The organism is Streptomyces boncukensis, from assembly GCF_011045075.1.
In the GTDB taxonomy this organism is placed as follows: Bacteria; Actinomycetota; Actinomycetes; order Streptomycetales; family Streptomycetaceae; genus Streptomyces; species Streptomyces boncukensis.
The window spans coordinates 1-40996 of the sequence record NZ_JAAKZZ010000009.1 but is presented as its reverse complement, the minus strand read 5'-3'; the positions used below and the strand labels follow the sequence as shown (position 1 = coordinate 40996).

41 protein-coding genes, 1 tRNA gene and 2 pseudogenes are annotated in these 40996 nt (G+C 71.7%); 7 read left to right on the top strand and 37 right to left on the bottom strand.

Annotation, left to right across the window (positions count from 1 at the left end):
• From G5C65_RS02035 to G5C65_RS01940, 21 genes and pseudogenes are all read right to left on the bottom strand, one after another.
• Positions 1–492 (bottom strand): annotated as a pseudogene (locus G5C65_RS02035) (hypothetical protein); the annotation flags it as partial.
• Positions 493–867: 375 nt separating this feature from the next.
• Positions 868–1722, bottom strand: a complete 855-nt coding sequence (locus tag G5C65_RS02030) for a VG15 protein (RefSeq protein WP_165296821.1) — start codon at positions 1720–1722, stop codon at positions 868–870.
• Positions 1719–3149, bottom strand: a complete 1431-nt coding sequence (locus G5C65_RS02025) for a phage portal protein (RefSeq protein WP_165296820.1) — start codon at positions 3147–3149, stop codon at positions 1719–1721. The genes G5C65_RS02030 and G5C65_RS02025 overlap by 4 nt, the downstream gene beginning before the upstream one ends.
• Before the next feature lie 43 nt (positions 3150–3192).
• A complete protein-coding gene (locus G5C65_RS02020) occupies positions 3193–3792 on the bottom strand; it encodes a hypothetical protein (protein WP_165296819.1) in 600 nt (199 codons plus the stop codon).
• Positions 3793–3996: 204 nt separating this feature from the next.
• Positions 3997–5622: a phage terminase family protein gene (locus G5C65_RS02015; protein ID WP_241265492.1), complete on the bottom strand. Its 1626-nt coding sequence runs from the start codon at positions 5620–5622 to the stop codon at positions 3997–3999.
• Between the two features lie 2 nt (positions 5623–5624).
• The gene (locus tag G5C65_RS02010) at positions 5625–6017 is read right to left on the bottom strand and encodes a hypothetical protein (protein WP_165296818.1); all 393 of its coding nucleotides are present in this window, start codon (positions 6015–6017) and stop codon (positions 5625–5627) included.
• Between the two features lie 194 nt (positions 6018–6211).
• On the bottom strand, positions 6212–6550 hold the full coding sequence (locus tag G5C65_RS02005) for an HNH endonuclease (protein WP_165296817.1): 339 nt from the start codon (positions 6548–6550) through the stop codon (positions 6212–6214).
• Between the two features lie 15 nt (positions 6551–6565).
• Entirely contained in the window at positions 6566–6760 is a 195-nt protein-coding gene (locus tag G5C65_RS02000) for a hypothetical protein (protein WP_165296816.1), read from the bottom strand.
• A 13-nt stretch (positions 6761–6773) separates the two neighbouring features.
• Positions 6774–6905, bottom strand: coding sequence for a hypothetical protein (locus tag G5C65_RS40040; RefSeq protein WP_277607956.1), 132 nt, complete (start codon positions 6903–6905; stop codon positions 6774–6776).
• Positions 6902–7093 carry a helix-turn-helix domain-containing protein gene (locus tag G5C65_RS01995; protein WP_165296815.1) on the bottom strand — a complete coding sequence of 64 codons (192 nt, stop codon included), beginning with the start codon at positions 7091–7093 and terminating at the stop codon, positions 6902–6904. Before G5C65_RS01995 ends, G5C65_RS40040 begins: the two co-directional genes overlap by 4 nt.
• 159 nt (positions 7094–7252) lie before the next feature.
• Positions 7253–7858, bottom strand: a complete 606-nt coding sequence (locus G5C65_RS01990; RefSeq protein ID WP_165296814.1) for a hypothetical protein — start codon at positions 7856–7858, stop codon at positions 7253–7255.
• Positions 7855–8517, bottom strand: a complete 663-nt coding sequence (locus G5C65_RS01985; RefSeq protein WP_165296813.1) for a PDDEXK family nuclease — start codon at positions 8515–8517, stop codon at positions 7855–7857. Before G5C65_RS01985 ends, G5C65_RS01990 begins: the two co-directional genes overlap by 4 nt.
• Complete coding sequence (locus G5C65_RS01980; protein WP_338146202.1) at positions 8514–9266, bottom strand: ATP-binding protein; 753 nt, start codon at positions 9264–9266, stop codon at positions 8514–8516. Before G5C65_RS01980 ends, G5C65_RS01985 begins: the two co-directional genes overlap by 4 nt.
• Positions 9267–9277: 11 nt before the next feature.
• On the bottom strand, positions 9278–10135 hold the full coding sequence (locus G5C65_RS01975; RefSeq protein WP_165296812.1) for a hypothetical protein: 858 nt from the start codon (positions 10133–10135) through the stop codon (positions 9278–9280).
• 67 nt (positions 10136–10202) lie between these two features.
• A complete protein-coding gene (locus G5C65_RS38905; RefSeq protein ID WP_241265491.1) occupies positions 10203–10898 on the bottom strand; it encodes a hypothetical protein in 696 nt (231 codons plus the stop codon).
• Between the two features lie 34 nt (positions 10899–10932).
• Complete coding sequence (locus tag G5C65_RS01965; RefSeq protein WP_165296811.1) at positions 10933–11559, bottom strand: DNA (cytosine-5-)-methyltransferase; 627 nt, start codon at positions 11557–11559, stop codon at positions 10933–10935.
• Positions 11556–12317, bottom strand: a complete 762-nt coding sequence (locus G5C65_RS01960) for a hypothetical protein (protein ID WP_165296810.1) — start codon at positions 12315–12317, stop codon at positions 11556–11558. Before G5C65_RS01960 ends, G5C65_RS01965 begins: the two co-directional genes overlap by 4 nt.
• Positions 12314–13102 carry a hypothetical protein gene (locus G5C65_RS01955; protein ID WP_165296809.1) on the bottom strand — a complete coding sequence of 263 codons (789 nt, stop codon included), beginning with the start codon at positions 13100–13102 and terminating at the stop codon, positions 12314–12316. Before G5C65_RS01955 ends, G5C65_RS01960 begins: the two co-directional genes overlap by 4 nt.
• Positions 13099–13479: a hypothetical protein gene (locus tag G5C65_RS01950; protein ID WP_165296808.1), complete on the bottom strand. Its 381-nt coding sequence runs from the start codon at positions 13477–13479 to the stop codon at positions 13099–13101. The genes G5C65_RS01955 and G5C65_RS01950 overlap by 4 nt, the downstream gene beginning before the upstream one ends.
• Positions 13476–13871, bottom strand: coding sequence for a hypothetical protein (locus G5C65_RS01945; RefSeq protein WP_165296807.1), 396 nt, complete (start codon positions 13869–13871; stop codon positions 13476–13478). Before G5C65_RS01945 ends, G5C65_RS01950 begins: the two co-directional genes overlap by 4 nt.
• The gene (locus G5C65_RS01940; RefSeq protein WP_165296806.1) at positions 13871–14137 is read right to left on the bottom strand and encodes a helix-turn-helix transcriptional regulator; all 267 of its coding nucleotides are present in this window, start codon (positions 14135–14137) and stop codon (positions 13871–13873) included. Before G5C65_RS01940 ends, G5C65_RS01945 begins: the two co-directional genes overlap by 1 nt.
• A gap of 169 nt (positions 14138–14306) precedes the next feature.
• On the opposite strand from G5C65_RS01940, the gene G5C65_RS01935 reads away from it, so the two are divergent.
• Positions 14307–14921, top strand: coding sequence for a helix-turn-helix transcriptional regulator (locus G5C65_RS01935; protein WP_165296805.1), 615 nt, complete (start codon positions 14307–14309; stop codon positions 14919–14921).
• Between the two features lie 78 nt (positions 14922–14999).
• Positions 15000–15503 (top strand): ImmA/IrrE family metallo-endopeptidase, encoded by a 504-nt coding sequence (locus G5C65_RS01930; protein ID WP_165296804.1) that lies wholly within the window; start codon positions 15000–15002, stop codon positions 15501–15503.
• A gap of 20 nt (positions 15504–15523) precedes the next feature.
• Here the strand turns inward: G5C65_RS01930 and G5C65_RS01925 are convergent, their stop codons facing one another.
• A complete protein-coding gene (locus G5C65_RS01925) occupies positions 15524–15727 on the bottom strand; it encodes a helix-turn-helix transcriptional regulator (protein WP_165296803.1) in 204 nt (67 codons plus the stop codon).
• 131 nt (positions 15728–15858) lie between these two features.
• Between G5C65_RS01925 and G5C65_RS01920 the strand changes: the two genes are divergently transcribed.
• Complete coding sequence (locus tag G5C65_RS01920) at positions 15859–16350, top strand: helix-turn-helix domain-containing protein (protein ID WP_338146201.1); 492 nt, start codon at positions 15859–15861, stop codon at positions 16348–16350.
• The gene (locus tag G5C65_RS01915; protein WP_165296801.1) at positions 16351–17622 is read left to right on the top strand and encodes a tyrosine-type recombinase/integrase; all 1272 of its coding nucleotides are present in this window, start codon (positions 16351–16353) and stop codon (positions 17620–17622) included. It begins immediately after the preceding gene.
• Positions 17623–17709: 87 nt separating this feature from the next.
• Here the strand turns inward: G5C65_RS01915 and G5C65_RS01910 are convergent.
• The 5 genes from G5C65_RS01910 to topA form a co-directional block, all read right to left on the bottom strand.
• Positions 17710–17783, bottom strand: a tRNA-Thr gene (locus G5C65_RS01910).
• A 114-nt stretch (positions 17784–17897) separates the two neighbouring features.
• On the bottom strand, positions 17898–19544 hold the full coding sequence (locus tag G5C65_RS01905) for an alpha/beta hydrolase (RefSeq protein WP_165296800.1): 1647 nt from the start codon (positions 19542–19544) through the stop codon (positions 17898–17900).
• A gap of 161 nt (positions 19545–19705) precedes the next feature.
• Entirely contained in the window at positions 19706–20956 is a 1251-nt protein-coding gene (locus G5C65_RS01900; protein ID WP_165296799.1) for a DNA polymerase III subunit delta', read from the bottom strand.
• Between the two features lie 98 nt (positions 20957–21054).
• Entirely contained in the window at positions 21055–24312 is a 3258-nt protein-coding gene (gene tmk, locus G5C65_RS01895; RefSeq protein ID WP_165296798.1) for a dTMP kinase, read from the bottom strand.
• Between the two features lie 193 nt (positions 24313–24505).
• Complete coding sequence (gene topA / locus G5C65_RS01890) at positions 24506–27400, bottom strand: type I DNA topoisomerase (protein ID WP_165296797.1); 2895 nt, start codon at positions 27398–27400, stop codon at positions 24506–24508.
• Between the two features lie 151 nt (positions 27401–27551).
• Between topA and G5C65_RS01885 the strand changes: the two genes are divergently transcribed.
• Together G5C65_RS01885 and G5C65_RS01880 are read left to right on the top strand one after the other, a co-directional pair.
• Positions 27552–27992 (top strand): TM2 domain-containing protein, encoded by a 441-nt coding sequence (locus tag G5C65_RS01885; RefSeq protein ID WP_165296796.1) that lies wholly within the window; start codon positions 27552–27554, stop codon positions 27990–27992.
• Positions 27993–28167: 175 nt separating this feature from the next.
• Positions 28168–28548, top strand: a complete 381-nt coding sequence (locus tag G5C65_RS01880) for a DUF2752 domain-containing protein (protein WP_165296823.1) — start codon at positions 28168–28170, stop codon at positions 28546–28548.
• A gap of 227 nt (positions 28549–28775) precedes the next feature.
• On the opposite strand, the gene G5C65_RS01875 is transcribed toward G5C65_RS01880, so the two are convergent.
• The 5 genes from G5C65_RS01875 to bldG all read right to left on the bottom strand — a co-directional run bounded on the left by G5C65_RS01875 (position 28776) and on the right by bldG (position 35372).
• Positions 28776–30326, bottom strand: coding sequence for a DUF7059 domain-containing protein (locus tag G5C65_RS01875; RefSeq protein WP_165296795.1), 1551 nt, complete (start codon positions 30324–30326; stop codon positions 28776–28778).
• Positions 30327–30387: 61 nt separating this feature from the next.
• A complete protein-coding gene (locus G5C65_RS01870; RefSeq protein ID WP_241265494.1) occupies positions 30388–30942 on the bottom strand; it encodes a small secreted protein in 555 nt (184 codons plus the stop codon).
• 322 nt (positions 30943–31264) lie between these two features.
• The gene (locus G5C65_RS01865) at positions 31265–33676 is read right to left on the bottom strand and encodes a sodium-translocating pyrophosphatase (RefSeq protein ID WP_165296793.1); all 2412 of its coding nucleotides are present in this window, start codon (positions 33674–33676) and stop codon (positions 31265–31267) included.
• 666 nt (positions 33677–34342) lie between these two features.
• Positions 34343–34876: an ATP-binding protein gene (locus tag G5C65_RS01860; protein ID WP_165296792.1), complete on the bottom strand. Its 534-nt coding sequence runs from the start codon at positions 34874–34876 to the stop codon at positions 34343–34345.
• Positions 34877–35030: 154 nt separating this feature from the next.
• Positions 35031–35372 (bottom strand): anti-sigma factor antagonist BldG, encoded by a 342-nt coding sequence (bldG, locus tag G5C65_RS01855; RefSeq protein ID WP_165296791.1) that lies wholly within the window; start codon positions 35370–35372, stop codon positions 35031–35033.
• Between the two features lie 59 nt (positions 35373–35431).
• Here bldG and G5C65_RS01850 point away from each other — a divergent pair, with 59 nt between their 5' ends.
• A complete protein-coding gene (locus tag G5C65_RS01850) occupies positions 35432–38020 on the top strand; it encodes a DEAD/DEAH box helicase (RefSeq protein WP_165296822.1) in 2589 nt (862 codons plus the stop codon).
• 84 nt (positions 38021–38104) lie between these two features.
• Here the strand turns inward: G5C65_RS01850 and G5C65_RS38900 are convergent.
• From G5C65_RS38900 to G5C65_RS01825, 5 genes and pseudogenes are all read right to left on the bottom strand, one after another.
• Positions 38105–38317 (bottom strand): annotated as a pseudogene (locus G5C65_RS38900) (Rv3654c family TadE-like protein); the annotation flags it as partial.
• A gap of 346 nt (positions 38318–38663) precedes the next feature.
• A complete protein-coding gene (locus G5C65_RS01840) occupies positions 38664–39014 on the bottom strand; it encodes a TadE family type IV pilus minor pilin (protein ID WP_165296790.1) in 351 nt (116 codons plus the stop codon).
• A 50-nt stretch (positions 39015–39064) separates the two neighbouring features.
• Entirely contained in the window at positions 39065–39256 is a 192-nt protein-coding gene (locus tag G5C65_RS01835) for a DUF4244 domain-containing protein (RefSeq protein WP_241265489.1), read from the bottom strand.
• A gap of 93 nt (positions 39257–39349) precedes the next feature.
• A complete protein-coding gene (locus tag G5C65_RS01830) occupies positions 39350–40156 on the bottom strand; it encodes a type II secretion system F family protein (protein WP_165296788.1) in 807 nt (268 codons plus the stop codon).
• Between the two features lie 14 nt (positions 40157–40170).
• Positions 40171–40996, bottom strand: an 826-nt coding sequence (locus G5C65_RS01825) for a type II secretion system F family protein (protein WP_165296787.1), incomplete at its 5' end; no start/stop codon positions are given.

Genomic DNA, 40996 nt, shown 5'->3' with positions numbered 1-40996 from the left:
ATCGGGAAGGGGGCGGCGGGGGCCGGTGAGCTTCGAGGCGATGCGCTCGGCGCGCTCCATGACTTCGGCCTCCGACGAGCCGGTCAGGAACTCGAAGAACTCTTCGGGAACCCCGTGCGCGCGGGCGGCACGCTCGCGCCACAGATCGGCCTCGGCGCGAGTACGGGCGCCAAGGGCCTCCTCGTACTGCTCTTCAAGGGAGCGGGCGCGGGCTTCGAGGTCGGGGTAGCGGGCGGCGAGGTCGTTGTTGCGCTTCGCGCGGCGCTCCCAGTCGCGGGCCCGGTGCTTCCACCGGGCGAGCTCGTCCGTCCCGCTGTCGTCGGCGTCGTCCTGTTCGGTGTCGGCGGGCTCGTGTTGCTCGGTCGGCGGCGTCTCGGCGGCGGGGTCCGGCGCGGTGCCGCTCGGGGGCGTGGCTTCGGACGTCGCGGGGTTGCTTTCAGCCGGGCTGGTGGCCTCGGCGGGTGCGGCCGTGGTGGCGGTGGTGTCGGTCATGGGGGCACTCCCGTTCCGGGTGCGTCGCCGGCACCGTTGCGGTGCTCGGCGAAGGGGATGGACATGACGAAAGAGACCCAGCCCACTGGGCTGAGTTCATGGAGCAGCATGGGGTTAGCCCGCATCACGGGGATGGTTGAGAACTCTCGGAGTGCTACGAACTCCAGCGGGGCGAGGCCCTGTTGCGTAGCCTCGGCCTCATGACCGAAGAGACGATCACCGCGTTGAAGAACTACGACTGGCTCGTCCGGAACAAGGGCCTGGACGAAGTTGAGTTGGATTGGTCAAGCGACTCGCTCGTGTTGAGCGATGGCGGCGGTACCGAGATCTCGCTTCCACCGATGTTGGTTTCACGCCTGGGACGAGGCCACAGTCCTAAGAAGCCGTCGAGGTCTCTGAATCGCCCGTTGTCTGCTGGTGGCGTTGCCCGTCGAGGTGGCGACGCCATTCGGCGAGGGTGCCGCCGCTGCGGCGCCACTCGGCTTCGAGCTGGCCGGCTTCCTCGCGGCCGGGCCACGCTTGGCGGTTGAAGACGGGGACGGCGACGCAGGAACAGCCGTCGTGGTACGGCTCGCCGGAGCCGTCCCGCAGCAGCGCGGCCGACGAGTCCTTGTAGACCGGGCCGCGCGAGACGAGCATCAGGCAGAAGGCGCACGGGTTGCCGGACAGGGCGCGGCGGGCGTAGCCGAGGGCGGCCGGGTCGTGCCGGGCGGCGTCCACGACGGCTTCGCGACCGGCGTCGCGGGCGTGCCGCTCGGCGACGCGGACGGCGGACTCGACGACGGTGGCGGGCGGCGGCTCGTCCTCGTCGAGGGCGTCGAGCCGGGCGCGCAACGGGCGGTAGGCGGCGGCGAGGGCGCGCGGCGGATAGTTCCGTCGCGGTACCTCCGGGGTTTCGTCACGTGCGCCGTTCACGGGCGTCAGCCGCTCACGGGATTCCTCACGTGACGCATCCTCGCCGCTGGTCGGCGGGGTTGTTGCGTCCCGGCGTGACGTTTCCCGGCTCGGCGCGGGGGCGAGCTGGGCGCGGCGCTGGGCGGCGTAGAAGTCGGCCGCGAGCTGCCACGAGGCGACGCGTGCCCGGTAGATCGCGGGGTACGCGGCGTCGAGGAACGCGGCCCACTGGGCTTGGCTGGGCCGTCCGCGCAGCGTGCGCACCAGGGGCGCGAGAGCGGCCCGCAGCGTGGCCGTGATGGCGGCCTGGCGGCGTCGATACTCCTCGGGTGTCACGCTGCGGGCTCCTCGTCCTCGTCGCCGTCCTCGTCGCTGTCCTCGCTGTCGTCGTCGGGACCGGTGTTGCCGCTGCTGCTGTCGGTGGCGGCCAGGTAGCGGACGGCGGGGTCGGTGTCGGTGAGCGAGCGGAGCCGGGCGCGGTACTGCGGGGAGTATCCGAGCTGTTCCCAGGCGGCTTCGACCGGGAGGATTCCGGCGGCCACGAGTTTCGTCACGGCGTCCGCGCGTGCCGCAACGGTGGGTGTGGCGGCGTCGCGCCAGTCGGTTTCCATCGCGGTGCCGCGTGCGGGGTCCATGCCTTCGACGAGCATGGCCAGCCGCATGACGCGTTCCCACGCGCCGCCGAAGGCACGCTGTTTCCGCTCGGCCCGTTTGATCAGACGCGCTTCGCTGGAGCGGATGGCGTCCGCGCTGGCGGGGTTGTCGGTGGACTGGCCCAGGTAGTGCGGCGGCAGGCCGGTCACGGAGGCGACGAGTTGCGCGTAGAGGTTCATGACCTCGGTGAAGTTGCGCAAGTCGGCGGCAGGGAACTGGCCGGCCTTCGCGTCCTCGCTCGCCAGCATCAGGAACCGGCCTATGTACGCCTCCCACGCGGGGATGGGCTGGCCGTGCGCGTCCTGGAAGTCCTCCTGGCGCGCGCCGAGTACGTACCGCTGCGGGACGGCCAACAGCTCCTGCGCACCCTGCATGTTGGTCAACGTTCGGCACGCGGCATCGGTCAGGCCGATCACGTCGCGCATCTCGCTCGCGCCGGAGCGCTCGCCGGCGCGTCCGCGGTTGGTCAGCATCTCCACCAGCGGGCGGCCGAGCTGGTGTACGTCCTCGCCGGTCACCTGCCACACGCCGCCGCGCGGGACGCGCTCCAGCGAGACCGTGCGGTCCGGGAGGTAGAGGCGGGCGGCGTACGGCGGCGCCGTGGGGTGGGCGTCGGCGCGGTCGTGGGGCTCGTCCTCGGGGTCCTCGGCCAGCACGCGGAGTGCGGCGGTGACGCGTCGGGTGTAGGGGTCGAAGTCGGCGGCCATGGTGCGGGCCGACTCCACCCGGATCACCGGCGGGGCACCCTCTTCGGGCGCGGTGCCGACGGTGACGAAGGCGCGGCCGTAGACGAGAGCGTCGAGGTGCGCGAGCTGCGATTCCTCGTCGAGGTCGTTGGCCTGCCACCACTCCCACAGCCGCTCGTCGGCATCGGCGGCGCCGTCGAGGCGGAAGCCTTCGACGTCCAGCCGCTCTTCGAGCGCATCGACATACAGCGCGGGCCAGTTGACCACTGTGGACATCTGCCGCATCTCCGGCGGCAGGGACAGGCCGATGGAGGCGAGGCGGACGCGGCCCTCGTAGTAACGGTCAAGGCGGGCACGGGTATTGGTGCCCCCACTCAGCTTGCGTTCGAGACGAGCAACTGTGTCAGCGAAGGGTAGCCGCATGTGGGTACGCCCCCCTTCACCGAATCCTGTATACGCCGTCGGCCTATTCTCCAAGCCCGAACAGGCCATTCAACCAAGCTGTGATGACCGCACAGGGGATACCGACGGCAAGAAGCGTCAACCCCGATACAAGCTGCCAGTTCGCGCCAACCTTGACGCTAAATTTCAGTTGCCGCACTTCCCCTCTTCGGTGAGGAATCACCGCCGTCTCGTAATCTGCCCTTACCCACATCTTGAAAGCTACAATAGAGCCGGTAAAGCCAGCCAGAAGCGCTGGCGGGAGAGTTACGCCAATGGCTTCACGTAGACGGCCCGACGGATCAATAACCCCCAACAGGTCGAGGATTAGAAAAACGACAAAAGCGAGACCTGGACCGAACCCGAGAAATCGCACCGCTGACAGTGCAACCAGACCACGACGTCTCGGCTCCTTCAGAGCCGAGACGAGACTTTGGACGTCGCGAATCAGGTCACGAGCTTCCTGGCTTCCATCCCTTGCCCACGCGTGAGGAGTCTCGCCCAGCCAAACCTCTACGCTCGGCCCCTCGGTTGCAAATCCAACTTGCCTCAGATCCTCCGAATAGGCGCCCTTCAGATCCTCAACGTCGTCGGCCAAACTACTTTCCCCCACCTGAAGGATCACATTCTCTGCGCGTTCCTTCAGAAGCAGATGGACGCTTTCGAGGTCATCTAGGTAGAGCAGCGCCCCACGTAGTGATCGCCAGTCCTCGGTTGCAGGCCGCAGTTCGTGGCGTGGGTACCTTCGCAACGCACACATGCCCGCCAGAATATGCGTGCAGAAGTCAGCACGTGGCGGAGAACGAGACTCCCTCTCGACTCGTCACCATCATCGCAACACGATCACTCGCCGGTCCTTCTTCCCAAGGTCCTTGCCGGACATCACGAGGTCGTGGCGAGCCATCTCGGCAAGCAAGCAGGCGGCCCAGCCATCCACCTTGCGGCGGGAACCGCGCCGGTCCTTGCCGAAGCTGATGCCGTAGCGGTTGGGGCGACGGCGGGCGTTGAGGACGTGGCGACGTAGGGTCACGTCTCCGATGTGGCGGATCTTGGTGTCGCGGACGGCGCGCATGAGGCGTTCGTTGGCGAGGGTGGACTGTTGCAGCCGTCCGCGCATGTCCCATGCGACCGGGTTGGCGGTGGAGGCGCGGACGCGGACGGTTTCGCGGAAGTCACGGCCCCAGGCGTCCACGTAGCTTTCCCAGTGCTCGACGTCGGCGAAGAAAGCGGCGACGTCGTAGTCTTCGAAGGCGTCGCGGACGGTGGTGTCCACAGCTTCGCGGTCGATTTCCCAGCCTTTGCCGTCCGGCCCATCGGGGCGTTCCCAGATGGCGAGCGGGACGAACAGCCGGTCCTCGATGCGGCAGGCGACGAGGGCGGTGGCATCGTCGCGGATGGAGCCGTCGAAGCCGAGGACGATGGAGTCCCCCGCGTTCAGCTCGGCGTCGGTGCGGCAGGCGTCCCACTCGTGCGGAGCGAAGAGCGCGTCATCGGCGGTGGCGACTTCGTTGAGGTAGAAGCGCCGGGAGTCGGCGGGGTCGGTGCTGGTGTCGTAGATCTCTTCCAACACGCGGTCGATGCGCACCCATGGCGCGTCCCGGTACAGCCGCGTCAGCGCGGCGCGGACCTCGGCCTCGTCGGACAGGTCCTTGACGGCCGCCTGGGGGTGGTAGCGCATCAGGCCGGCAAGTTCGCGGCGGGACAGGGCGCGTTCGGCGTCCTCGCTGGTCTTCTCGGCTACGGAGTCCTCGCCCGGAACCCACGTATTTGTCGTTTCTAGGCTGCGACCGTTCATCTTGCCCAGGTTGCGGCGGATGGTGGCCGCCAGCCGTCGGCCGCCGTTGGTCGGCAACCACAGGTGCGGCTCGTCGAGGACGGCGGCGGTGAGTCGCTGGCCCTCGCGGGACGGTGCGGAGGCGGTGACCGGCTCCAGCTTGCCCGCGCGGGTGCGTACGCGGGTCAGGCCGATGTCGAGGCCGTCGATGGCCTGTACGGCGTCGCCATCGCGCAGCATGGACAGGACGAGCGCCATGGTGTTGTCGGTCTGGTCCTGGCTGACGGCGGCGAGCTGCACATGTGGTGAGGGGTGCGGGCGGCCGACGGCTTCGCCGGCGGCGTCGAAGCCGTCGGAGACGACTTCCGCCGCCAGCTCGCAACAGGACAGGGCACCGGCGAGCGGGGACTTGCCGGCGCCCTTGGGCATGACGACCTGGCTGCGTCGGAAGAGCCACGAGCCGTGGGCATCGACGGCGTACCACCAGGCCACGACGCGCGCCTGAGTATCGGTCCACCGCCACGGCTCGCCCGCGGCAGCGCCGTCGGGCTGGGCAAGGAACGCCTCGCCCCAGGCCAGCACTCCCCACCCGAGCGTCGCTATCCCGTAGTCCGTGGGCATGCCCACTGGCAAGCCGTCGGGGGCGAGCGGAACCTGTTGTCCGGCGAGCGCGACGCGCAACGTCACACCCCCTTGACCTGCCCCCATCTCGCGCGTGCGGCGGCACGGGCCTGCTCGGACACGAGGTTCTGTTTGCGCTGTGCGTCGGCGGGGGCGTCCGGCAGCTTGAGCGACTTGAGAAGCGAGGCGAGGACCGAGCGGTGTTGCCGCACCTCGGAGACGAGCGGGGAGGCGACGGGTTGCCCCTGTGAGCCCTTGGCCATGAGCGGGGCATCGGCCAGCTCGCCTTCGAGGCGTTCGATGATGTCGGCCTCGCGGCAGGCGTCGCCGAGGACGCGCGCCTCGTCGGGGCGCAGCTCGTACCGCTCGACGACCTCGCGCCACAGGCGGCGCCCGGCGGTGCCGAGCTTCGCAGGCGGGCGAGGCTTGGCCCGCTCGGTGTCGAACCCGGCCATGGTGACCACCCCCAACCGCGGGCGAGGACGGGTGAAAACAGGGCTGACCTGCACGCATGGCCAGGAGTGCTATGACGATGCGGTCCGGAGAGATCACCGGGCCGGGGGCATCCCCCAGGGTTTGCCCAGGTCAGAAGCCCTTCGGGGCGGTGAGTGCGTAGGCGTATGTCCTGCATACGCCTTGTCGCATGCCTCTACACGGCTCCGTCGGCGTGGTCGTCGGTCGGCCACGCTGGGCGTCGCCGCTCGGCGGGGTGCTGCTCGGCTGGCCGTGTGCGGGGGCGCTTGGCGCGGGACTTCGCGGCGGCCTTGCCGCCCTCGCTGCTCGACTTGGCGCGGTGGCAGGGGTCCGAGTGGATGGCTGCGAGGTTGTCGAGCGCGTGGTCATCGCCTGCGACGAGGTGGTCCACCTGGTCGGCGCCGTGCTTGCCGCAGACGTGGCAGATGCCGTTGTCGCGGCGGAGGACCGTGGCGCGCAGTACGGGCCAGTTCGGCGGCAGGCGCTTCGCACGGTCGCTGGTGTCCCAGGCCATGAGCGGACTGTCTCCCTACGGGTTGCGCTTGTCGCCGGGCCACAGGCCGGTCTGGTCGTGGTGCCACTGGCTACAGATGCGGCGGGCGCGCTCGTCGCCGACGTGCTTGGACAGGTGACGGTGACAGCGGGTCCAGTCGCCGGGGCTGCCCCAGCGGATCTTGACGGCGCCTTCGCCGGTCTTCCAGTAGCGCTCAAGGCTGTCGGCCATCGGCCGTGCTCCTTCACTCGCGGTGCGGGCCGCGCGGGACCTGGCGCATGAGGCGTTCGTACTCGCGGCGGCTGAGGTGGTAGCGCGGGTCCGGCTTCCGCTCGGCGCGCTGGGGGCGGCGCGGTGTGGTGGTCGTGGTGGTCACGCGGTGGCCTTCCTCGGCGGCGCCGGGGCGCCGGGGGCGGGGAGTTCGCGGAGGTCGTAGCGGACCTCGCCGCGTCCGGTGCCGTGCTGAGTGATGCGGCCCTCGTGTGCCCAGCGGTAGACGGTGGCCACGGGGCGGCGGCAGTAGGCAGCGGCTTCGTCCGGGCGTACGAGGATGAGGGCGCTCATGCGCGTCGGCCTCCCTCCGGGAATGCGAATGGGCCACCTCGCCGGGGGAGTCGAGGCGGCCCATTCAGGTCGTCGCGCGGTGGTGATGTCCCGCTGTGCGGTGACACGTCTTGCGCTCGTATCAGAAGATATTTTCACAAACTCTGGATTGTCAACCCATTAGGCCGCGACGGGAACCGGGGGAAAGTTTCCCCGCGTTTCTGCGAGTTCTATAAGTTGCGGACCGCGCCATTCGGTATGGCAGTCCGAGCAGTGCGCGACGAGCGCGGCGGGATTGGCGGTGACGGTGCCGCCGCACGTGCACGCGCATAGGGGGACGCGTGGGGTGTCGCCGTCGAGGACGCGGCGCGCACGTCGGTGGAGCTGGGCGATTTCACGGGCGAAGTCGCCGACGGCCGGGTGCTGCTCGACGGCCCAGGGGAGGTTGCCGCGCAGGCGGTGAACGGCGCTGGTCACGCGGTCGTCGCGGCTGTCGAGTTGGGGTTCTCCCCAGTCGAGGAGGTCGTACCAGTCCTCTACCCATGAAGCGAGGATGTCGGCGATTCCGCCGGGCGCGGTGAGGTTGAGGGCGTCGATGTTGCACGGTGCCGATGCCTCTACGGATGTGCGTTTTCCGCTCGTCTTTGCTTTGGTGCCGACGAGGTATTCCAAAGCGCGGTAGAGAGACGGTATCTCGTCGAGTTGCGTTGCCAGGCGTTCTTCGCATACGCGGCAGAGATTTCTACCCTCGTTTGTATTGCGGGGGCAGTGTTGGCAGTCGCTCATCGCTTGTCTCCCCATTCACCTGGATCTGGGGCATCGGGTTCTTCGTCGCCCTCTTCGGTGACGGGGTCGCCGAAGCCGCCGGCGGGGGTGGATTCCACGAACCGGACTCGCCGGTCGATGGCCCGGTGTGCGGTTTGGTTTTCGAGGCCGTGGCGGCAGGCGCGGCACAGCCACGGGCGCCGAAGGGTGATCCATTGGTTACGTGAGCATGCGGGACAGTGCAGGTAGTACGCGGAGGGGCCGAACGGTGTTTCCCAGTTCGCGTATCCGCGTCCCGGCCAGCGCCCGGTCTCCGTACGCGTGATGTCCAGCGGCGCGCGGCCAGCGAGGACGAGTTCACCCCCGGGCCATGGACAGGCGCAGTCGCCGGGGCACCGGCAGGCGCGAGCCTTGGCCAGTTCGGCGGCCTTCTCGATGCGGGGGATGCCCTCGCCTTTGGCCTCTATCCAGATGCCGAGTTCGTGCAGCCAGAAGTCGGGGATGTAGACGGCGCCGGAGGGCAGAGTGATCGTTTCGGGTTCGTAGTGCCACTTGATGCGGTTGCCGTCGAGGGTGGCGGCCCAGTCCGCTTCCAGGCGGGACCGGAACATGGTGTCGCCGTAGCGGGTGGGTACGGCGTCTATGGTCCCGTGGTCCGGGCCGTCGGTGGTGTGGGTCATGCGGCGCTCCTGCGCTGGCGTCGTAGATCGGGGCCGTCGAGATGGACGACGGTAGCGGCCTGCGCCAAGCGGGAGGCGAGACGGTCGCCGAGGCGGCTTGCGAGGTCGGGACCGGTGGGTCGGCCGGTGTCGCCGGGTGCCGCGCGAGCGGGGAGGTTGCTGGTGACGATGGCGGGGAGGCAGGCGTTGTAGCGCTCGTTCAGGAGGCGGTAGGTGGCCTCTTCGGTCCACTCGGAGAGCTTTTCGGTGCCGAGGTCATCGAGCAGAAGCAGGGGGATGCGGCACAGGCGGGCCAGCTCGTGTTCGGTGCCGTGCCCGCTGCCGCCGGGGCGCAGCCGTCCGTACATGTCCGGGGCGGTGGTGGCGGTCATCTCGAAGCGGCGGGGCCCGGATTCGGCGACGCGGCGTAGCGCCCCATATGCCTGATGGGTCTTGCCGCATCCGAGGGCGCCGGTGAGGACGAGGAACCCGGCGTCGCGGTAGTCGTCGATGACGCGGTCGGCCCAGGTGATCACGTCGGGGTGGGTGACGGTGGCGTCGCGGTAGCGGTACAGGACGGCGGTGCGCCACCGGTTGAGGGCGAACTCGGCGCGTTGCCTGCGGTGGTACTCGGGGTGGCCGGGCTCGTCGGGCGTGGGCTCGTCCGCTACCGGCCCGGCGGTGAGGTCGCGGCCGTGCTCGGTGATACCGGCCATGAGGCGAGCGAGAGCGGAGGGGCGTTTCTCGGCGAGGGTCTGGGGTTCGGCCACGGGATGGCTCCTCAGAATCCAAGATCGTTCGCGTAGGCGGAGGGGGCCGGGCATTGGAAGGGCTGATAGCCGCCGGTGCCGGTCCGGGGCAGCGGTCTGCTGGTGCCGGAGGCCGGCAGGGGCGGGAGCTCGCCCCAGCCGCGCAGGAAGTAACGGGCGGAAGCGACGTCGGTGCGCGCGGCGGCCTTGACGGCGTGCTCGACCATGGCGGGAATACCGGTCCTCTCGATGAGGGCAAGGACCGTGAACCACTGGTCACCGCTGAAGGGCCAGCGGACGACGACGCCCGCGGCAGTGAGCTGATCGACGAGAGGGCGTGCGGCTTCGGGGATGCCGTGGTCGAAGCGTTCGGCAGACAGCCGACCCTGCTGGCTGGCTGAGGGGGTAGTTGGTGAGGGGTCAGGAGGGGTAGGAGTCCCGGATCCCGGGACACTGACATCCCGGTTTCCGGGACACTGAGACGGTTCAGTGTCCGGAGAATCGGGACACTGAACGCCGAGGTCAGGGTCCGCAGTTCCGGGACGCTGAGAGCCTTCAGCATCCCGGGAACCGGGACACTGAGAGCCGTCGTCAGTGTCCGCGTTTCCGGGACACTGAGGCACGGTGGAAAAGGCGGGAATCCGGTACTTCGCGGCGCCGTTCTTCTGCCCGGCAGCCACCCGTTCGAGCGCGCCCTTGCCGGTGAGCGTCTTGAGGACGGCGTACATCTGTGAGCGGGACACGCGGGCACGGTGCAGCATCTCGGGGCGCTCGACGCTGTTCCAGGTGGTCCGGGTGTCGTCGTTGGCGTCCTCGGCGAGCGCCACCAGTACGTACGCCTCTCGGTGCGTGAGAGAGCGGGGCGCGTGGTTGAGGATATCGACGATCAAACGGATTCCCACGTCCCTGCCTTTCTCGGTCGCGCTGGTGGAGGTCGGGGCGGAGGCAGCTACGCCACTACGCGCACAGCTCGATGCGGTCGATGAGGAGCCGCAGCGCGGCGGCTGCTTGCTGGTGCACGACGCCGTTGCCGAGGGCCTTGAGCTGCGCGACGCGTGACAGTTGGGGAACGGCGGTGACGTGGCCGTCGGGGAGGCCCATGAGCCATTCGACGAGGGCCGGGTTGAGCCTGCCGCGCCCGTCCACAGGGCGCGGTGCCGGGCGGGTGAGTTCTTCCCATCGCTCGACGGCGGCGGCGTACGGTCCCCAGTCCGTTGCGTCGTTCGATGTCTCCCGCGTTGGCGCTGGGGCGGCCAGGGACGTCGTGACGTTCGACAGGTACGCCTGATGACCGGCGGCCGTTCGCTGCTCGGCTGTCGCGTAGTTCGATCCGTGATCACTTGCCGATGGGGTGGGCAGGAGTCGCGCCGCGGCGCTGGGCAAGGTGAGGTCGCCCCGGCTACCGCGCTGGTTGGGGCCGCCCTTCTCGCCGTCGGAGGCGCGCGGGGTCGGGAGCAGCGACACGGCGTCGTCGAGGCAGACCTGGCGCCGGTGCGGGTTCGGCCCCTTGTGGTCCCTGGCGTTGGGCGTGGGAAGCAGGGACACGGCCGTCCGCAGATCCGGGCCGCCGTCGCCGTGGTCGCCCGCGCCATTGGTGTCCGAGGTGCGCGGAGTGGGCAGCAGACGCACGGCGAGGCCGAGCGGTAGGCCCATGTCCCCCATACCGGGGTGGCGGGCCTTCATGCGTTCACGCCGCGCCTGCCAGACCGCCGGGTCGATGTCGTCCTGTATGAAGGTCGCGGTCGGCGTCGGCAGCAGGCCGCGCCGCGATGAAGACCCTTTCGCGCTGGTGGGCAGCGCCGATCTCGGACGCGCGTACGCAACACCATTCCGCGTCGTACCCGCGGTCGGCCAGATCTCCGAGTACGGCGCCGAGTGCTCGCAAAGCAGGTTCAGCGCTTCCGTCTCCCAGACACCACGGGCACGGTTCCACGTCGCTATGAGCCGTCGCGGAGAGGAGACCGCGGACATTTTCGATCACCACCAAGGAGGGTTGAAGGGCTTCGATCGCTCGGGCCACGTGCAGCCACAGGCCCGAGCGGGTTCCCCCGGCGATGCCGGCCCGCTTGCCGGCGAGGCTGACGTCCTGGCAGGGGAAACCGGCGGTGAGCACGTCCACCGGCTCGACGTCGCGGAAGTCCACGGCGGTGATGTCGCCGAGGTTGGGTACGTCGGGCCAGTGGTGGGCGAGTACCTTGGACGCGTTCGGGTCCACCTCGCAGTGCCACGCGACCGTGCCACCGAGTACAGCGGTCACACCCAGTTCGAGACCGCCGTAGCCGGAGCACAGGGAGCCGATACGCGGTTCGGTCACGCGCTCCCCTCTCCGTCCCCTTCAGCGGTCCACAGCGGCGCCTCGGCGGTCTCCGGGATGTCCCCGTCGGCGTGCGGCTGTGCCTGTTCGGCGGCTGGCTCCTCGTCGGCCTGACCGTGTTCGGCTGCGGACGCCTGCTCACGCGGTGCGGACTTACGACGGCGCCGTACAGTGCGGGTCTCGCCCTCGGTGCCGTCGGCCAGTTCCTCGGCGGCGTACGGGACGCCGTGCAGGACGTCGGAGGCGGTCAGGCGGCAGGCTTCGGCGGTGGCGCGGGCCAGCAGCATCGCCGTGGGCTGGCGTTTCCAGTTGTCCTTGCCGGTGAGCTGCATGTCTCGGGCGCGCTCGATGGTCCATTCCGAGCGGTGGACCTCGGCCTCGCCCGCGCGTCGGCCACAGACGACGGCGCGGGTGGCGGTGGTCTCCTCTTCCCAGATGGCGTGTCCGTGGGACTGGACGAGGGCGCGCATGGCGTTCGCGCGCATCGCCGGTGTGCCCTTGATGAGGTCGAACGAGCGCAGCGCGGCCATGGGGGACAGGCCCATTTCGGTGCCGGTGAGGATGGCGGCGGTGACCTCGTGCGGCTTGCCGCGGAAGGCTTCGGGCACGAACGCGGTACGCGCCAGGGACTCGGCGATGGTGAACGCGGCACGGGCGGAGTCGGCCCACGCGGCGAGCGTGGCGATGGTGCCGCCCACCGGTTCGGCGGACGCTGGGGCGGAGGCGGTCTCGGGTATGGCCGGGAGGTTGTCGGTCATGCGCGGGGCTCCGTGGTCGTGAGCAGGTGGGCGGGGCTCACCGGGTCGTGGACGAGGGCGCGGAAGTTCTTGGCGGCGCGAGCGACGGCGGCCACGTCGAGGAAGCGGCGGAAGGTGTCCCATCCGGCATCGAGCGGATGGACCGCGTAGCCGTCGGGCTGGAGGTGGACGGCGTAGGCGGCGGTGATGCCGAGCGCGGCCATGCCGGCTTCGCGGTCGTCGTCGGTGAGGTAGAAGTCCGCGTACCGGTAGGCGGCGGCCTGCAACGCGGTGTCGGGCCAGATCCCGGACGCGCCGGTCTTGTAGTCGAACAGCGCCACCTCGCCATTGGGCAGCGCGGCCACCAGGTCGAGCGTCCCGGCGTAGTGATGAGCGCGGGAGCCGACCACGGCCTCTGTCAGCAGCGGGCGGACGGCCCAGTCGTCGAGGAAGTCCGCGCACGCCGAGACGTAGCCGTACAGCTCGTCGGGGACATCGACGTCCTCGCCCCGGGAGAGGGCTTCGGCGTGGCGGTGGACTTCGGTGCCGCGCACGGCCGCCGCGTTCCGCTCGCGGAAGGGGGCGCGGCGGATCTCGTCGTACGCGCTCTCGGCCTCGCCGGAGGCCACCATCGGCGCGAGCGCGCGCCAGTGGTCCACCGCGTACCGGGCCGCGGACTTCGCCGCCCACGGGACGAGGGCGGGCTTGGGCAGGCCACCGCCAATGAGGGTGGTCACCCCGGTGACCGGCTCGCCGTCGAGTTCGTAGCGGTGACCGCGGGCGGTGTCCGTACGTACGAGGGTCATTCCGCCGCTCCCTTCCGCACTCGGGCGGTGGTGGTCAGCGAGGCGTAATACGTCAGGTCGGCGGCGAGCCGTCGCGCGTCGGGCTCGGACAGCGAGAAGTCCATGGGCCACGACAGGGCGCTCACGAGGGCCGCCCGGAAATGGTCATGGGAGGCGGCGGCGCTGTTGATGGTGTGCTCAGGGAGATCCTGAGCTTCAGCGAGACCGCTGAGTGATGCCCAGGTGCGGCGCCGGCGTGCAAGTTCGTCGAGCGCGTCGGCTGTGCCGCGCGGGTCGGCGGCGTACTCAGCCGCAAGAGCATCGACGACGAGTTCAGCGATGTCATCGACACTGAGCAGCACGCGATGCCGCTCGGCATGGAGGCTGACGCTGATCACGCTGTCCCCTCTCGGCCGGGAAGGTTCACGGCCAAGTGATCACCGGTCCGCACAGCACAGGCGCCGTCGGACATCTGGGCCGTACAGCCGGCGCGCAGGCCGGCAGCGAGGGACAGCGCGGTCTCGGCCGCGCGTTCCGCGCGAGCGGCGAAGTCGGCGGCCCGCTTCGGGTCATGCTCGGCGAGGACTTCGACCCACCGGGCCGTCTGCTGGGCGCTGGTCAGCGTGCGGGCCAATTCGCGGGCGGACAGGACCGACTCGACGCCGAGGAGCCGCTTGACGAACGGAAGTCCGTCCGCGCCGTCGTGCTCGGCGTCGAGGTAGGCGCGCGTCAGGCGTCCGCGCTCGGCCACCAGGTCGGGCGTGGTCATCGCGACGTAAGGCGTGTTCATCAGGCGCCCTTGCGGTGGCGCATCGGGGCGGAGTCTGCGGCCTCGCACTCGTCGAGGTAGGCGTCCAGGGCCGAGAGGCGGTACACCACGCGGCCCTGCATCCGGAACGAGCGGGGTCCGCACTCGCGATGGCGCCAGGTGCGCAGCGTGCCGACCGCGACGCCGAGGTAAGCCGCCGCCTGCTGCGTGGTGAGGACGGCGGGCCCAGGTACACCCCCCTGCCGAAGACGCGGGATCGAACGAGCCGAAGACGGTTCCTGAGACATGCGCACCCCTCCGTGCGCGCCTGTGGTCATATGCCAGGCGCGTTGGCAATGACCTCAGAGATTACGTAGCGACTCGTAACGAAGCAACGATCTTTTCCAGTAACTACGAGTCCCGCGTTTCCTCGCGTTGCATATTGCGTCACGGCGTTGCACACTCGAAGCATTTGGCTTGAAGGCATCGCACGCCACCGGCCCGGAGCGGAGAGACGACGTGAACCAGGACCCCGAAGCGTGGCAGCGGCTCGCGGCACGCGTCCGCGCCGCACGCGCACAGCTCGGCTGGACACAGGCGGAACTCGCCGAACATGCCGGCGTGTCCGCGAAGAGCGTCTACACGCTCGAATCCGGCGCCGTGCCAACCCGCAGGCCGCCGACGCTCCACCGGATCGCGCATGCGCTGGGGTGGCCGCCGGGGTTCATCGACAGCCTGTTGGACGGCCCCGCGATGACGTACAGAGATGAGACCGGCGAGACCACGGTTGTCTATGCCAAGCGGGCCCACAACCCCGCTGTGTCGTCCCTGCGGGGCGCCATGGAGTTCAGCCGAGCGTGCGCCGAGATGGGGGCGGACCCGCGCCTCATCGAGCAGTTCGACGCGGCGGCAGACGCGTTGCTTGAGTCGGCCATGACGGCGCGAGCCGCGCGCACCGGCCAGCTCACCCAGGACCACTTCGCCGCCGTCGCCCACTCACCCGAGCACGACGGGGGCACGAGCGCGGTGTCCGACCGCGCGATCGTGGACGACGCCGTACGCCGCTTCGAGGGTGAGACGGACAGGAAATAACTGATCACACACGGTTTCGACTTGCGCACGGAACACACACGGCGGTTACATCGAACGTGCGCTCGAAACGGAGGTCGTGTGATTCCGAATGCCACCAACCTGTGCCGCACATCCCTGCCGTCACTGGCGCCGTTGCCCGGCGCCGATCGAGCGCTCAAGCCTCCAGGGAACCCGTACTCGCCGTGGCAGGAAGCCGACGAACTCGGCCTCAGCATCCGCTACGCACCGCTGACGGACACCTATTCATGGTGGGTGCCGTCCCATCGCCTCATCCTGGTCGCGGACCGGCTGACCTCCGCACAGGAGCGCTGCGCGCTTGCCCATGAGGTACAGCACGCCGTGAACGCGGACACCGAATGCCGCCCGGGACTGCCCGCGTCGGCAACCTGGGCGCGGCGCCAGGAGATTCGCGCCGACGTCGCCGCCGCGCGCAAGCTCATACACGCCGTGGACCTCGAAGACACCCTGCGGTGGGCGACGAGCCGCGAGGAAGCCGCCAGCGAGCTCGACGTCACCGTCTACATGCTCAACGTCCGGCTCCATCTCCGCGAGCGCGAGCAGCAGTTCCGGCCCTCGTTCTGACTCACCGGGGCACCGCTCGACTACGCGGCGGACTCCCCGCCCGCCGCATGCCGCGCCTCCCAGGCAGCGACATCCTCGGAGCGGTACCGCACGCGCGAGCTGCGCCCGGACCCGAGCTTGACGTAACGCGGCCCTTCGCCGCGCCACCGCCAGTTCGCGAGCGTCCCCACGGATACGCCCAGCCGCCCGGCGAGTTCCGCGGGGGTCCACACCCCTTGGCTCATGGCTCCCCTTCCCCGTACGCCGTTGCGTCTCTTTCGGCTCATGCTGCGATCGAAAGAGACGGTACAACTGGTGTTTGAGAATGAGCAAGAGCTATTGCATGGCATCTATTTGAGATGCCACGATGTTCCGCGTGAACGAGCCAACCGGCGGCACGGGCCGCAGACTCACCAAGAACCCCCTCGGCCCCTCCGGCGAGCACGTACGCCGGAACGTCACGCGCGTACGGGAAGCGCGAGGGTGGGACAAGAAGGAACTCGCGCGGCGCGTTACGGAGTTGGGGCGGCCGATGCCCGAACTGGGCATCGGCCGCATCGAGGCGGGCACACGGCGCGTGGACGTGGACGATCTCGTCGCGCTCGCCATCGCGCTCGGCGTGAACGTCTCGGCGCTGCTGCTCCCCCCGGCCGACGACGCACAGGAACCGTGCGGCGTGACCGGCGTGGGAGACGTGAGCCAAGAGGCGGCGTGGGACTGGGCGGACGGACAGCGCCCGCTCGTCCACGGGGACGACCCCAGCGCCGCCCATCTCCAGTTCCTCATGCTGGCGCGCCCCTCGGGCCGCCGGATGACGGACATGCCGCCGGCCCCCGGCACCGATCCCGACAGACAGGAGCGCCACTAGATGGCAAGGGTCTGGATAGAGGACCGAACGACACACGAGAGCTACAGGGAGGCGGTCAAGAAGGCGAAGGCGGCGAAGAAGACACCCCCCGGCCGCTGGCGGGTGCGCTGGTACGACCCCGACGGCAAGGAGAGGTCGCAGACATGCGCCACGAAGCCGAAGGCCGAGAAGGTCCAACAGGACCTGCTCGACAAGCTCGACAAGGGCTCGTACCGCGACCCCTCCGCCGGCAAGACGCTGTTCTCGGTGGTCGGCGAGGAGTGGACGAAGACGCTGCGGAAGCCGGGCCGTAAGACCAGGCACGACTACGACGAGGTGTACCGCCTGTACGTCCTCCCGAAGTGGGAGACGTGGAAGGTCGCGGCCATCAAGTGGGAAGACGTCTCGGCGTGGATTGACGCGCTGTGCACCGAGCCGGGCGTCTCCGGCCGGACGCTCTCGCCCGCCCGGATCATCAAGATCTTCGGCGTGTTCCGCATGATCATGAAGTTCGCGGTGAAGTCCGGCAAGATCGCCGTCAGCCCGGCCGTGGAACACGAGCTGCCCACCATCGAGGACGACGACGAACACGTCTACCTGTCGTACGACCAGCTCGAAGCCCTGGCACGGGCCGCCGGCGACCACGGGCCGCTGATCCGGCTGTTGGGATACTCCGGCATCCGCTGGGGCGAGGCAACAGCCGTCAAGTCCGGGCGGCTCAACCTCGACACGCGGCGCCTGCGCATCGTTCAGGCGTACTCGTCGGTCAAGGGCAAGCTCGAACTCGGGCCGGTCAAGAACCACGAGAAGCGCACCGTGCCGTTACTGTCCTCGCTCGTCGGGGAGCTGCGGCCACGCGTTTCGCGCGACGACGCCGAGGCCCTGGTGTTCACCGCGCCGAAGGGCGGCGCGCTGCATTACAACAACTGGCGGTCGCGGGTCTTCGACAAGGCGGTGAAGGCGGCGGGTCTCGACGACCTCGGGCTGACGCCGCACAAGCTCCGGCACACCGCCGCGTCGCTCGCCATCGCGGCCGGAGCGGACGTCAAGGTCGTACAGACCATGCTCGGGCACAAGTCCGCGGTCATGACGCTCGACCTGTACGGCCACCTCTGGCCGGACCGGCTCGACGAGGTGGCCGACCGACTCGAAGAAGGGCGCCAGCTCATCCTGGAGCGGCGCCGCGTCCTCGCCAGGGTCGGCGGCCTCTTCACCGTGCTGCGTGAGCGCCGCGCCGCCGAGGACGAGCGAGACAGGGCGGAGACCAGCGCGGTTACCGTCCTCGCTGCGTGAGCGAAAATCATGCGTACTAAATGCGTACTGCCCGGCAGGAGACCCACCGGGCAGTGACACGAACAGCCTGTGACCAGGCACTTTCTGAGCCGCCTGGGGGAGTCGAACCCCCGACCTACGCATTACGAGTGCGTCGCTCTGGCCGACTGAGCTAAGGCGGCACATCGCCTGCGGACAGCTTCGCAGCCGCAGCGGCGATAAGTCTACATGGTTTCCGGGGGTGGTTCTGACCATGGTGGGGGCGGGGATCTGGCTGGTCACGCGGGTGTGCTGGGTCAGGAGCAGGTGGTGCCGTCCTTGGGTGGGCGGTTGTCCAGGAGGTAGGCGTTGATGGCCGAGTCGATGCAGGTGCTGCCGCGGAGGTAGGCCGTGTGCCCGTCGCCGTCGTACGTCAGGAGGCGGGCCGAGGTGAGCTGGCCCGCCAGTCCTCGGGCCCAGCGGTAGGGGGTGGCCGGGTCGCGGGTGGTGCCGGTCACGAGGATGGGGGGTGCGCCCTCGGCGGTGATGCGGTGCGGGGCGCCCGTCGCTTTCTGCGGCCAGTATCCGCAGTTCAGGGCCGCCCATGCGAAGCTCCGGCCGAAGACCGGGGAAGCCTTCTCGAAGGACGGGAGGGAGGCGCGGGCCTCCGCCGGGGTGCGGAACGCCGGCGGGAGGTCCAGGCAGTTCACCGCGGTGTTCGCGTACATGATGTTGGAGTAGCCGCCACTGCCGTCGCGCTCGTAGTAGTCGTCCGAGAGGGCCAGCAGCGGGGCGCCCCTGCCCTTCTTCACCTCGGTGAGGGCCTCGCGGAGTGTGGGCCAGGAGCCCTCGTCGTACATCGCGCGGACCACGCCCGTCGTCGCCTGCGACTCGGTGAGCTCGCGGGACGGGTCGCCCGTCTCGGCCGGCGTCCTGTCCAGCTTCCGGAACAGGGCGTTCAGGTTGCGGGCCGCCTGGCGTACGTCCTCCGTGCCCAGCGGGCAGTCGTCCCGCTTCACGCAGTCGCGCGCGAACGCCCGGAACGCGGTCTCGAAGCCCGCCGTCTGCTCGCGGTTCACCCGGCGCGCGGAGAGCGACGGGTCCATCGCGCCGTCCAGCACCAAGCGACCGGAGCGGCTCGGGAACAGCCCCGCGTAGAACGCGCCGAGGTAGGTGCCGTACGAAGCGCCCACGTAGTGCAGCTTCCGGTCGCCGAGCGCCGCGCGCAGCACGTCCATGTCGCGGGCGGCCTCCACCGTGGAGACATGTCCGAGACGGTTGCCGGTGCGCTGGCGGCAGCCGTCCGCGAAGCGCTGGAACGCCGCCCCGAGACGGCGCACCTCCGCGGTGTCGTCCGGGGTCTGGTCGGTCTCCGTGTAGCGGTCCATCTGCCGGTCGGTCAGGCAGGCGACAGGCTCGCTGCGGGCGACGCCGCGCGGGTCCATGCCGACGATGTCGTACCGCTCACGCACCTCGCGCGGATACGACAGGGCCGCCACCCGTTCGACGTAGTCCACCGCGGATCCGCCCGGACCTCCGGGGTTGACCTGGAGCGAACCGATGCGGTCCCGCTTCGGGCCGGACGCTCGCTTGCGGACGACCGCCAGCCGCAGGTCCTCCGACCCGCGCGGGTGCGTGTAGTCCAGCGGCACGCGCAGCTTGGCGCACTCGAAGGGCGGGAGGTCCGGGTCCGGCGCTTCGGGGGCCGTGGGGGCGTCCGTGCCCGCCGCGTCGCACGGCCGCCAGCGCAGCTTCTGCGCGTAGTACGGCTTCAGGGCGTCCGGGATCTTCGCGGAGAGCGGCTTCAGCACCGGGGCCTTCGCACCGGCACGCGAATCGCGCGCGGAGGCTCCCGATCCGGGCTTCGCCGGCGACGACGACGCACCGCCCGTACAGCCGGAGAGCAGCAGCGCCGCTGTCACCAGCGCCACCGCGCCGCAACGGGTGGTGCGTCTGGTGTCCATGGGCCGGTTCCTTTCCTCGCGGCGCGACAGCCCGTGTTCGGGTTCCCGTGTGTGGTCTGGGGTGTCCTGGGGTGTCCTGGGAACATTTCCACCCCTGCCCGCAGCATGCCGGAGCATCCGCTTCCTGGTCCGTACGGACGAGAGCGCCTCGCGGCCCACCGTCAGCCGGCGCGCAGGGCCATCGCCATCGACTCGACCGCCAGCAGCGGCGCCACATTGCGGTCCAGCGCCTGGCGGCACTCCAGCACCGCCTCTATCCGGCGCAGCGTCTGCTCGGGGCGGGAGGCGGCGGCGATCCGGCCCACGGACTCGGCGGCGTCCGTCTGCGCGAGGGCGACCTCCGAGCCCAGCTGCCGGGCCAGCACATCGCGGTAGAAGCCCGTGAGGTCGGTCAGGGCGAGGTCGAGCGAATCGCGCTGGGTGCGGGTGGCACGGCGCTTCTGCTTGTCCTCCAGCTCCTTCATGGCGCCCGCCGTGCCGCGCGGCATCCGCTTGCCCTCGGCGGCGCCCAGCGCGGCGCGCAGCTCCTCGGTCTCCTTGGCGTCCAACTCCTCGGCGACCTGCTTCGCGTCCTCCCCCGACGCGTCGATCAGCTCCTGGGCCGCGCGCAGCGCCCCGCCGACGTCCTCCACCCGCAAGGGCAGCTTCAGCACCGCCTCACGGCGGGCGCGGGCGCGCTCGTCGGTGGCCAGCCGCCGGGCCCGGTCGATATGGCCCTGGGTGGCGCGCGCCGCGTACGCGGCCGTCTCCGGCTCGATTCCGTCCCGCCGGACCAGGAGATCCGCCACCGCGTCCACGGGAGGCGTACGGAGCGCGAGATGGCGGCAGCGCGAACGGATCGTCGGCAGCACGTCCTCCGTCGACGGCGCGCACAGCAGCCAGACGGTGCGCGGCGCGGGCTCCTCCACCGCCTTCAGCAGCACGTTCCCCGCGCCCTCCGTGAGGCGATCGCCGTCCTCCAGCACGATGACCTGCCAGCGGCCGCCCGCCGGGGACATCTGCGCCCGGCGCACCAGATCGCGGGTCTCCTTGACGCCGATGGTCAGCAGATCGGTGCGGACCACCTCGACATCGGCGTGGGTGCCCACCATCGTCGTGTGACAGCCCTCGCAGAAGCCGCAGCCCGGCGGGCCGCCCAGCGCGCGGTCCGGGCTGACGCACTGGAGCGCGGCGGCGAAGGCGCGCGCCGCGGCGGCCCTGCCCGCGCCCGGCGGGCCGGTGAACAGCCAGGCATGGGTCATCGCCGAGCCGGACAGCTCGGGGGAGCCGGCCGCCCCCTCCCGGCCCTGCCTGCCGTCCGCCTGCCGTGCCGCTCCCGCCTCCGCGGTGACATACGCGTCGGCATCGCGGGCCGCGGCGCTCAGCTGCGCCGTGGCCCGTTCCTGGCCCACCACGTCGTCCCAGACCGCCATGTCACCACCTCTCCACCTCTCCGCCCCTCGCCTTCCTGCCCATTGTCACGGGCACCACTGACAGTCCGGGCCCGTCCGGCCGGCGCCGGGCTCCCGGCTCAGCGCCGACTCCGCCCACGCCCGCCCTTCTTGGGCGTGTCCGCCCCTCCGGTGTCCGACCCACGGGTGTCCGCCCCTCCGGTGTCCTGCGCGTCCTCGTCTCCCCCGGTCCCTGGCCCGGCGGCGCTCCCGGGTTCCGCTTCCGCCCCGGCCCCGGTATCGGCCCCGGTATCGGTATCGGTCCCTGGCTCGCGCGGGCCCAGCAGTTCGTCGGCCAGAGACGGTGCATCGTCCAGCTGGTTCTCCTGCGCCCACGAGGGGCGCGGCAGCTCGTGAGTGCTCGTCACCTCGGTCTCGCGCCCCCCGGCGTACGCCTCGTCCGGCTCCTGGAACTGCGGCAGCATCGCCGTCTGGGCGGCCTCGTCCGGGGAAATCGGCTGCACCTGGGGCAGCATCGCCGTCTCCTCGGCATCCGTACCGGCGGCGGCCTGGGGCAGCTGGGCGGTGTCCGCGCTGGAGCCGTCCGGGGCCGACGGGCGGTCGGGCCGGTCGTCATCGGCCTGCACCTTCCGCAGCGCCTGGGTGGGCGGATCCACCTCCGCGGTCCCTGGCGCTGACCCTGACCCTGCCCCTGGCCCCTCCGCGGCATCCGTCCGCGCCGTGCGCGCCTCCTGCTCGGCACGCGCCTGCTCCGCGCGCGCCTGCTCCGCACGGGCCTGCTCGGCGCGCGCCTGCTCGGCCTTCAGCAGCGCCTCCTCGGCCTTCCGCTGCCGCTCGCGCCGCCGTTCCTCCGCCTCGGCGCGCAGCCGGTCCTCCTCTTCCTTCTGCTGCCGCAGCCGCTCCTGCTCCTCCTGCCGGGCGCGCTCCTCGGCCTCCCGGCGCTGCCGCTCCTCCTCGGCGCGCCGCTGCTCCTCCTCGGCCCGCTGCCGGGCCTCCTCCGCCTTGCGGGCCTCCTCGCGCCGCCGCTCCTCTTCGGCCTCGCGCCGCTTGCGCTCTTCCTCCTCGCGGCGCAGCTTCTCCAGCCGCTCCTGCCGCTCGCGCTCCTTGCGCTCCTCCTCGGCCTTCCGTGCGGCTTCTTCCTCGGCCTTCCGGCGGGCCTCTTCCTCCGCCCGCCTGCGAGCCTCCTCCCGGGCCTGCTTCTCGGCCTCGGACAGCGGCAGCACCTGGTCCAGACGGTGGCGTACCACCGCGGTGACCGCCTCCGGCTCCTGGCCGGCGTCCACCACGAGATAGCGGGTCGGGTCGGCGGCGGCGAGCGTGAGGAACCCGGCGCGCACCCGCTCGTGGAACTCCGCGGGCTCCGACTCCATCCGGTCCGGCGCCTCGGTGAAGCGCTCGCGCGCGGTCTGCGGGGAGACGTCCAGCAGGACCGTCAGATGGGGCACCAGGCCGTCCGTCGCCCAGCGCGAGATACGGGCGATCTCCGCGGGCGACAGGTCGCGCCCCGCGCCCTGGTAGGCGACCGACGAGTCGATATAGCGGTCCGAGACGACGACCGCGCCGCGCTCCAGCGCGGGACGCACGACCGTGTCGATGTGCTCCGCGCGGTCGGCGGCGTACAGCAGCGCCTCCGCGCGGTGCGACAGTCCGGACTCGGAGACGTCCAGCAGGATGGAGCGCAGCCGCTTGCCGACCGGTGTCGCGCCGGGCTCCTTGGTGACGACGACCTCGTGCCCCTTGCCCCTGATCCACTCGGCGACAGCCTCCACCTGAGTGGACTTGCCCGCCCCGTCGCCGCCCTCCAGGGCGATGAAGAAGCCGGTCGAGGCCGGGGCGCGCACCGGCCGGCCGCCGCCGAAGGCGTCGCCCAGCGCGTCCCGCAGGTCGCGCCGCAGCGGCACGCCCTGCCGGTCGTCAGCGCGGCCCAGGAAGAGCGCCGCCACGGGCAGCAGCAGCGCGCCCACGAGCATCAGCGTGAACGCCGCTCCCCCGTGGTCGAAGACGAACGCGCCCTGCTCCACCCGGTGCGGCCCGATCAGCGCCGCCAGCGCGGGTGCGACCAGCGCGCCCACGGCGAGCGAGAGCCGCACCGCGGCCTGCAGGTGCTCGGTCGTACGCGGGCGGCGGCTGTCCTCCGTCTCCTGGTCCAGCAGCGCGTGCGCGGTGTGGGCCGCGACGCCCGCCGCGACGCCCGCGAGCAGCGTCAGCGCCAGGACGGTCGCGGTGTCCGGTACGAGCCCGGCGGCGAGCAGCGCGGCCCCGGTGGCGGTCAGCGCGAGGGCGAGCAGCCTGCGCCGCGAGAGCGTCGGGACCGTACGGGGAGCGAGGCGGATGCCGCCCACCGTGCCGCCGGACAGCCCCACCACCAGCAGCCCGAAGGTGACGGGCCCGCCGCCCAGGTCCGCCGCGCGCAGCGGCGCCAGCGCGACGGCGGCGGCGATGGCGCCCGCGACGGCGGCACCGGCGCCCACGAGCAGCGGTATGGCGCCCGTACGGCCCTGGTCCGTGCCGGAGGCCGTCCGCGGCCTGCGCAGCCCCTCCAGCGGGGAGCGGGGGCGCGGGGTGGTGTCGTCGGGCAGCTCCAGGAAGTACACCATCGCGGCCGCCGCCGCGAACAGCCCCGCCGCCACGTATGACGCCAGTGCGGTCTGGTGCGAGCTGAACCAGTCCGCACCGGGGCCCAGCAGGTTGCTCACGAGGGTGGCGGCGACCAGCGCGGCGGCGGCCAGCGGCAGCGAGCCGAAGCTCGTCCGCAGCCACAGCCTGCGCAGCGCCTCGTTGTGGTCCGGCAGCGGGCGCACGGCGGCGCCCTCGGGCGGCGGCCCGGGGAGCAGCGCGGGCGCCGCGCTGTCCCGTGTGACGGTCGAGATCCGCTCGGCGACCCCGGCCACGAACACGGTGACGAGCAGGAGGGCGAAGGCGTTGCTCGCCGTCCAGTCGATCCACAGGGGCGCGACGATCAGCGCGGCGGCGCGCAGCACGTCGGCGCCGAACATGGTCCAGCGGCGGTCGAGGACCTTCTTCTCGTCACCGCTGCCGTCCCGGTTGACGAGCGCGGAGACGGGGCCCAGCAGCACCGCGCCGAACAGCAGCGTGGACAGCAGGCGCAGCCCGAACACGGCGGTGACGACCAGGGCCATGCCGCGGTAGCCGCCGCCGAACACCGCGTCGCCCGAGGCGCCCCGCACCGCCGCCGCCTGCATCGTCAGCAGGAGCAGCACCAGCAGGGCCAGCATGTCGCCGATGTTGCCCGTGAACTGCGCGCCCCACAGCCGTCGCAGCGGAGGGAAGCGCAAGAGCGCGCCTATCGCGCTCTCGCGGGATTCCGCGGCGAGGGAGTCGTCGGGGGCGCCCGGTGGCTGCTCAGCTCGCGTCATTCCGCCAGCGTATAGCGAGGGACCGACAGGATGCCGACTCCCCGAACAAGAGCACGGTTTTCTCGCCGCTGCCCTGGCCCGTCCCCCGGTCCGAAAACCCGGGGAGAGCGGGCCGGCGCGGCCCGCGGACGTGCAACGGCCGCCGCCACAGCCGTCGCCCGGCCGAGGGGGCCCGCCCGGCCGAGGGGGGCCGTCACTCGGCCGAGGAGGACGCCTGCTTCGCCGTGGCGGTCTTCTTCGCCGCCGTCTTCTTGGCCGCCGTCTTCTTCGCGGGTGCCTTCTTGGCCGCCGACTTCTTCGCCGGGGCCTTCTTCGCCGCCGACTTCGCCGCGGTCGCCTTCGCCGCGGTCGCCTTCGCGGGCGCCTTCTTGGCCGGCGCCTTCTTCGCGGCCGTCTTCTTCGCAGAAGCCTTCTTCGCCGGCCCCTTCGCCCGCTTCTCGGCGAGCAGCTCGAAGCCGCGCTCCGGCGTGATCGTCTCCACGTCGTCGTCCCGGCGCAGTGTGGCGTTCGTCTCGCCGTCCGTCACATACGGGCCGAACCGGCCGTCCTTCACGACCACCGGCTTCTCCGTCTGGGGGTCGGTCCCCAGCTCCTTCAGCGGCGGCTTGGCGGCAGCCCGGCCGCGCTGCTTGGGCTTGGAGTAGATCTCCAGCGCCTGCTCCAGCGTGATCGTGAAGATCTGCTCCTCGCTCTCCAGCGAGCGCGAGTCCGTGCCCTTCTTCATATACGGCCCGTAGCGGCCGTTCTGCGCGGTGATCTCGGCTCCCGACTCCGGGTCGACGCCGACCACGCGCGGCAGCGAGAGCAGCTTGAGCGCCTGCTCCAGCGTGACGGTGTCCAGCGACATCGAGCGGAGCAGCGAGGCGGTGCGCGGCTTGACGGCGTTCTTGCCGCTCTTGGGCGTGCCCTCGGGCAGCACCTCGGTGACGTACGGGCCGTACCGCCCGTCGCGGGCGACGATCGGGCGGCCGGTCTCCGGGTCCGTGCCCAGCTCGAAGTCCCCGCTGGGCTTGGCCAGCAGCTCCTTGGCGTACTCGACGGTCAGCTCGTCCGGCGGCAGGTCGTCCGGCACGTCCGCGCGCGGGCCCGGCTCGCCCTCCTGCTGGCTGGGGCCCTCGACGTACGCGCCGTAGCGCCCGACGCGCAGCATGATGCCCTCGCCGACGGGGAACGAGGAGACGCCGCGGGCGTCGATCGCACCCAGGTCGGACACCAGTTCCTTCAGGCCGTCGGCGGAACCGTTCGCCTCGCCCGCGCCCCCGCCCTCGGCCCCCTCGCCGAAGTAGAACCGCCGCAGCCAGGGGATCGCCTGGGCGTTCCCGGCCGCGATGCGGTCGAGGTCGTCCTCCATCTTGGCGGTGAAGTCGTAGTCGACGAGCCGTCCGAAGTGCTTCTCCAGCAGCCCGACCACCGCGAAGCTGAGGAAGGACGGCACCAGGGCCGTGCCCTTCTTGAAGACATAGCGCCGGTCGAGAATCGTACTGATGATTGACGCATAGGTGGACGGACGCCCGATCTCGCGCTCTTCCAGCTCCTTGACCAGCGTCGCCTCGGTGTAGCGGGCCGGGGGCTTGGTGGCGTGGCCGTCGACGGACATGTCGGTCGCGGTCAGCGCGTCACCCTCCGCGACCTGCGGGAGCCGCCGCTCGCGGTCGTCCAGCTCGGCGTTGGGGTCGTCGGCGCCCTCGACGTACGCCTTGAGGAAGCCGTGGAAGGTGATGATCTTACCGGTGGCGCTGAACTCCGCGTCCCGCCCGTCCGCCGAGCGCCCGCCCACCTTGACGGTGACCGACTGCCCGACCGCGTCCTTCATCTGGGAGGCGACGGTCCGCTTCCAGATCAGCTCGTAGAGCTTGAACTGATCACCGGTCAAACCCGTCTCGGCGGGCGTGCGGAAGCGGTCGCCGGAGGGGCGGATCGCCTCGTGCGCCTCCTGCGCGTTCTTGACCTTGCCCGCGTACGTCCGCGGCTTGTCCGGCAGATACTCGGCCCCGTACAACTGCGTGACCTGCGCGCGGGCGGCCGCGACCGCGGTGTCGGAGAGCGTCGTGGAATCCGTACGCATGTACGTGATGAAGCCGTTCTCGTACAGCTTCTGGGCCACCTGCATGGTGGACTTCGCGCCGAACCCCAGCTTGCGGCTCGCCTCCTGCTGGAGCGTGGTCGTACGGAACGGGGCGTACGGCCCGCGCCGGTACGGCTTGGACTCGACGGAGCGGACCGCGAAGTCCGTGTCCGCCAGGGCAGCCGCCAGCGTGCGCGCCGCCTGCTCGTCCAGGTGCAGCACCGTGGACGGGTCCTTCAGCTGCCCGTCCGAGCCGAAGTCGCGCCCCTGGGCCACCCGCCGCCCGTCGACGACCGTCAGCCTGGCGGCGAAGGCCGGCGGCACGGCCGGGCCGCCCGACGGGGCATCCTCCGCCTGCCCCGTCGCGAAGGTGCCGGTCAGGTCCCAGTACTCGGCGGAGCGGAACGCCATCCGCTCCCGCTCCCGCTCCACCACCAGCCGGGTGGCCACCGACTGCACACGGCCCGCAGAGAGCCGCGGCATGACCTTCTTCCACAGCACCGGCGAGACCTCGTAGCCGTACAGCCGGTCGAGGATACGGCGGGTCTCCTGGGCGTCGACCAGCCGCTGGTTGAGGTCGCGGGGGTTGCGGACGGCGCTCTGGATGGCGTCCTTGGTGATCTCGTGGAAGACCATCCGCTTGACCGGGACCTTGGGCTTGAGGACCTCGCGCAGATGCCAGGCGATGGCCTCGCCCTCGCGGTCCTCATCGGTGGCGAGGAGGAGCTCGTCCGACTCGGCCAGGAGCTGCTTCAGCTTCTTGACCTGGTCCTTCTTATCGCTGTTGACCACGTACAGCGGTTCGAAGTCGTGGTCCACATTGACCCCGAGCCGGGCCCAGGACTCCCCCTTGTACTTCGCCGGGACCTCGGCCGCGCCGTTCGGAAGGTCGCGGATGTGCCCGACGCTGGCCTCGACCACATAGCCAGGGCCGAGATAGCCCTTGATCGTCTTAGCCTTGGCAGGGGACTCGACGATCACGAGTCGGCGCCCGCCGTCTGCGGTCTCGTGGGTCGGGGACAACTTCGCTCTTCTCTCGGTCGGCATTCAGCATCGGTGTCGCTGCGGAGTGTGACGGTACCTCCCGCCTCCATGTCAAACGGAAAAAGTCCGCAACGCCACTCGAACGGTAACCCGACAACCAGCCATCCTGCCGCCCGGTGACTCTGGCAACATGGCTGGGGCTTTCAGGTACCGCTCGACCTCGGAGGACCAGGTGTCCAATCCACAGCAGCCCGGCGGCTACGGCTACCCGCAGCAGCCAGGACAGAACCCCTATGCCCAGCAGCCCGGCGCAGTCCCCGGCCAGCCCGCCTACGGCTACCCCCAGCAGGCCCCGATGGGCGGCGCCCCCGCGGGCTACGACCCGAACGCGCCGTACGGCTACGACCCCTACGGGCGTCCCCTCTCGAACAAGTCGAAGATCGTCGCCGGTGTGCTCCAGCTGTTCATCGGCACCCTCGGCATAGGCCGGTTCTACACCGGCCACGTCGGCATGGGCATCGGACAGCTCCTGACCTGCGGCGGCCTCGGCATCTGGGCGCTGATCGACGGCATCATGTTCCTCGTCAGCGACAGCCGGACGGACGCGGAAGGCCGCGTTCTGCGTGGCTGACTCCCCACCGGGGAGCACAGCGGCCCGGGGCCGCGGAGATGTGAACGGGGGGAGAGAAAACAGGGGGGTTCCCGGGGGGATCTCTGATTCTTCGGTGAACTCAGCGAAGCAGCCCGTCCCCTTCCTCTTCGCTTCTTTCACCTCCTCCACCCTCGTCAACCGGCTCCGGACCGCCGTGTCCCACCCCGCGGCACCACCGCTCGCCGCAGCCCTCGCTGCGGTGGGCGGGGCCGTCTACCTGTACGGCACCAATCCGCACGAGCCGGGCCACTGGCTGCCCCGCTGCCCGTTCAACTGGGCCACGGGACTGCTCTGCCCCGCCTGCGGCGGCACGCGCATGGCGTACGACCTGATGCACGGCGACTTCGCCGCCGCGCTGCACGACAACGCAGCGCTGCTGCTCGTCGGCCTCCCCGCCGCCACGTACCTCTCGGGGCGCTGGCTGTACGAGGGGCTGCGCGGCCGCCGCTACCGGCCCCGGCTGGGCAAGCGGGGCACGGCGGCCGTGCTGGCGGGAGCCGTCGCCTGGGTGGCGGCCCGCAACCTGGCGGGCTGACCGGCCCAGGGGCGTCCGGGGGGCGCGGCTCGCGGCTCGCGTCTCGCTGCTCTCCGGCGCTCGCGGCTCCCCGGGGCGCCCCCGAGAGCCGCGAGCGCCCCGTACTGGCTGCATATCCCCGGCAGGCCCCAGCCGGCACGTCCTAAGCCGACAGGCCCCAGTCGGCACGTCCCAGCCGGCACGTCCCAGCCGGCACGTCCCAGCCGGCACGTCCCAGCCGGCACGTCCTAGCCGACGGGATCCAGGAAGCCCTGCTCGACCAGCAGCCGGATGGACGCGGGAGTGCGGGCGCGCAGCTTGCCCGGATCCTCGCCGACGAGCTGTCCGATCGCCTCCAGGATCTGTCCCGCGCTGAGGGTGCCGTCGCACACCCCGGCGAATCCGGCGCCCACCGTGTCCACCGTCGTGGCCCGCCGCATGCCCCGGTGCTGGCGCAGCACCACATACTCCGGATCCTCTGCGCCCGGGAGCCCGATCTGCTCCTGCATCACCTCGTCAGCGAGCAGGTAGCGGTGCTGGAGCAGGGCCGCGTCATCCGTTGTACGCAGGAACTCCTGCCGGTCGAAGTGGGCCCGGAGCACACCGCCGAGCGGCTGTTCCACCGGGTGCGTCCACTCCTCCGCGATCACAGACGGACGTTCCGCTTCCGTTCGGCGCAGGGTGATCCAGCCGAATCCGACCGCCTTGGTGCCGCGCGCCTCGAACGCGCTCAGCCAGGCGTCGTAGCGGGCCGCGTACTCGGCCGGATCCTTGCGGTGATCGCCCGCGTCGCGCAGCCACAGCTCGGCGTACTGCGCGATGTCCTGCACCTCGCGCTGCACGATCCACGCGTCGCACCCGCGCGGCACCCAGGAAGACACCCGCTCCCGCCAGTCCTCGTCCGCCCGGTGCTCCCAGTTGGCGAGCAGCTGACCGTAGCCGCCCTCCGCCAGCCGTCCAGCTGACTCACCCACAAGTGTGCGGCACAGATCGTCCCCGGCCATGCCCCCGTCTCGATAGGTCAGACGGGCGCCGGGCGAGATCACGAAGGGCGGGTTGGAGACGATCAGGTCGTACGGCTCCTCGTCGGCCACCGGCGCGAAGAGCGAGCCCTCGCGCAGCTCGGCGGCCGGGGCGCCGGACAGCGCGAGGGTGAGGCGCGTGATGTGCAGCGCGCGCGGGTTGAGGTCGGTGGCCGTGACGTGGGTGGCGAACCGGGACGCGTGCAGCGCCTGAACACCGGAGCCGGAGCCCAGATCCAGCGCGCGCCCCACCGGCGTACGCACCATGAGCCCAGCCAGCGTGGTCGAGGCGCCACCGACGCCGAGCACGACGTCCTCCCGCTCCTCGGCGATCCCGGCCGCGCCGCCGACCGCGCAGCCGAGGTCGGAGACGATCCACCAGTCCTCGCCGTCCGGCCCGCTGTACGGGCGGACGTCCACCGTGGCCCGCACCTCGCCGACCGCGCCGACTCCCGTATCCGAACCCGAACCCGTGCCCGTACGCGCCAGCCAGCCGTCCGCCAGCGCCTCCTCCACGGGAAGCGCGGCGCGCGCCCCCGCGTACGGCGCGGGCTGCTGGAGCAGGAAGAGCCGTACGAGCGTCTCCAGCGGGCCCTCGCCGCGCGTGGCACGCAGCGCGGGCACGGTCTCGCCGCGCGCGAGCGCGGCGTACGCGGGCGCGCCGAGCAGCTCCAGGAGCCCGTCCGCGGTGAACCGCGCGTCGGTCATCGCGGCACGCAGCTGCCGCACACACTCGTCTCGGCCGGTGGGAAGCACGTTGTCGCTCACGGGGCCCATTGTCGCCTGTTGCCTCCCGGCCGGAGGCCCTGAGGGGGCTGCGGCCGGGGTCGCCGGCGGATCAGCCGCTCCGGGTGGCGGAGCCGGTGGGCCGCTTGCAGCCCTCCTGCTTGGCCATGGCCTTGCCCAGGTCGCCCGACTGGAGCTTGTTGAGCGCCTTGTCGCCGCCCTTGCCGAGCTCGCCGAGCCTCGTCGCGACGCCGCGCAGGCCCTCGTCGAAGTTCTTGTCGGGGTCGAGCTTGTCGACCCGGGTCTTCAAATCGGCGTACTGCGAGGAGAGGCCCTTCAGCTCGGACACGGCGTCCTTCTGGACCTTCGCGCCGTCGTCCACCGGCGGCGCACCCGCGTCGTCCACGGCGTCCGCCAGCGACTTGTACGCGCCGGAGATCTGCTGGAAGGCGGCCGAATCGGCCTTCTTGACGTCCTCGGGCGACTTGTTCTCCTTGGACGCCTGGTCGATCGAGTCGTTGGCCGCCCGGATCTTCTGGACCTCGGGCTTCACCTGGTCACACACCTTCTTGGCCCAGTCGTCCCGCTTCTTGCCGCTGTCGTCGTCGCTGCACCCCGTCAGCACGAGTACGAGCGCCGCGCCGCCGGACAGTGCGGCCGCAAGCATCTTGTTCACCGGATCGGTCCCTTCCATGGCTGTACGGCCCGGAACATACACGCCACGGCGGGACCCACGACGAGTCGAGGGAAACATTCATCCGGGATTACAGCCATTTGCACCACACGGATCCCGGCGTTCGCCCCGCCCTCCCGCGCCCGGCACCGCGCGGGAGGGCGGGGCGACGGGGCGGGCTCCAACGCTCCTCGTCCGAACCGCAGTTGCCGCCGGGGCCCGTGGGCCGCCCGGGCCCGTACCCGCGAAGGCGCCCCCTTCCCGGGCGCGCGATGCACACGCGGGAAGGGGGCGCCGGGGCCGGGGGGACGGACGTCTAGGAGGCCGCCACCGGATCCGAGGGCTCCGCGACGCGCTCGCTGCCCTCGCCCTCCTCCTCACCGCCGACCGCGATGCCGCGCCGCTTGGAGAGGTACACCGCGCCGACGACGACCACCACCGCGAGCGAGGCGATCAGGGCCCGCATGGCGACGCTCTTGTCCTCGCCGTAGCTGAACTTCACCACGGCGGGCGCGATGAGCAGCGCCACCAGGTTCATCACCTTCAGCAGCGGGTTGATCGCCGGGCCCGCGGTGTCCTTGAACGGGTCGCCGACCGTGTCGCCGATCACGGTGGCCTCGTGTGCCTCGCTGCCCTTGCCGCCGTGGTGGCCGTCCTCGACCAGCTTCTTGGCGTTGTCCCAGGCGCCGCCCGAGTTGGCCAGGAAGACGGCCATCAGCGTGCCCGCGCCGATCGCGCCCGCGAGGAACGCGGCCAGCGCGCCCACCCCGAAGGTGAAGCCGACCAGGATCGGCGACATCACGGCGAGCAGCCCCGGTGTGGTCAGCTCGCGCAGCGCGTCCTTGGTGCAGATGTCCACGACGCGGCCGTACTCCGGCTGCTGGCTGTAGTCCATGATCCCGGGCTTGTCGCGGAACTGCCGCCGCACCTCGTAGACCACCGCGCCGGCGGAGCGCGAGACCGCGTTGATCGCCAGCCCGGAGAAGAGGAAGACGACCGCAGCCCCGAACATCAGCCCGACCAGAGTGCTGGGCTGTGCGATGTCCATCAGCTCCAGCATCTTGCCCGCGCTCTGGTCCGCGTCGGCCAGCGCCTCGCTCAGCTCCGTGCGGTACGAGCCGAAGAGCGCGGCGGCGGCGAGCACGGCCGTGGCGATGGCGATGCCCTTGGTGATCGCCTTGGTGGTGTTGCCGACGGCGTCCAGGTCGGTGAGCACCTGCGCGCCCTGACCCTCGACGTCGCCGGACATCTCGGCGATGCCCTGGGCGTTGTCGGAGACCGGCCCGAAGGTGTCCATGGCGACGATGACGCCGACGGTGGTGAGCAGCCCGGTGCCCGCGAGCGCCACCGCGAACAGCGCGAGCATCACGGTGCCGCCGCCGAGCAGGAACGCGCCGTAGACGCTCAGCCCGATCAGCAGCGCGGTGTAGACGGCGGACTCCAGGCCGATGGAGATCCCGGACAGCACGACGGTGGCAGGACCGGTCAGCGAGGTCTTGCCGATGTCCCTGACGGGCTTGCGCGAGGTCTCCGTGAAGTAGCCGGTGAGCTGCTGGATCAGAGCGGCCAGCACGATGCCGATGGCGACGGCGGCGATGGCCAGCACCCGCGGGTCCCCGCTGTGCCCGAGGATCTCCTGCGCGTCCTCGCCGGAGACGCCCTTGAGGTCCGCGTACGAGGAGGGCAGGTACACAAACGCCGCACCCGCAACCAGCACCAGCGAGATCGCCGCCGAGATGAAGAAGCCCCGGTTGATCGCGGTCATCCCGCTGCGGTCGGTGCGGCGCGGTGCGACGACGAAGACGCCGATCATCGCGGTGATCACCCCGATGGCCGGGACCAGCAGCGGGAACGCCAGCCCGTCGTTGCCGAACACGGCGGTGCCCAGGATCAGCGCGGCGACCAGGGTGACCGCGTACGACTCGAACAGGTCGGCGGCCATCCCGGCGCAGTCCCCGACGTTGTCGCCGACATTGTCCGCGATGGTGGCGGCGTTGCGCGGGTCGTCCTCGGGGATGCCCTGCTCCACCTTGCCGACGAGGTCGGCACCGACGTCCGCGGCCTTGGTGAAGATGCCGCCGCCGACCCTCATGAACATCGCGATCAGCGCGGCGCCGAGACCGAAGCCCTCCAGCACCTTGGGCGCGTCCGCGGCGTAGACGAGAACGACACTCGCGGCACCGAGCAGCCCGAGGCCGACGGTGAACATTCCGACGACGCCGCCCGTGCGAAATGCGATCTTCATGGCACGGTGCGAGACGGAGGTCGGATCCACGGCGGGCTGCCCCGGAGCGGGAGTCGCCTCACGCGCCGCAGCCGCCACTCGCACATTGCTGCGCACCGCCAGCCACATGCCGATATACCCGGTGGCCGCCGAGAATGCCGCTCCGACCAAGAAGAACAACGAACGGCCTAGCCGCTGTTCCATATCGTCGGCGGGCAGCAGCATGAGCAGGAAGAACACCACGACGGCGAATACACCGAGGGTGCGCAGCTGCCGCGCCAGATAGGCATTCGCGCCTTCCTGCACGGCCGCGGCGATCTTCTTCATGTTGTCCGTGCCCTCGCCGGCGGCGAGCACTTGTCGTACCAGCACCACGGCGACGCCGAGCGCTGCCAGCGCGACCACCGCAATCACGATCACAAGACCGCGGTTGCCGCTCGTCAGTTCGGCGGCGTCAGCAGCGAGGTACTGGGAGTTGTGAAGTGGGCTGAGATGCCCCGCCATTCGTCCTCCTTGACGTTTGGCACATGGGCGCGCGCAAGCACGCTCAGGCGCGTCCTGCTGCAAAGATGTGGACGGATTGTAGGGAGCGCCACTAGATCAAAACAGAGCGCAACAGCGGTATTTAGGGCTGGAGGGCTCAGATCAGCCGCGACGGCACCGGACAATTCCCTCGCATGAGGGAAGCCGCAAATTCAACTGACGCCGGAGAAATGATCTCTCCGGCGGGCGGAAACATGATCGATAAACCGGAAAGATCCCTGGTCACCCCGTGGGGAGGCCGGTGATCGAAATGCACCCGGAAGACCAGCACAGCGAATCGGCACGGTGGCTCGGCACAGCGGACCGACACCGCGGATCAGCACAGGAGATCGACGGGAGATCGACGGAACCGACGGGACATCGGCACGCGATCGACACGGGATCGACGGAAGATCGCCACGCCAGATCGTCCCGACCGATCGCCCCGACGGATCGCCACGACAGACACGGCAGACACGGCGGATCGGAAACGCCCGCCGTGCGGCACGGCGGGCGCGGTGAAGCGGAGGCCCGGGGACGGCCCGGACCGGGCGCGCCCCGGACCGGGCCGGAAGCGGCTCGGGCCGACTCGGTACTCGGTCCGGGTGCGGCTCGGCTCGGCCGGGCCGGGCGCGGCCCGTCGCCGGGTCAGGGCAGGACGGGCTCCGGGGCCGTCGGCCAACTCATCCTGATGACGCCGCCGTTCTCGTCGGCGGAGACCTCGACGTCGTCGACCAGGCCGCTGATGACCGCGAGGCCCATCTCGCCGTCGCCCTCGTCCTCCTCGGCGGCCGACTGCCCGGGGGCCGTGCCCCGGGCGCCCGGCGGCAGCGCGCCGCCCTCGGACTCCGCGGGCCCGTGCCCGTTCTCCGACGGCTCCGCGCCGACCGGCGGCACACCGGCACCGGACACGGCGCCGGACGCCCGGGGGTGCGGCGCGTCGTCCCCCACCTCGATGGAGAACTTCTTCTCGTCCTCGATCAGCGCCACCCGCACCGGGGCGTCGACGCCATGGCTCATATGCAGGCCGACCGCGCGGGTGCACGCCTCGCCCACCGCCAGCCGCACCTCGTCCAGCACAGCCTCATCCACGCCGGCGCGACGCGCCACGGCGGCGGCCACCAGTCGCGCCGTACGGACGTGCTCCGGCAGCGCGCTGAACAAGAGCTCCACGGTGGCCATGCCATCCCCCTCGGTCTTTCCAGTGTTCTGCACAGGGGCTCGGACCGCCCGCAGGACACTGTGCCCCGCCCTCTTCTCCCGATACCCCTGCTTCGTGTTCCCGCCGACCGGGGCGCGCGTGCCCCGGGACGGGCCACGCGGACGCCCCGGCGCCTCAGTCCGTGGCTGCGACGGCCTCGTCGACCGACGTGTGAATCGGGAACACCTTGGTCAGACCAGTGATACGGAAGATCTTGAGAATGCGCTCCTGGTTGCAGACCAGGCGCAGCGAGCCCTCGTGCGCGCGGACCCGCTTGAGTCCGCCGACGAGCACCCCCAGCCCCGTGGAGTCCAGGAAGTCGACATGCTCCATGTCCACGACGAGGTGGTAGCTACCGTCGTTCACCAGCTCGACGAGCTGCTCGCGCAGCTTGGGCGCGGTGTATACATCAATCTCGCCACCGACCTCGACGATCGTGCGATCGCCAACGGTACGGGTCGACAGGGACAGGTCCACAGATCCTCCAGCACCTTGCTATCAAGCGGTCAGCCCCCTCGGTTCTCCCTCCCCCTGCCCTGACGGAAGGAGGGCCCCCAAAGGCAGGGGACGGATCGGCAGCCGCAGAAGCATTCAATCACTTACCAGCAGGGGAGTACGACGCCTTGGCACCATTGTCCGTCTCGCCAGTGACACACTCGGTACCGATGGCCAATGAAGAGCACTCACGGTCCGCGAGCGTGCACCCGCAGTCCGTGCACGCGCGCAGGGCTCCCCGCGGCAACCCCCGCGACGTGCTCGATCGTCTCACCGAGGGGGCGCACCGCGCTGGGCGCATCACCCATACGGAGCACTTGCCCCCGCAGAGCGGTCGCCATGCCGATTGGCCTGAGCGGATCCGGCCTGAAGTGATCGACGCCGTACGCGCGGCGGGCATCGAGCGGCCCTGGGAACACCAGGCCCGCGCCGCCGAACACGCCCTCGACGGCGACTCCGTGGTCGTCTCCACGGGAACCGCCTCCGGCAAGTCGCTCTCCTATCTGGTCCCCGTCCTCAGCCGGCTCCTCGACGGCTCCGAGGCCCCGAACGGGCGGGGCGCGACCGCCCTCTACCTCGCCCCGACCAAGGCCCTCGCCGCCGACCAGCGCCGCGCCGTCGCCGAGCTGGCCCGCCCCCTGGGCACGGCCGTCCGTCCCGCCGTCTTCGACGGGGACACCCCGGTCGAGGAGCGCGAGTGGGTCCGGCTCTTCGCCAACTACGTCCTCACCAACCCGGACATGCTGCACCGGGGCATCCTGCCCGCGCACGCCCGCTGGTCCTCCTTCCTGCGCGCCCTGCGCTTCGTCGTCATCGACGAGTGCCACACGTACCGGGGCGTCTTCGGATCGCACGTCGCCCAGGTCCTCCGGCGCCTGCGCCGGGTGTGCGCCCGCTACGGCTCCGACCCCGTCTTCCTCCTCTCCTCCGCCACGTCCGCCGAGCCCGGCGAGGCGGCGGAGCGCCTCACCGGCCACCGGGCCGCCGAGGTCACCGAGGACACCTCGCCGCGCGGCGAGCTGGTCTTCGCCCTGTGGGAGCCGCCGCTGACCGAGCTGGAGGGTGAGCGCGGCGCGCCCGTACGCCGCACCGCCACCGCCGAGTCCGCCGAGATCCTCACCGAGCTCGCCCTCCAGGGGATCCGCACCGTCGCCTTCGTCCGCTCCCGGCGCGGCGCGGAACTGATCTCCCTCATCGCCCAGGACCGCCTCTCGGCGCTCCCCGCCCCCCGCACACCGGACGGGTCCGGCGAGCCCGCGGGGCCCGGCGGGCCCGGACGGCCGGGCTCCGGGACGCGGGATCTCTCCGCCCGCATCGCCGCCTACCGGGGCGGCTACCTGCCCGAGGAGCGGCGTGCGCTGGAACGCCGGCTGCACAGCGGCGAGCTGCTCGGCCTCGCCGCCACCAACGCCCTGGAGCTCGGCATCGACATCTCGGGGCTGGACGCCGTCCTCATCACCGGCTATCCCGGCACCCGCGCCTCCCTCTGGCAGCAGGCCGGACGCGCGGGCCGGGCGGGGCAGGGGGCGCTCGCCATCCTCGTCGCCCGCGACGAGCCCCTGGACACCTATCTCGTGCACCATCCCGAAGCCGTCTTCCACACGCCCGTCGAGTCCACCGTCCTCGACCCGCACAACCCGCATGTCCTCGCCCCCCACCTGTGCGCGGCCGCAGCCGAGATCCCGCTGACCGAGGACGACTTCGCCCTCTTCGGTGCGGACACCGCGACCCTCCTGGGCAAGCTCGAACAGCGCAAGCTGCTCCGCCGCCGGGGGTCCGCCTGGCACTGGACCCGCAAGGAGCGGGCCGCGGACCTCACCGACATCCGCGGCAGCAGCGGCAAACCCGTCCAGGTCGTGGAGGAGGACACCGGGCGGCTGCTCGGCACCGTCGACGCCGCCGCCGCGCACACCACCGTCCACGACGGTGCCGTACACCTGCACCAGGGCCGCACCTATGTCGTACGCCGCCTCGACCTGGAGGACTCCGCCGCGCTCGTCGAAGAGGCCAGCCCGCCCTGGACGACCATGGCCCGGGACACCACCTCGCTGGCCGTCCTGGAGACCGAGGCCGAGGTCCCCTGGGGCGAGGGCCGGCTGTGCTACGGCTCGGTGGAGGTCACCAACCAGGTGGTCTCCTATCTGCGCCGGCGCCTGATGACGGGCGAGGTCCTCGGCGAGACGAAGCTGGACCTCCCACCGCGCACTCTGCGCACCCGTGCGGTCTGGTGGACGGTCACCGAGGACCAGCTCGACGCCGCCCGCATCCCGCCGGAGATCCTGCCGGGTGCCCTGCACGCCGCCGAGCACGCCGCCATCGGCATCCTCCCGCTCTTCGCGACCTGCGACCGCTGGGACATCGGCGGCGTCTCCATCCCCCTGCACCCGGACACCCTCCTTCCCACGGTCTTCGTCTACGACGGCCAGCCCGGCGGGGCCGGATTCGCCGAGCGCGCGTTCCACACCGCCCGCGACTGGCTCACCGCCACCCGCGACGCCATCGCCGCCTGCGACTGCGAGGCGGGCTGCCCCTCCTGCATCCAGTCCCCCAAGTGCGGCAACGCCAACGACCCGCTGCACAAGCGCGGCGCCGTCCGGCTGCTCACCCGGCTGCTCGACTCCGCGCCGTGACACCGCCGCGGGCCCGGCCGCCAGCGGCCCGGCACGGGCCCGTACCCGGGGCTCGAACGGCCCCCAGCGCACCCCGGCGACCAGATCGGCGATCCCGCCGCGCACCACGCACCGGACCACCCGCGCTCCCTGGGACCCGGCCACCCGGCGGGCCCGCGCACAGGCGGGGCCCTCGCCCTCCAGCGCGTGATCGGCCGCTGCGAGCGCCGCCAAGTCCGCCGCGCCGCCCGCGCTGTGACGCATCGCCACCGCCTGGCCGACCCCGAGCACCGCCGCGAAGACGCCGCACAGCGCCATCGCGCCGACCGCCACCCACACCGACGCCGACCCGCGGTCCCTCCCCCGCTCCCGGAACAGCTCCCACCGGCGCCCGACGCGACCACGGCCGTGCACCGGGCCGTGGACCAGGCTGTGGGCCGGGCCGTGGGCCGGGCCCCGGACGCAGGCCGCGAACGCAGCGACGACTGCGCCCCACGGCCGACCACGGAGGGGTGCGACGCGGAGGCGTGCGATGCGGAGGGGTACGACGCGGAGGCGTGCGCGGTGCGCGCCCCACCGCCGTCCCGTCCGCGGCCTGCCTCTGACGGACGCGGGCCGTTCCCCCTCCCCCGCCGCAGCCGCCGGGCGCGCCACCGGGCCCCGTCTAGTGCGCCGCATCCCGCACATACCCGTCCCCTTCCGCCGTCGCCTCCCGCAGGGCCACCGCCTGCTCGGTCAGACCGACGGACAGCGGGCCGGGGCCCGCTGTCCGGGCGCGCACGGTGACGCGCACCAGATCCCCCTCTCTCCTGGTCTCCGTCCGCGCCCCGTCCGGGGCGGCCGACCGCACCGCGGCGCGCACGCCCTCCGGCGACTCGCCGCGCGCCGCGGCACGCGCGCCCGCCCGCGCTCCGTCCACACACTGGATGCGCGCGGCCGACGCCATGACGCCCCACATCAGCATCGCCGCGAGCAGCACCAGCGCCGGGATCACCACGGCCGCCTCGGCCGTCACATAGCCGGCGCTGGGGTCGGCCGTCCGCTTCTGCGCATCCGCCGGGGCCGTCAGATCCGTACGCTCAGCGCCCGTTCGATCAGCTGCTGCATCTCCGCGCTGACGGCGCCGCTGGTGACGATCTTGTAGAGCACCGCAGCGAAGCCGCAGGCGGCGACCGTGCCCACTGCGTACTCGGCCGTGCTCATGCCGCTGTCCCGGCCCCTGCCGCGCGCCACGCACCAGGCCCTGCGCACCCTCATCCACATCCGAGTCCCTCCTCGCGGTTGGTCCTTCGCGCCGTTGGTCCTTCTCACATCCGGCAGTCGCGGTCGCACTGCCGGCCGTCCGCATGCTCACCACAGCGGCCTCGCCAGCCCCAGCACCACGGGCAGCACGCCGATGGCCAGAAAGGCGGGCAGGAAGCACAGCCCCAGCGGGCCCGTGACCAGCACGGCGGCCCGGCGGGCGCGGGCTATCGCGCAGCGGGCCCGCCGGCGGCGCAGCTCGTCCGCGAGCCGGGTCACCGCCTCCGCCGCCGGAACGCCGGCCGTCGCCGCCCGCTCCATGCAGCGCGCGAACCCGACGCTCCCGGGACACGTCCCGAACCTCCCCCACACCGTGGAGGGGTCGCCTCCGAGCCGCAGCTCCGTCGCCACCCGGGCCAGCCGGACGCCCAGCGGCCCGCCCACGGACCGCCCCACCGCCTCGGCCGCCTGTCCGGGCTCCGCTCCGGCGGTGAGGCAGGCGGCCATCAGCTCGGCGGTCAGCGGAAGCTGGGCCTCGGCCGCGCGCCGCTCCGCCGCGGCACCGCCGTCCCGCGCCTCCGCCGCCGTACGGGCGCGCAGCCACCGCCATGCCGCGTAGGCCCCGCCCGCGCCCAGCGGCCACCCCCAGGGGGTGCCGACCATCGCCATCGCGAACGCCGTCGCGCCCAGAGCCCCGGCGCCCTCCTTCAGCGGCAGCATCCGACATCTCGCCATGAGCCGGGCCCACCGCCGTGATTCGGGCGGATCCGGCGCCCCCAGCACGGCCGTCACCCTCCGGCGCACCGCCCTGTCCCGGCTCCAGCCGAGCACCGCGGCCGCCAGGCAGCCGGCCCCGGCCAGCAGCGACACCGCCGTCCACAGCCTGGGGAACACATCCGGCTCCAGCGCACTCATGCCACTCGCCCCGCTCACCCGTCCCCGCCCTCGGCGGTCCGGACGATCCGCGCGACCCACGCCAGTCCGGCCCACTCCAGCAGTGCGCCTGCCAGCAGGCAGGCCAGCCCGGCAGGGCTGTGCAGCAGGACGTCCAGCGGGTCCGCGTCCATCGCGCTGCCGAGCAGCAGCCCGAACACCGGGAGCAGGGCCAGCACCACGGCCGTCGCCCGCGGGCCCGCCAGCTGGGCCCGCAGTTCCTCGCGCTGCTCCCGGCGGGCCCGCAGCGCGGCCGCCAGCCGGTCCAGCCCCGCCGCCAGTCCCGCGCCGCCCTCCACCGTGGCCTGCCAGCAGGCGGCGACTCCCCGCAGTCCGTCGGCCCCGGGCTCGCGGGCCGCCTCCCGCAGCGCAGCCGGTACGTCGCCGCCGAACCGGGCCGCCGCGAGCACCGAAGCGCCCGCTTCGCCGAAGCGGTCCGCCGTCTCGCCACCGACGATCAGCAGCGCCCTGTCCGGCTGCCGTCCGGCCCGCAGCTCGCCCGAAACGCCGACACAGAGGTCCACGACCGCGGCCTCCCGCGCATCGGCTGCGCCGCGCTGTTCCCGGCGCCGCAGCCGGCGCCGCGTGACCGGCACGGCCCCGGCTCCGGCGAGCAGCGGAAGCCACGAGCCCGCGAGGACGGCCAGCAGCAGGGCCACCGGCACACACCACGCCTCTCGGCCCACCCGCCCGGCCAGCCGCCGGCGCGCCCCGGCGGCGCGTTCCCGGAGCCAGCGCGGAACCTCCGGCTGCCATGGCGCCGCGTTCCCCAGCTCGCCCCCTCCCGCCAGCAGCAGCCGGGCCCGCCGCACTCCGTCGTCC

Coding starts and splice junctions, on each gene's coding strand:
- G5C65_RS02025 (WP_165296820.1), bottom strand. CDS start 3,149: ATGCGGCTACCCTTCGCTGACACAGTTGCTCGTCTCGAACGCAAGCTG.
- G5C65_RS02010 (WP_165296818.1), bottom strand. CDS start 6,017: ATGGCCGGGTTCGACACCGAGCGGGCCAAGCCTCGCCCGCCTGCGAAG.
- G5C65_RS02005 (WP_165296817.1), bottom strand. CDS start 6,550: ATGGCCTGGGACACCAGCGACCGTGCGAAGCGCCTGCCGCCGAACTGG.
- G5C65_RS02000 (WP_165296816.1), bottom strand. CDS start 6,760: ATGGCCGACAGCCTTGAGCGCTACTGGAAGACCGGCGAAGGCGCCGTC.
- G5C65_RS01995 (WP_165296815.1), bottom strand. CDS start 7,093: ATGAGCGCCCTCATCCTCGTACGCCCGGACGAAGCCGCTGCCTACTGC.
- G5C65_RS01990 (WP_165296814.1), bottom strand. CDS start 7,858: ATGAGCGACTGCCAACACTGCCCCCGCAATACAAACGAGGGTAGAAAT.
- G5C65_RS01985 (WP_165296813.1), bottom strand. CDS start 8,517: ATGACCCACACCACCGACGGCCCGGACCACGGGACCATAGACGCCGTA.
- G5C65_RS38905 (WP_241265491.1), bottom strand. CDS start 10,898: ATGGGCCTACCGCTCGGCCTCGCCGTGCGTCTGCTGCCCACTCCGCGC.
- G5C65_RS01960 (WP_165296810.1), bottom strand. CDS start 12,317: ATGACCGACAACCTCCCGGCCATACCCGAGACCGCCTCCGCCCCAGCG.
- G5C65_RS01955 (WP_165296809.1), bottom strand. CDS start 13,102: ATGACCCTCGTACGTACGGACACCGCCCGCGGTCACCGCTACGAACTC.
- G5C65_RS01945 (WP_165296807.1), bottom strand. CDS start 13,871: ATGAACACGCCTTACGTCGCGATGACCACGCCCGACCTGGTGGCCGAG.
- G5C65_RS01940 (WP_165296806.1), bottom strand. CDS start 14,137: ATGTCTCAGGAACCGTCTTCGGCTCGTTCGATCCCGCGTCTTCGGCAG.
- G5C65_RS01925 (WP_165296803.1), bottom strand. CDS start 15,727: ATGAGCCAAGGGGTGTGGACCCCCGCGGAACTCGCCGGGCGGCTGGGC.
- G5C65_RS01915 (WP_165296801.1), top strand. CDS start 16,351: ATGGCAAGGGTCTGGATAGAGGACCGAACGACACACGAGAGCTACAGG.
- G5C65_RS01905 (WP_165296800.1), bottom strand. CDS start 19,544: ATGGACACCAGACGCACCACCCGTTGCGGCGCGGTGGCGCTGGTGACA.
- G5C65_RS01900 (WP_165296799.1), bottom strand. CDS start 20,956: ATGGCGGTCTGGGACGACGTGGTGGGCCAGGAACGGGCCACGGCGCAG.
- tmk (WP_165296798.1), bottom strand. CDS start 24,312: ATGACGCGAGCTGAGCAGCCACCGGGCGCCCCCGACGACTCCCTCGCC.
- G5C65_RS01885 (WP_165296796.1), top strand. CDS start 27,552: ATGGCTGGGGCTTTCAGGTACCGCTCGACCTCGGAGGACCAGGTGTCC.
- G5C65_RS01875 (WP_165296795.1), bottom strand. CDS start 30,326: ATGGGCCCCGTGAGCGACAACGTGCTTCCCACCGGCCGAGACGAGTGT.
- G5C65_RS01870 (WP_241265494.1), bottom strand. CDS start 30,942: ATGCTTGCGGCCGCACTGTCCGGCGGCGCGGCGCTCGTACTCGTGCTG.
- G5C65_RS01865 (WP_165296793.1), bottom strand. CDS start 33,676: ATGGCGGGGCATCTCAGCCCACTTCACAACTCCCAGTACCTCGCTGCT.
- G5C65_RS01860 (WP_165296792.1), bottom strand. CDS start 34,876: ATGGCCACCGTGGAGCTCTTGTTCAGCGCGCTGCCGGAGCACGTCCGT.
- G5C65_RS01835 (WP_241265489.1), bottom strand. CDS start 39,256: ATGAGGGTGCGCAGGGCCTGGTGCGTGGCGCGCGGCAGGGGCCGGGAC.
- G5C65_RS01830 (WP_165296788.1), bottom strand. CDS start 40,156: ATGAGTGCGCTGGAGCCGGATGTGTTCCCCAGGCTGTGGACGGCGGTG.